Source organism: Staphylococcus sp. FSL W8-0056 (assembly GCF_037963075.1).
In the GTDB taxonomy this organism is placed as follows: Bacteria; Bacillota; Bacilli; order Staphylococcales; family Staphylococcaceae; genus Staphylococcus; species Staphylococcus aureus.
On record NZ_CP150142.1, the window covers coordinates 2,650,538 to 2,708,208 of the forward strand.

General features: G+C 33.9%; 46 protein-coding genes and 1 pseudogene (1 of these 47 cut by a window edge). 31 read left to right on the forward strand and 16 right to left on the reverse strand.

All coding sequences use genetic code 11. The annotated features are described in order from the left end of the window. The 4 genes in view from mupG to NSS86_RS13290 are tightly spaced (at most 11 nt apart) and all read left to right on the forward strand, a layout consistent with a single transcriptional unit that may run on beyond the window. A protein-coding gene (gene mupG, locus NSS86_RS13275; RefSeq protein ID WP_000145577.1) for a 6-phospho-N-acetylmuramidase crosses the window boundary here: on the forward strand, positions 1–548 show its 3' portion. It extends 508 nt beyond the left edge of the window; 548 of the gene's 1,056 nt are visible here — the last part of the coding sequence; its start codon lies off the left edge, out of view; its stop codon occupies positions 546–548. Then, positions 548–1,444, forward strand: coding sequence for an N-acetylmuramic acid 6-phosphate etherase (gene murQ / locus NSS86_RS13280; protein ID WP_000432017.1), 897 nt, complete (start codon positions 548–550; stop codon positions 1,442–1,444). The genes mupG and murQ overlap by 1 nt, the downstream gene beginning before the upstream one ends. An 11-nt stretch (positions 1,445–1,455) precedes the next feature. Then, positions 1,456–2,910, forward strand: coding sequence for a PTS transporter subunit EIIC (locus NSS86_RS13285; protein ID WP_000159750.1), 1,455 nt, complete (start codon positions 1,456–1,458; stop codon positions 2,908–2,910). A gap of 2 nt (positions 2,911–2,912) precedes the next feature. Continuing rightward, positions 2,913–3,788 (forward strand): MurR/RpiR family transcriptional regulator, encoded by an 876-nt coding sequence (locus NSS86_RS13290; RefSeq protein ID WP_000181832.1) that lies wholly within the window; start codon positions 2,913–2,915, stop codon positions 3,786–3,788. A 193-nt stretch (positions 3,789–3,981) separates the two neighbouring features. Here NSS86_RS13290 and NSS86_RS13295 read toward each other — a convergent pair whose 3' ends face one another. Beyond that, entirely contained in the window at positions 3,982–4,263 is a 282-nt protein-coding gene (locus tag NSS86_RS13295; protein WP_001550030.1) for a hypothetical protein, read from the reverse strand. Between the two features lie 212 nt (positions 4,264–4,475). Between NSS86_RS13295 and NSS86_RS13300 the strand changes: the two genes are divergently transcribed. Beyond that, positions 4,476–7,265 (forward strand): type I restriction endonuclease subunit R, encoded by a 2,790-nt coding sequence (locus NSS86_RS13300; protein WP_000331330.1) that lies wholly within the window; start codon positions 4,476–4,478, stop codon positions 7,263–7,265. Between the two features lie 146 nt (positions 7,266–7,411). Here the strand turns inward: NSS86_RS13300 and NSS86_RS13305 are convergent, their stop codons facing one another. Next, on the reverse strand, positions 7,412–8,011 hold the full coding sequence (locus tag NSS86_RS13305) for a hypothetical protein (protein ID WP_000059051.1): 600 nt from the start codon (positions 8,009–8,011) through the stop codon (positions 7,412–7,414). Between the two features lie 125 nt (positions 8,012–8,136). Between NSS86_RS13305 and NSS86_RS13310 the strand changes: the two genes are divergently transcribed. From NSS86_RS13310 to NSS86_RS13350, 9 genes and pseudogenes are all read left to right on the forward strand, one after another. Continuing rightward, positions 8,137–9,249 (forward strand): efflux RND transporter periplasmic adaptor subunit, encoded by a 1,113-nt coding sequence (locus tag NSS86_RS13310; protein WP_001253190.1) that lies wholly within the window; start codon positions 8,137–8,139, stop codon positions 9,247–9,249. Next, a complete protein-coding gene (locus NSS86_RS13315; protein WP_000571407.1) occupies positions 9,246–9,926 on the forward strand; it encodes an ABC transporter ATP-binding protein in 681 nt (226 codons plus the stop codon). Before NSS86_RS13310 ends, NSS86_RS13315 begins: the two co-directional genes overlap by 4 nt. Further along, positions 9,923–11,101: an ABC transporter permease gene (locus NSS86_RS13320; protein WP_001233397.1), complete on the forward strand. Its 1,179-nt coding sequence runs from the start codon at positions 9,923–9,925 to the stop codon at positions 11,099–11,101. Before NSS86_RS13315 ends, NSS86_RS13320 begins: the two co-directional genes overlap by 4 nt. A 206-nt stretch (positions 11,102–11,307) precedes the next feature. Continuing rightward, positions 11,308–11,529, forward strand: coding sequence for a putative cyclic bacteriocin (locus NSS86_RS13325; protein WP_000915920.1), 222 nt, complete (start codon positions 11,308–11,310; stop codon positions 11,527–11,529). Between the two features lie 37 nt (positions 11,530–11,566). Further along, positions 11,567–13,285: a hypothetical protein gene (locus tag NSS86_RS13330; protein ID WP_000517850.1), complete on the forward strand. Its 1,719-nt coding sequence runs from the start codon at positions 11,567–11,569 to the stop codon at positions 13,283–13,285. Positions 13,286–13,322: 37 nt separating this feature from the next. Continuing rightward, positions 13,323–13,787, forward strand: a complete 465-nt coding sequence (locus NSS86_RS13335; RefSeq protein WP_001793228.1) for a stage II sporulation protein M — start codon at positions 13,323–13,325, stop codon at positions 13,785–13,787. Between the two features lie 11 nt (positions 13,788–13,798). After that, entirely contained in the window at positions 13,799–14,521 is a 723-nt protein-coding gene (locus tag NSS86_RS13340; RefSeq protein WP_000960712.1) for an ABC transporter ATP-binding protein, read from the forward strand. Between the two features lie 165 nt (positions 14,522–14,686). Further along, complete coding sequence (locus tag NSS86_RS13345; RefSeq protein WP_000794565.1) at positions 14,687–14,884, forward strand: helix-turn-helix transcriptional regulator; 198 nt, start codon at positions 14,687–14,689, stop codon at positions 14,882–14,884. Between the two features lie 173 nt (positions 14,885–15,057). Next, positions 15,058–15,129: pseudogene (locus tag NSS86_RS13350) on the forward strand (hypothetical protein); the annotation flags it as partial. Between the two features lie 264 nt (positions 15,130–15,393). Here the strand turns inward: NSS86_RS13350 and NSS86_RS13355 are convergent. Continuing rightward, a complete protein-coding gene (locus tag NSS86_RS13355; protein WP_000067352.1) occupies positions 15,394–16,986 on the reverse strand; it encodes an ABC transporter ATP-binding protein in 1,593 nt (530 codons plus the stop codon). On the opposite strand from NSS86_RS13355, the gene NSS86_RS13360 reads away from it, so the two are divergent. The 4 genes from NSS86_RS13360 to ggt are packed head-to-tail and all read left to right on the forward strand — an operon-like array spanning position 16,943 to position 23,426. After that, the gene (locus NSS86_RS13360; RefSeq protein WP_001796914.1) at positions 16,943–18,421 is read left to right on the forward strand and encodes an ABC transporter permease; all 1,479 of its coding nucleotides are present in this window, start codon (positions 16,943–16,945) and stop codon (positions 18,419–18,421) included. The two genes, NSS86_RS13355 and NSS86_RS13360, sit on opposite strands and share 44 nt — an antisense overlap. Before the next feature lie 5 nt (positions 18,422–18,426). Next, entirely contained in the window at positions 18,427–19,590 is a 1,164-nt protein-coding gene (locus tag NSS86_RS13365) for an ABC transporter permease (protein ID WP_000240113.1), read from the forward strand. A 16-nt stretch (positions 19,591–19,606) separates the two neighbouring features. Continuing rightward, entirely contained in the window at positions 19,607–21,382 is a 1,776-nt protein-coding gene (locus NSS86_RS13370; protein ID WP_000720816.1) for an ABC transporter substrate-binding protein, read from the forward strand. A 37-nt stretch (positions 21,383–21,419) separates the two neighbouring features. Next, positions 21,420–23,426, forward strand: a complete 2,007-nt coding sequence (gene ggt / locus NSS86_RS13375) for a gamma-glutamyltransferase (protein ID WP_000236427.1) — start codon at positions 21,420–21,422, stop codon at positions 23,424–23,426. A gap of 312 nt (positions 23,427–23,738) precedes the next feature. Here the strand turns inward: ggt and NSS86_RS13380 are convergent, their stop codons facing one another. Beyond that, positions 23,739–24,512, reverse strand: coding sequence for a tandem-type lipoprotein (locus NSS86_RS13380; RefSeq protein ID WP_000643619.1), 774 nt, complete (start codon positions 24,510–24,512; stop codon positions 23,739–23,741). Between the two features lie 188 nt (positions 24,513–24,700). Next, positions 24,701–25,327: an FMN-dependent NADH-azoreductase gene (locus tag NSS86_RS13385; RefSeq protein ID WP_001151451.1), complete on the reverse strand. Its 627-nt coding sequence runs from the start codon at positions 25,325–25,327 to the stop codon at positions 24,701–24,703. 208 nt (positions 25,328–25,535) lie between these two features. Between NSS86_RS13385 and NSS86_RS13390 the strand changes: the two genes are divergently transcribed. From NSS86_RS13390 to NSS86_RS13425, 8 genes are all read left to right on the forward strand, one after another. Beyond that, the gene (locus NSS86_RS13390) at positions 25,536–26,114 is read left to right on the forward strand and encodes a M23 family metallopeptidase (protein ID WP_000166920.1); all 579 of its coding nucleotides are present in this window, start codon (positions 25,536–25,538) and stop codon (positions 26,112–26,114) included. 383 nt (positions 26,115–26,497) lie between these two features. After that, the gene (gene ugpC, locus NSS86_RS13395; protein WP_000818915.1) at positions 26,498–27,595 is read left to right on the forward strand and encodes a sn-glycerol-3-phosphate ABC transporter ATP-binding protein UgpC; all 1,098 of its coding nucleotides are present in this window, start codon (positions 26,498–26,500) and stop codon (positions 27,593–27,595) included. A 12-nt stretch (positions 27,596–27,607) separates the two neighbouring features. Beyond that, positions 27,608–28,879, forward strand: a complete 1,272-nt coding sequence (locus NSS86_RS13400) for a maltodextrin ABC transporter substrate-binding protein (RefSeq protein ID WP_000034961.1) — start codon at positions 27,608–27,610, stop codon at positions 28,877–28,879. Positions 28,880–28,881: 2 nt separating this feature from the next. After that, complete coding sequence (locus NSS86_RS13405) at positions 28,882–30,150, forward strand: ABC transporter permease subunit (RefSeq protein WP_339302284.1); 1,269 nt, start codon at positions 28,882–28,884, stop codon at positions 30,148–30,150. A 1-nt stretch (position 30,151) separates the two neighbouring features. After that, positions 30,152–30,991, forward strand: coding sequence for a sugar ABC transporter permease (locus tag NSS86_RS13410; RefSeq protein ID WP_000162661.1), 840 nt, complete (start codon positions 30,152–30,154; stop codon positions 30,989–30,991). A 73-nt stretch (positions 30,992–31,064) separates the two neighbouring features. After that, positions 31,065–32,141 carry a Gfo/Idh/MocA family oxidoreductase gene (locus NSS86_RS13415; RefSeq protein ID WP_000153479.1) on the forward strand — a complete coding sequence of 359 codons (1,077 nt, stop codon included), beginning with the start codon at positions 31,065–31,067 and terminating at the stop codon, positions 32,139–32,141. A 24-nt stretch (positions 32,142–32,165) separates the two neighbouring features. Continuing rightward, positions 32,166–33,206, forward strand: coding sequence for a Gfo/Idh/MocA family oxidoreductase (locus tag NSS86_RS13420; RefSeq protein WP_000163820.1), 1,041 nt, complete (start codon positions 32,166–32,168; stop codon positions 33,204–33,206). A gap of 54 nt (positions 33,207–33,260) precedes the next feature. Then, on the forward strand, positions 33,261–34,229 hold the full coding sequence (locus NSS86_RS13425) for a sugar phosphate isomerase/epimerase (RefSeq protein ID WP_000690405.1): 969 nt from the start codon (positions 33,261–33,263) through the stop codon (positions 34,227–34,229). Positions 34,230–34,589: 360 nt separating this feature from the next. Here NSS86_RS13425 and NSS86_RS13430 read toward each other — a convergent pair whose 3' ends face one another. Continuing rightward, positions 34,590–35,084, reverse strand: a complete 495-nt coding sequence (locus NSS86_RS13430; protein ID WP_000603755.1) for an isoprenylcysteine carboxyl methyltransferase family protein — start codon at positions 35,082–35,084, stop codon at positions 34,590–34,592. A 232-nt stretch (positions 35,085–35,316) separates the two neighbouring features. On the opposite strand from NSS86_RS13430, the gene uhpT reads away from it, so the two are divergent. Then, positions 35,317–36,696, forward strand: coding sequence for a hexose-6-phosphate:phosphate antiporter (gene uhpT / locus NSS86_RS13435; RefSeq protein WP_001008722.1), 1,380 nt, complete (start codon positions 35,317–35,319; stop codon positions 36,694–36,696). A 358-nt stretch (positions 36,697–37,054) separates the two neighbouring features. Here the strand turns inward: uhpT and NSS86_RS13440 are convergent, their stop codons facing one another. The 3 genes from NSS86_RS13440 to NSS86_RS13450 are packed head-to-tail and all read right to left on the reverse strand — an operon-like array spanning position 37,055 to position 40,327. Beyond that, entirely contained in the window at positions 37,055–37,813 is a 759-nt protein-coding gene (locus NSS86_RS13440) for a response regulator transcription factor (RefSeq protein WP_000477526.1), read from the reverse strand. Next, positions 37,806–39,362: a sensor histidine kinase gene (locus NSS86_RS13445; protein ID WP_000127990.1), complete on the reverse strand. Its 1,557-nt coding sequence runs from the start codon at positions 39,360–39,362 to the stop codon at positions 37,806–37,808. Before NSS86_RS13445 ends, NSS86_RS13440 begins: the two co-directional genes overlap by 8 nt. Beyond that, a complete protein-coding gene (locus NSS86_RS13450; protein ID WP_000837116.1) occupies positions 39,359–40,327 on the reverse strand; it encodes an ABC transporter substrate-binding protein in 969 nt (322 codons plus the stop codon). Before NSS86_RS13450 ends, NSS86_RS13445 begins: the two co-directional genes overlap by 4 nt. Positions 40,328–40,914: 587 nt before the next feature. On the opposite strand from NSS86_RS13450, the gene pflB reads away from it, so the two are divergent. The 3 genes from pflB to NSS86_RS13465 all read left to right on the forward strand — a co-directional run bounded on the left by pflB (position 40,915) and on the right by NSS86_RS13465 (position 46,027). Beyond that, a complete protein-coding gene (pflB, locus tag NSS86_RS13455) occupies positions 40,915–43,164 on the forward strand; it encodes a formate C-acetyltransferase (protein WP_000894660.1) in 2,250 nt (749 codons plus the stop codon). Positions 43,165–43,186: 22 nt separating this feature from the next. Next, entirely contained in the window at positions 43,187–43,942 is a 756-nt protein-coding gene (pflA, locus tag NSS86_RS13460) for a pyruvate formate-lyase-activating protein (RefSeq protein WP_000911657.1), read from the forward strand. Positions 43,943–44,263: 321 nt separating this feature from the next. Further along, positions 44,264–46,027, forward strand: coding sequence for a glycerophosphoryl diester phosphodiesterase membrane domain-containing protein (locus tag NSS86_RS13465; RefSeq protein WP_000822587.1), 1,764 nt, complete (start codon positions 44,264–44,266; stop codon positions 46,025–46,027). Positions 46,028–46,190: 163 nt separating this feature from the next. On the opposite strand, the gene NSS86_RS13470 is transcribed toward NSS86_RS13465, so the two are convergent. After that, positions 46,191–46,535, reverse strand: coding sequence for a complement inhibitor SCIN family protein (locus tag NSS86_RS13470; protein ID WP_000211597.1), 345 nt, complete (start codon positions 46,533–46,535; stop codon positions 46,191–46,193). Positions 46,536–46,724: 189 nt separating this feature from the next. Between NSS86_RS13470 and coa the strand changes: the two genes are divergently transcribed. After that, positions 46,725–48,701, forward strand: a complete 1,977-nt coding sequence (gene coa, locus NSS86_RS13475) for a staphylocoagulase (RefSeq protein WP_000744101.1) — start codon at positions 46,725–46,727, stop codon at positions 48,699–48,701. Positions 48,702–48,882: 181 nt separating this feature from the next. Here the strand turns inward: coa and NSS86_RS13480 are convergent, their stop codons facing one another. The 6 genes from NSS86_RS13480 to NSS86_RS13505 all read right to left on the reverse strand — a co-directional run bounded on the left by NSS86_RS13480 (position 48,883) and on the right by NSS86_RS13505 (position 57,380). After that, positions 48,883–48,990: a hypothetical protein gene (locus tag NSS86_RS13480; protein WP_031762187.1), complete on the reverse strand. Its 108-nt coding sequence runs from the start codon at positions 48,988–48,990 to the stop codon at positions 48,883–48,885. A gap of 297 nt (positions 48,991–49,287) precedes the next feature. Continuing rightward, positions 49,288–50,472, reverse strand: coding sequence for a thiolase family protein (locus tag NSS86_RS13485; RefSeq protein ID WP_001154619.1), 1,185 nt, complete (start codon positions 50,470–50,472; stop codon positions 49,288–49,290). 29 nt (positions 50,473–50,501) lie between these two features. Continuing rightward, the gene (locus NSS86_RS13490) at positions 50,502–52,763 is read right to left on the reverse strand and encodes a 3-hydroxyacyl-CoA dehydrogenase/enoyl-CoA hydratase family protein (protein WP_000154537.1); all 2,262 of its coding nucleotides are present in this window, start codon (positions 52,761–52,763) and stop codon (positions 50,502–50,504) included. 185 nt (positions 52,764–52,948) lie between these two features. Next, on the reverse strand, positions 52,949–54,160 hold the full coding sequence (locus tag NSS86_RS13495) for an acyl-CoA dehydrogenase family protein (protein WP_000142195.1): 1,212 nt from the start codon (positions 54,158–54,160) through the stop codon (positions 52,949–52,951). 111 nt (positions 54,161–54,271) lie between these two features. Next, entirely contained in the window at positions 54,272–55,777 is a 1,506-nt protein-coding gene (locus tag NSS86_RS13500; protein ID WP_001008400.1) for a class I adenylate-forming enzyme family protein, read from the reverse strand. Positions 55,778–55,802: 25 nt separating this feature from the next. Next, the gene (locus NSS86_RS13505; RefSeq protein WP_001795358.1) at positions 55,803–57,380 is read right to left on the reverse strand and encodes an acyl CoA:acetate/3-ketoacid CoA transferase; all 1,578 of its coding nucleotides are present in this window, start codon (positions 57,378–57,380) and stop codon (positions 55,803–55,805) included. Positions 57,381–57,671 lie beyond the last annotated feature (291 nt).

Sequence of the window (57,671 nt, forward strand, 5' to 3'; positions counted from 1 at the left end):
TTATTGTAGGGAGTGGTTTGCGAGGTCCTTTGCATAAAGGCTTGCCAACAATTGAAGCAACGAGACATAGTCATCCTGTCGTTGCAGCTAAATTATTACAAGAAACTGGTGTATCTGAAGTGTTAGTTGGAGACTCATTGATTGAAATGAGGCAGGCAAAACAACTTATAGATTTTTGCAAGCATAGGCATTTCACGTTATGTATTGAAGAAGTGTTTGATACGACAGTGACTTACCTTTTCGATATGTGTCATAAAGTACGCCCGGATAATCCGGAAAATGTCATTCGTTCGGAAACGTCAAGACAAATATGTCCACATTCGATTCAACCACAGTTTACGACGCAACGACGCATTGGTTCAGTAACCGTTGATAATTTGAATAACGGACGTTATCAAGGCGAAATGCAAATTGTGAGACAAACGCTTAGTGCACATGACAATGTGAATGTTGTTGCACAAATTATTAAAGAAGACTTACCACTGTTAAGTTGTATCGAGCCGAATGATACATTTGATTTTCAAAAAACTAGGGAGTGTAAGAAGTGATGGAAAATAGTACGACCGAAGCGCGTAATGAAGCGACGATGCATCTTGATGAAATGACTGTGGAAGAGGCTTTAATTACGATGAATAAAGAAGATCAGCAAGTCCCGTTAGCAGTTCGAAAGGCAATACCACAATTGACAAAAGTAATAAAAAAAACAATTGCACAGTATAAAAAGGGTGGACGATTGATCTATATCGGTGCAGGTACAAGTGGAAGATTGGGTGTCTTAGATGCAGCGGAGTGTGTACCTACATTCAATACTGACCCTCATGAAATTATAGGTATTATTGCTGGTGGACAACATGCTATGACGATGGCTGTAGAAGGTGCGGAAGATCACAAAAAATTAGCGGAAGAAGATTTGAAAAATATAGATTTAACATCAAAAGATGTCGTTATAGGAATTGCCGCGAGTGGCAAAACGCCATATGTTATAGGCGGTTTAACATTTGCTAACACAATCGGTGCTACAACAGTATCTATTTCATGCAATGAACATGCAGTTATAAGTGAAATTGCGCAGTATCCAGTAGAAGTTAAAGTTGGTCCAGAAGTATTAACTGGTTCAACACGTTTAAAGTCTGGTACAGCACAAAAGTTAATTTTAAATATGATTTCAACCATCACAATGGTTGGTGTCGGAAAAGTTTACGATAACCTCATGATTGATGTTAAAGCAACCAATCAAAAACTGATCGACCGTTCAGTGCGTATTATTCAAGAAATATGTGCTATCACATATGATGAAGCAATGGCGTTATATCAGGTATCTGAGCATGATGTGAAAGTTGCGACAGTTATGGGTATGTGTGGCATTTCTAAGGAAGAAGCAACAAGACGGTTATTAAACAATGGTGACATTGTTAAACGAGCAATCAGAGATAGACAACCTTAGGAGGGATTTAAATGACCAAAGAACAACAACTTGCAGAACGAATTATTGCTGCAGTAGGTGGTATGGATAATATAGATAGTGTCATGAACTGCATGACACGTGTGCGTATTAAAGTATTAGATGAAAATAAAGTAGATGACCAAGAACTAAGGCATATTGATGGTGTCATGGGTGTTATACACGATGAACGCATTCAAGTTGTGGTTGGACCTGGTACAGTCAATAAAGTGGCTAATCATATGGCGGAATTAAGTGGTGTTAAACTAGGTGACCCAATACCACACCATCACAATGATAGTGAAAAAATGGACTATAAATCATATGCAGCTGATAAAGCAAAGGCGAATAAAGAAGCACATAAAGCAAAACAAAAGAATGGTAAGTTGAATAAAGTATTGAAATCAATTGCCAATATCTTTATACCGTTGATTCCTGCATTTATTGGAGCTGGATTAATTGGTGGTATTGCAGCAGTACTGAGTAACTTAATGGTGGCAGGCTATATTTCAGGTGCTTGGATTACGCAACTTATAACAGTATTCAATGTCATTAAAGACGGTATGTTAGCATACTTAGCTATTTTTACTGGTATTAATGCGGCTAAAGAATTTGGTGCAACACCAGGACTTGGTGGCGTGATTGGTGGTACAACGTTATTAACGGGTATTGCTGGTAAAAATATTTTAATGAATGTCTTCACTGGAGAACCATTGCAACCTGGACAAGGTGGAATTATTGGCGTTATTTTTGCCGTTTGGATTTTAAGTATTGTCGAAAAGAGATTGCATAAAATTGTGCCAAATGCGATTGATATTATTGTAACGCCGACTATTGCATTGTTGATTGTAGGACTATTAACTATCTTTATCTTTATGCCATTAGCAGGTTTTGTTTCAGACAGTTTAGTTTCAGTAGTTAACGGAATTATTAGTATTGGTGGCGTATTTAGTGGATTTATCATTGGAGCAAGCTTCCTACCGTTAGTTATGTTAGGGCTTCATCATATTTTTACGCCAATTCATATAGAAATGATTAACCAATCTGGTGCTACTTACTTATTGCCAATTGCAGCGATGGCTGGTGCTGGACAAGTAGGTGCCGCATTAGCACTTTGGGTAAGATGTAAACGCAACACAACATTACGTAATACTTTAAAAGGTGCATTGCCAGTTGGTTTCCTAGGTATCGGAGAACCATTAATCTATGGTGTGACTTTGCCATTAGGTCGACCTTTCTTAACTGCTTGTATTGGTGGTGGTATTGGTGGCGCTGTAATAGGTGGAATTGGACATATTGGTGCCAAAGCAATAGGCCCAAGTGGTGTGTCACTCTTACCATTAATCTCAGATAATATGTATTTAGGTTATATTGCAGGATTACTTGCTGCATATGCTGGTGGATTCGTTTGTACATATTTATTTGGAACGACAAAGGCGATGCGACAGACAGATTTGTTGGGTGATTAATGATGACAAATATTTTATATCGCATTGATAAACAGTTGAGTGATTTTACGAAGACAGAAAAGATAATCGCTGATTACATTTTAAAGAATCCACATAAAATCATTGATATGACGGTGAATGATTTGGCAGATGTTACGAATGTTAGTACAGCATCAATTGTTAGATTTAGTCGGAAAATGACACATCAAGGTTTTCAAGAGCTAAAGATTGCGATATCTCGATACTTACCCGAAGATATTGCAACCAATCCACATTTAGAATTGATTGAAAATGAATCTGTAGAAACTTTGAAAAATAAAATGATTGCTAGAGCAACGAATACGATGCGATTTGTAGCTACTAATATTATGGATGCGCAAATTGATGCAATTTGTGATGTGTTGAAAAATGCCAGGACAATATTTTTATTTGGATTTGGCGCATCGAGTTTGACTATTGGTGATCTTTTTCAAAAGTTATCTCGTATTGGCTTAAATGTCAGGTTATTACATGAAACGCATTTACTTGTGTCAACATTTGCGACGCATGATGATAGAGATTGCATGATTTTTGTGACGAATCAAGGTAGTCATAGTGAATTGCAGTCAATTGCACAGGTGGCCACACATTACAGTATTCCCATCATAACTATATCTAGTACAGCTAATAATCCAGTGGCTCAAATTGCAGACTATGCATTGATTTATGGCAGAACTGATGAAAATGAAATGCGTATGGCGGCTACAACTTCACTATTTGCACAGTTATTCACGGTAGATATATTGTACTATCGATTTGTAGCATTAAATTATCATGCGATTCTAGATTGTATAACCCAATCGAAAATGGCACTTGATAATTACCGGAAGCATCTTGCGACGATAGATTTTAAACATTAGATATTGTGAGCGTTCTAATATAAAGTTAGTTGCAACGTAAACAATTGAAGTTTTTGATGTGATTCAGTTGTTTGATGAAAAATTGTTGCTACAAGTTTGTAAAACTGGCATAGAGGCTATTTTGAAAATGATAAAGGCGTGACAAATTAAAGCAAAGTTCAGGTTTGAGCTTTGCTTTTTTCATAGATGGAAATTAAATGCTGAAGAATAATTTTAATGCTAAATGAACTAATACGAAGGTGCTAAAAGCAATTATTATCAAATTAGTGATATGAATGAAATGTTTAAATCGTTTGCGTTGATTGTATTCGGGACTTTTATAGAGTAGGTAGTAGTACATAAAGAGTATGGCTGCGAACATGCCGAATATTGAAGTGAAGTTACCTACAGTGACTGCCATGTAATGATTTAAAGTTAAATAGTAACTTAGACTAATAATAAAAAATAAAATGATTTGATAGGTAATTAACACCATTCAAGTCCCTCCATTAATCGTAGACAAAAAATTTATCAATGATTTGATTATTTGTATTCAAATTTTAGTATACGACTTACCTCAAAGACAAATATTAAAAGATAAGACAATAAAATTAGAATAAATTTACGTTTGAAGATAAAAAACAAACATTTTTCATTAAAGTTTATGATATATTTAGAGCAATAGAAAGTGTATGGAAGGGGATATGAATGGCATACCAAAGTGAATACGCATTAGAAAATGAAATGATGAATCAACTTGAACAATTGGGTTACGAAAGAGTAACGATACGTGATAATAAGCAATTGCTTGATAATTTTAGAACGATTTTAAATGAGCGTCATGCGGACAAATTAGAAGGCAATCCCTTAACAGATAAAGAATTTCAACGTCTGTTAACGATGATTGATGGGAAAAGTATTTTCGAGAGTGCCCGTATTTTACGTGATAAATTACCACTTAGACGTGATGATGAGTCTGAGATTTATTTGTCGTTTTTAGATAAGAAAAGTTGGTGTAAAAATAAGTTTCAAGTGACGAATCAAGTATCTGTCGAGGATACATATAAAGCACGTTATGATGTAACGATATTAATCAACGGACTACCCCTTGTCCAAGTTGAATTGAAACGTCGAGGTATTGATATTAATGAGGCGTTTAACCAAGTAAAACGTTACCGCAAACAAAATTACACAGGCTTATTCCGCTACATACAAATGTTTATCATTAGTAATGGTGTTGAAACGCGATACTTTTCTAATAATGATAGCGAACTATTGAAGAGTCACATGTTTTATTGGAGTGATAAACAGAATAACCGAATCAATACATTACAATCATTTGCTGAGTCGTTTATGAGACCCTGTCAATTAGCTAAGATGATATCGCGCTATATGATTATTAATGAAACAGATAGAATACTGATGGCAATGCGTCCGTATCAAGTGTATGCGGTAGAAGCACTTATTCAACAAGCGACTGAGACAGGGAATAATGGATATGTATGGCATACAACTGGAAGTGGTAAGACATTGACTTCTTTTAAAGCGAGTCAGATTTTATCACAGCAAGATGACATTAAGAAAGTTATCTTTTTGGTTGACCGTAAAGACTTGGATAGTCAAACAGAAGAGGAATTTAATAAATTTGCTAAGGGTGCTGTAGACAAAACTTTTAATACCTCGCAACTGGTACGCCAACTAAATGATAAAAGTTTGCCACTTATTGTAACGACGATTCAAAAAATGGCTAAAGCGATTCAAGGGAATGCCCATTTATTAGAACAGTATAAAACGAATAAAGTTGTATTTATTATTGATGAGTGTCATCGCAGTCAATTTGGTGACATGCATCGTCTAGTTAAACAACATTTCAAAAATGCCCAATACTTTGGATTCACTGGTACGCCACGTTTTCCAGAAAATAGTAGTCAAGATGGTAGAACAACTGCAGATATTTTCGGTAGATGCTTACATACGTATTTAATTAGAGATGCCATTCATGATGGTAATGTACTTGGTTTCTCAGTTGACTATATTAATACTTTTAAAAATAAAGCTTTAAAAGCAGAAGATAACAGCATGGTTGAAGCAATTGATACGGAAGAAGTATGGTTAGCGGATAAACGTGTGGAATTAGTAACACGACATATCATCAATAATCATGATAAATATACACGTAATCGTCAATATTCAAGTATATTTACAGTCCAAAGTATTCACGCGCTTATTAAATATTATGAGACATTTAAGCGACTTAACAAAAAGTTGGAACAACCGTTAACGATAGCTGGTATATTTACGTTTAAACCTAATGAAGATGATCGTGATGGTGAAGTGCCATATCATTCACGTGAAAAATTAGAGATAATGATTAGTGATTATAATAAAAAGTTCGAGACGAATTTTTCAACAGACACAACTAATGAGTATTTTAATCATATTTCAAAAAACGTTAAAAAGGGCGTTAAAGATAGTAAAATTGATATCTTAATCGTTGTTAATATGTTCTTAACTGGTTTTGATAGTAAAGTACTGAACACTTTATATGTTGATAAGAATTTAATGTATCATGATTTAATTCAAGCGTATTCACGTACAAATAGGGTTGAAAAAGAATCAAAGCCATTTGGTAAAATTGTAAACTATCGTGACTTGAAAAAAGAGACAGACGATGCACTGAGAGTATTCTCACAAACAAATGATACGGATACAATTTTAATGCGCAGTTATGAAGAGTATAAAAAAGAATTTATGGACGCTTATCGTGAGCTTAAAATGATTGTGCCGACACCACACATGGTTGATGACATTCAAGATGAAGAAGAGCTAAAGCGCTTTGTTGAAGCTTATCGTTTATTAGCTAAAATAATATTACGTTTAAAAGCATTTGACGAGTTTGAGTTTACAATTGATGAAATTGGAATGGATGAACAAGAGAATGAAGACTATAAAAGTAAATATTTAGCTGTGTACGATCAAGTAAAAAGAGCGACGGCTGAGAAAAATAAAGTATCCATTTTAAATGATATTGATTTCGAAATAGAAATGATGCGTAATGATACGATTAATGTGAATTATATTATGAATATATTGAGACAAATTGATCTTGAAGACAAAGCGGAACAACGTCGTAACCAAGAACAAATTAGACGCATTTTAGATCATGCAGATGATCCGACATTGAGGTTAAAACGAGATCTAATTAGAGAATTCATCGACAATGTTGTACCTTCTTTAAATAAGGATGATGATATCGATCAAGAATATGTTAATTTCGAAAGTATTAAAAAAGAAGCGGAGTTCAAAGGATTTGCTGGAGAGAGATCTATCGATGAACAAGCCCTAAAAACAATTTCAAATGACTACCAGTATAGTGGTGTTGTAAACCCACATCACCTTAAAAAAATGATTGGTGATTTGCCATTGAAAGAAAAGCGTAAAGCAAGAAAAGCCATTGAATCTTTCGTGGCAGAAACAACTGAAAAATACGGTGTGTAATGATTCAGCCCCCTCGCTAGATTAGTGTAGGGGGCATTATTATTTCATTAGAAAAGGCTCATTTGTTAAATTCATCTTATCAAGAATATAACGAATGTTCCTTGTTTTAAACTTATTAATTAATAGAGACATTTTATCTGAAAATATCACTGAATGCTAATACTAATCAAAGAAAAAGTGATAATTAAAATAAGATATATAATACCCCAAATAGTGGATGCTCGTATAGAAAGTTTCGACGTACCAATTAGCATGACTGTAAGTATGTATGCTTGTACAAAAAATTGTAAGTCGAAAGTACCCAGAATGCGATTTCCTTTAGCAAAAATATTTAAACTAGTAATAGAATAGTCAATTAATGATAAACCGGCACTTATTTGGATGGTAAGTATAATTAAACTAATAGCATTTGTAAACAGTATGTAGCTTAACGTTGCAGAGAATATAGATTTTGTATTAGCATCTGAGCGCATAATTCTAGAGATAACTAGAATGATTAAAAATGTAAATAATACGCTGAAAACTCTTGAGAAAAAAATACTAATTTGACTAAAAATTTTTATTTGTGCTAATGATGTCTCTGAGAGTCCTGCTTCACTCAATAACTTTTTATAGTCCACAGATAGTCCACTAACAAATGTATATGTAACAATTATTATCAAAGTCAGAAACAGCTTAATGATTAACTTTGGTTGAATGCGGATATTTGCAAAGTGATTAAACAAAGGTAGTTTTGATAATGACATATAGACCTCCTAATGATATAATTCTCCTATATTTTATCATAAAAATAATATAAAAAATATATTTTATTAAAACTAAGTATAAAAAATGGTTTGAAGAGTATTTAACATTTATAGGAGGACATAAATTGAGGCGTAAAAGGAAATGGCTAATTGTTATTTGTGTATTATTAGTATTGATTACGATATCACAAATTTTGAAACATTTTAACTATGGAACTGAGAGTAAAGAAGCATACAATACATATACGGTTGAAAAAGAAAGACAATTAGATTTACAAGGTAAGGCATATCCACGTGAAGTTAAAACATATTATAAAAATAATCAGGTTGGAACATATTTGGGTGTGCAAGTAGCGGACGGGCAAACAGTCAAAAAAGGAGACATGTTAATTAATTATAAAATAAATAGTAATAAACGACAGCAACTTGTTGATAAGATAAATGATACTCAACATATTATTACAGAAGTTTATTTAAACATTACTAAAGGTTTAAACAATCGAGAGATACAGAAGAAGTTAATTGAATATAAGCAGACATTATATGAAGCTCAACAGCAATTGTATCAGTATGATAGTCAAAATAGGGATAGTATGTATGCATCATTTGATGGCAAGATTATGATCAAGAATATAGATAATGACAGTGATAATCAACCTATACTGTATCTCATTTCAAAGGAGTCTCATATTAAAACGTCTGTTACGGAGTTTGATTTAAACAAAGTCAAAAAAGGAGACAAAGTTAACTTAAGTATTACGAGTACGGGTAAAACAGGAGCGGGGATTATAAAACAAATCTCTGAGTTGCCTATTAGTTATGAAGAGAATTTAAGTCTTCACGAAAATGATGCCCTGCATTTACCAGAAAGTAACAACGATGGGGAATTAGCAAATTCAAAATCGATTTCGGCATCTCCAATATTTAAGAGTAATAACAACTCTGAATTATCAAAGTATGGAGTTATAATTGATGATCTTAGTCTACCAATACGTGCAGGTTATTCGTTGGAAATTAAAGTCCCATTAAATGCGATTAAAATACCTAAATCAGTATTAACAAAAGGCAATAATGTTTTTATTGTTAATAAAAATAGTATTGTGGAAAAACGGAATATTCGTATAAAAAGAATCAATGGTGACATTATTGTAGAAAAGGGGTTAAAACCTGGAGACAAGTTAATTAAACAACCTAAAAGTACAATGAATGATGGTGATAAGGTTGAGATTTCGTCATGATAGAATTAAAGAATGTTTATAGGACTTTTAAAAACGGTGATAAAAATATTCGAGTTTTAAAAGACATTAATATACATATCAATGCAGGTGAATTCATAGCGATTATGGGACCATCAGGCTCAGGGAAGAGCACACTGATTAATATCTTAGGATTTATAGATCGAGAGTATCATGGTGAATATTTGTTTGAAGGAAGTAATTATCAGACACAATCTGATAATCAATTGGCAAACATAAGAAATAAAACAGTTGGATTTGTTTTTCAAAATTTTAAACTAATTCATAATAATACTATTTTAGAAAATATAAGTATGCCACTGGTATATACAAATATGAATACGATAGAACGAAAGAATAAAGTTATGACTGTGCTCAGTGCTGTAGGCCTAGATGGCAAAGGTGATTTTACTCCTAGTAAACTATCAGGCGGTCAACAACAACGTGTTGCAATTGCGCGAGCCATTATAAATAATCCAAAGTTTATTATTGCAGATGAGCCAACGGGTGCTTTGGATTCAGATACATCTAAAATTATTATGGACATATTTACATCATTAAACCGAGATAATCATACTACAATTATTTTAGTCACACATGATCGTAAAGTAGCAGAAAAAGCTGATCGAATAATTCATATTTTGGATGGTCGTATACAACATGAAGAGGTGATTAAATGAGGAAAGTTTTAAATATTTTTACAATAGCTTTTAAATCAATATTGAAAAATAAAGGTAGAAATATATTTACAATGATAGGTATAATCATCGGTATTTCTTCTGTTATTACGATAATGTCTTTGGGAAATGGCTTTAAAAAAACTGCTGCTGATCAATTTTCAGATGCTGGCGCCGGAAAACAAGAAGCGTTGATTAGCTTTACTTTTAAAGTTGATGAGAAAATCAAAAAGTATCCTTTTAATCAAAGAGATATAGAGTTGGTAAATCAAGTTGATGGCGTACTAGATGCGAAGCTAAAGGAAAATAAAGAAGAAGGAATTGAAGCCACAATAACTAATGTCCAGAAAAAAAGTGACATCTTCATTATAAAAAAACAAAATTTACACTCTTTTAAAGTAGGTAGAGGGTTTGATAAAGAGGATAATGAATTACGTAAGAAAATAGTGGTTATAAATGATCAAGTAGCAAAAACTGTATTCAATAATAATGCTATTGGTAAATCGCTATATATTGAGGGACAGGGATTTGAAGTCATAGGAATTACGGATAAACTATATTCTGACTCATCTACCGTTATAATGCCTGAAAATACATTCAACTACTATATGGGACACTTACATCAAGGTCTGCCTACCTTACAGATAATTATTGAAGATGGTTACAATAAAAAAACTGTAGTTAAAAAAGTAGAATCACTATTAAATAAAAAAGGATCGGGCTCTGTTTTAGGTGAGTATACATATACAGACACTGAAGAAATTATCAAAAGTATTGATAAAATTTTTGATAGTATTACTTATTTTGTAGCAGCTGTTGCCGGTATTTCACTTTTTATTGCTGGTATTGGAGTTATGAATGTCATGTATATATCTGTAGCTGAAAGAACAGAAGAAATTGCGATACGACGTGCATTTGGTGCAAAAAGTCGAGATATTGAACTACAATTTTTAATAGAGAGCATTTTAATATGTGTGACAAGTGGTTTTATTGGACTTATTTTAGGTGTTGTGTTTGCAACAATAATTGATGTATTAACACCAGATTATATTAAAAGTGTAGTAAGTTTGAGTTCTGTCATAATTGCGGTTAGTGTGTCGATATTAATTGGACTTCTTTTTGGATGGATACCAGCTCGCGCAGCATCTAAGAAAGAGCTCATAGATATTATAAAATAGTAAATTTAAAATGGTAAAAGTACTGAAGACTAATTATCATATTAAACTGACTATCAACACCAACGATGGAAATGCGTATTAGAATAAAAGTAAGATATGTATTGCAAAATGTAAATTATATATTGAATTTACGCAAAAAATAACATATTACTTTTAAGATATAAAAAAATATTATATAATATTTTTGAGAAGGAGGTGGAAGGCCTATGCTAAAATTACATAAAAAAATAGCTTGGACAGGAATCAAAGGTTCAGCTATAACTACATTTATTACTGCCTTATATAATGGAAGTAGTGTTTGGAACGCGCTAGCTGTTGCTGGTATTGCTTTTGGTGGTGGCGCTGGTACTGCGGTTGCAGCTCTTGGTCGTGCAACAGTAATGAGATTTATCAAACGTTGGGGCGTACGAAAAACAGCTGCTTGGTAAAAGATAATCTAATTCTTTATAAGAGAGGCTTTCTTTTTTGGGAAAGCCTCTTTTTAAAAAAGGAGATTCAATGAATAATTCAATATTTTATACCTATTTAAAATTTAATCTTAGATATTTTATCCGTAGAAAATTTGAAATTGTAAAAAGGTCCCGACTTAATGTTACTACAAAAATACTGTTTTTAATTAAATTGATTTTTTCGTCACTATTATTATTTATTTCAACTATTATGTTAGCTGACTATTTCAGTGATTATATTGATTTTATAGAATATTATTTCTATGCGAGTATGTTTATTTACATTGTATTTATACCATTAATACCTAGAACTAAATTATTGATCAATCCAATGGATAAACAGCTGTTATATAGATCTAGTTTGAGAGAAGTTGACATTTTTAACTTGATATATGCTTCAGACGTTTTAAAAAAGTTTGTTGGATATTTTAATTTGTTGATAGTTGGTATGGCTATTAGTTTATATCATATTAGTCCTTTTATATTTAACCTCAAGGTTTTTTGTGCACTAATATACTTTTCAACAATCTCTTATGTAATTCAAATTATTTTTATAAATATTAAAGTCATAAGCACAAAAAAATTATTTTCTTATCACTATTGTGTTTTTAATTTTATGATGGGAAGCATTGTTTCTGTTATTGGATTTGTCGTCTCATTTCTTTTAGTAAATTTATTAATAAAGCCCTTTTTAGTTTTTTCGACATATGTAATAAAAAGTAAGAAAACTTTTGAATGGTATAGTTATTTTCAGGATATAAAGAACGAAGTCATTATTATTAATGAAAAAGTTATGCAATTATTAGATTATATATCACCTCACACTATTTTTATGAGATTAAACTTTGTGAATATATCATTTGTGATTATTACAATAGCTTTATTTATAGCGTTATATTATTTTAATAAAATAGGGTTTTGGTATAGAAAAGAAGATATCTATCTATCTTCAACAAATATTAATTTTTCGTTGCCAATTTCAATAAAAGCTATAACAACAATACAGCTAAAACACTGGATAAGTAACAAAGAAGAAGTTAATTTACATAAACCTTTCTTCTATATTAGTTATTCAATATGGTTCTTTTTAGGGTGTTTAATCTATTTTTCACAGATGGCATATAATCAGTTAGCTAATGCAGTTATTTTTATTTTGATATTAAACACTATAACTCGTGATAGTTTTTCTGCGGGGACGGATTTTTTTACTAAATCATTACGTTTTGATTCAGATAGAAAAAGTATCGGTTTGTATAGGATGTCAAACACTGATTTTAAACAAATTTACGATTCTAAATTATCTCTAATTCGCTTTATTGGTTTTAAAGAAACAATACTTGCTATTATTTTATTAGCAATATTTTTAAATCAAGACATATATTTATATATAATTGGATTTGAAATAATAATCATCAATACAGTAATAATTCCTAATTTATCATTATTACCTTCGTATTTATCTCCACATTTCAATCATCAACATTACAGTGAATTAGAGTCTTTTGAAGAACAAATTTTTCTTGAAGATACTGTTTTTGATAAAGTTAAGAATTTTTTATCGTCATCATATTTTTTAATTCTATTTGTAGGTTACTTATCTCAACGTAATTATATTGACATAATGATTTTTATAATTATTTTCAACATTTTAGCCTTAATACTTGTTTCGTTGTTTATTAGGTTTTCTAAACAAAAAATAACAAAGTCTTGGAGAAAGAGGGATTTATATTTATAGTATTAAATACAAAAAAATTTTTATTTTTAATATATTGGTGTTAATAATAGGCGGATTATTGGGATGCTTGGTTTATTACTTATTAAATATTGATTTAGGTAAAATGATAGTTGCTCAAGATTTAAATTTACAAGAGATTTTCTTTCATAATTTAATTTATTTCTTCTCTGCAATATTTGGTTTTCTGACACTTGGTCTGTTAAATATAGGTATGTTACTCATAAATTCTGGGATGTTAGGCTTTTTTATAGCACATGGAATCTATAGCAATCAATTAAAATCTATTCTATTAGTATTAGCGCCACACGCTATATTTGAGATTTTAGCACTTTTAATTGCTTCAACATTCTCATTAGGTTTTTTATCATACCTTTATCAAAGAATGGTAAAGAAAAATAAAATAAAAAATAAGATGTTCCATAATTTTGTAACAACAATAATAACTGTTATTGTATTAACAATAATCGCATCATTATTAGAAGTTTATGTAACCATAAATTAAGGAAGTGTATCATGCTAGTTTTAAATAATCTTCAAAAAAAATTTACTAATTCAAAAATGGTTTTGAATAATGTGAATGCTAAGTTTAGAAGTGGGAGCATCAATTGCATAGTGGGAGTAAATGGGGCAGGTAAAACGACTTTGTTAAATATTATTAGTAGTATATTGATGCCAACAAAAGGTGATGTATATTTAAATAGTGAAAGTATTTTTGAAAATAGCACACTAAAAAAAGAGATTTTTTACACACCAGTAAATCCCTTTTTTTATGAAAATTTAAGTGCTAAAGATAATTTGTACTTAATATGTAGCCTATATAATCGGAAAATAGATCAAATAACTATTGAGAAAACTATTAAAGATGTAGGTTTGAATATAGAAGATCTAAATATACCTGTATATAATTTTTCAAGTGGTATGAAGCAAAAACTAAATTTTGCTTCTATGTTATTAGTAGATTCAAATGTTTTATTATTAGATGAACCATTTAATGCCCTTGACCATGTTGCTCAAAAAAATTTCACACGAATTTTAAAGGGATTAGTTTCTAAAGAAAAGATAATAATTTTCACTAGTCATTTGCCTAATACAATTTTAGAACTCTCAGAAAATATTTATTTGTTAAAAGATGGATGTTTTACAGATAAACGAAAAGCACAGTCATTTAATCAAACCACGTTAGAAACATGGTTGTTAGAAAGTCAAAAAGAGGTGATACCTTATGAAGAAAAATGATTTGTTAGTAATGAGTGTAGTATATATTTTAACTTCAGTCATAATGTTCTACATTAATGGATTAAGTAAACAATTTTTTACATATGTAGTTGGTTTCCCAATTATTTATTTTGGTTATATATGTCTAGTTAATCTTATAAAAAAAAGAAGCCGGAATAATTAAAAGTGAAAAATAATTTGAAAATAGCTAGAGTTTCACTATCTATGACTCAAAAGGAGCTAGCAAATAAAGTTGGAGTAACTAGACAAACAATATCTCTTATAGAAAAGGGTGTACATAACCCCTCTCTATCACTATGTAAAAATATTTGTTCGGTGTTGAATAAAAATTTGGATGAGATATTTGGAGAGAAACCACAATAAAAGAGCTTATTGAAAGATAATCTAAAAGTCGACAATATATTTCTTCTCAGAAACTGCTATTATTTTGAAAAGAAAACACACGTATTATAAATTTAAAATACCGAAATATAGCATTATTAAATCAAAAATAGAATTAAAAAAGAAAATTAATCGAGAAAAGTATTAAATGTCATTTATTTGAATGTGTTAATTATGAAAGAAAAAGAGTAATTGATGTTAAATATACATTGACTAAGCTAAGTTGACACACTCGAAAATCTGAATATTCTAATAAAATATAAATAATCCCCCGCACTTCACATAGTGGCGGGGGATTTATTCTGGCGTCAAAATGCCCAGAGTATGGGTGTGACCCTTAAATCATGGCAAGGCACTTAAAACTTGATATGGTGCCGAGCCCTAACTTAGCACAATATAGTTAGTATGACAAAGTCATCTAACATAACACATCAGAGGTTGCCCGATTTATTCCAGACCATACAGTGATAAAGTTACACAACGCATGACTTTTATTTAGCAATAACTGCTACTTCTGAAATAAGTTGCTTTGCATAGTCTGATTGCGGATGTTTGATAATATCTTCTGTGTTATTCAGTTCAACGATTTCGCCATTTTTCATAACTGCAACGCGATCACATATTTCATTGATAACACCCATGTCATGTGTGATGAATAAATAAGTGATGCCGAAGTCTAACTGTAATTGTTTTAATAACTCGATGATATCTTTTTGAATTGAAACGTCTAAAGCGGACACTGCCTCGTCGCAAACAATCACTTTAGGTTCTACAGCAAGTGCTCTCGCGATACTTACACGCTGACGTTGCCCACCAGATAATTCGTGTGGATAGCGATATAAGAAACTTTGATCTAGGCCAACCTTTTCTAACAACGATACGACAGTTTTAATAATGTCATCATTATCTTTGACTTTCCCATGAATGATTAGTGGTCGTTTAATCACATCAATGACTTTAAATCTTGGATTAATAGATGCGAATGGATCTTGAAAAATCATTTGTATCTCTTGTCGTAAAGATTTCAATTCATCATCTTTAAATAAACTTAATGGTAATTCGTTATACCAAATAAAGCCTTCTGACACTTCCTTTAGACCGACGACCGTCTTAGCTAATGTCGATTTCCCTGACCCTGATTCACCGACAATGCCTAATGTTTCGCCTTTTCTAATAGCCAAGTTAATATCATTAACTGCTCGGTATAGGCTGCCACTCGGTGATGTGTAATCCACGCTCACGCGATCGAATTTTAATAAAATATCATTGTTTAACGGTCTTGGCGGACGCGTTTGATGAATATCAGGAATCGCATCTATTAAGCGTTTTGTATAGGTATGTTGTGGCGATTTAAAAATACTTTCAACCGTGCCACTTTCAACGACACTTCCATCTTTCATTACAATCACATCGTCGCAAAATTGATACACAGCGCCTAAATCGTGAGTGATAAAAATAATAGATGTTTCTGTGTACTCATAAAGGGACTTCATTAACTGCAGTAATTGATTTTGTGTACTGGCATCTAATGCCGTTGTTGGTTCATCTGCGATTAAAATTTGTGGCTTTAAAATCAATGCCATTGCTATCATGACACGTTGACGCATACCACCAGAAAGTTCATGTGGATAAGCATCAAATTGTCGAGTTGCATGTTTTATACCTACTTTTTCTAAAATGTTTATTGTCATCGACTTTGCTTCAGATTTAGATACACGTTTATGTTGAAATAGTACTTCTGTAATTTGTTTGCCAATCGTTAATCTTGGATTCAACGAAGAGAGTGGATCTTGAAAAATCATTGAAATATCCTTACCTCGAATTTGTTGTAACGCTGAAGTTGATAAATTATTTAACGATTGCCCATTAAAAATAATTTCTCCTGTTAATGTGTGATCTGGATAATCTGGTAGTAGCCCTAAAATAGATTTAGCAGTAATACTTTTTCCTGATCCTGATTCACCAACAATACCTAGGATATGTTTTTTTCGTAATTCGAAAGAGACATTTTTTACCGCTTGAACTGTAGTTTCATCATAATTGAATTGTACATTCAGACTGTTGACTTCTAATAAATTTGACATGATGTTGTGCCTCCCTATTCACAAATGTGTAAATTTATTCTATACTTTTGTATATCATAGTAATCTACTCAAGATTATTTTACAAGGAGTGATTATCATAATTACTTATTTAGAATCTTTTAAGTCGTTGTATCACAAGGCATTTTACAAGTTTGTATTATCGGTATTAAGCTTGCCAATATTTTTATATGCAGTGATAAAGTTTTTCTTTTCTGCTAAGAGAAAAAATTTTTACGCTAATAATTCTGAAATTTCAGAAATTGAACGAGCGTTACATCAAAAATATAAATATTTATCGCAGCAAAAGTCATCCACACAAATACATAAAGAAGCATTAAAAATATTCAAGGCACAAAGTTCTAATACGAGTTCAAAGAATATTGAACAAGCACATTTTTCAACATACTTTGAAAATTTATTATTTCATAAGTTCATCATGATCAAAGTAATATTGGCCTTGCCGATGTTCATCTTATTGACTATTTATTTACAGCCATTAGTTAGATATATTTTTGAGCGAATTGTCATGGCTGTGATTGTCATCATTGGTGTTATTGTCAGTGTGTTTACCATTCTGTATTTTTCACCGCTTGATGCGGCTTATAGCATACTGGGACAAAATGCAACAAAGGCACAGATACATCAATTCAATGTATTACATCATCTTAACGAACCTTATTTTATTCAATTGTGGGATACCATCAAGGGTGTTTTTACCTTTGACTTAGGTACGACTTACAAAGGGAATGAGGTTGTGACTAAAGCAGTTGGCGAAAGAATTCCAATTACAATAATTGTCGCAGTATTAGCGCTAATTGTGGCATTAATTATTGCAATACCAATTGGTATTATCAGTGCGATGAAGCGAAATAGTTGGCTTGATATCACGTTAATGATAATTGCATTAATTGGTTTATCTATTCCAAGTTTCTGGCAAGGGCTATTATTCATTTTAGCGTTCTCATTGAAATTGGATATTTTGCCACCATCTTATATGCCAGAACATCCAATATCGTTGATTTTACCTGTACTTGTCATTGGAACAAGTATTGCTGCTTCTATCACGCGTATGACAAGGTCTTCTGTACTTGAAGTAATGCGCAGCGATTATGTTTTAACTGCTTATGCAAAAGGATTATCGACGACACAAGTTGTTATTAAACATATTTTGAAAAATGCCATTATTCCAATTGTAACGTTAGTTGGTCTTCTAGTGGCAGAGTTACTAGGCGGTTCAGCAGTGACGGAACAAGTATTTAACATTAATGGTATCGGTCGTTATATCGTCCAAAAACAACTAATACCTGATATCCCAGCAGTCATGGGTGGGGTCGTATATATATCAATTGTAATATCTTTAGCAAACTTAATTATTGATATATTTTATGCTTTAATCGATCCAAAATTACGTAGTGAAATTAACGAAAGGAAGTGAGGCATATGGTAAAACTTACAACAAAGATAGCTTCCTTAAAACTATTCGCAAGTTATGCTATAGCAACTTATATTTTAGTTATGTTAACGAGTGCATTAAATCTTTTTAAAGGTTATGTGGCCGATACGTTCTATATTGCTGAAACATTGCTAATCATTTTAACCATCATTTTAATTATCATTTTAACAACGGAACAAACATGGAAGCATCATGACCTATGGCGACGTATCGTCGAAGTGTTGTTATTGTTGATGGCATTAACAGGCAACGTATTTACATTATTAATGTTTGTAAGTATTAGACGTTACCAACGTACATCGCAAATACATAGTTATAACGGGTGGGAATCGTTTATACGAAAAACTACTAGACATCGTATTGCGATTATCGGGTTACTTATTTTAGTCTACATGCTGACATTATCAATTGTGTCACAATTTACATTTGATACGACATTGGCTACTAAAAATCAGTTCAATGCACTGTTACATGGACCGAGTCTAGCCTATCCGTTTGGTACTGATGATTTCGGTAGAGACTTATTTACACGCGTAGTTGTAGGAACGAAGCTGACATTTTCAATTTCAATTATTTCAGTAGTTATTGCAGTTATTTTTGGTGTGTTACTAGGCACTATCGCAGGTTATTTTAATCATATTGATAATTTAATAATGCGAATTTTAGATGTAGTGTTTGCAATTCCATCATTATTGTTAGCGGTGGCAATTATTGCATCATTTGGAGCAAGTATTCCAAATTTAATTATTGCTTTAAGTATCGGTAATATACCATCATTTGCACGGACAATGCGTGCCAGTGTTTTAGAAATTAAACGCATGGAATATGTAGATGCAGCACGTATCACTGGTGAAAACACTTGGAATATCATATGGCGTTATATTTTACCGAATGCGATTGCGCCTATGATTGTACGTTTTTCATTAAATATAGGTGTGGTTGTATTAACAACAAGTAGTTTAAGTTTCCTAGGACTTGGTGTTGCACCTGATGTAGCTGAATGGGGCAACATTTTACGTACCGGTAGTAACTACTTGGAAACGCACAGTAATTTAGCTATTGTACCTGGTGTTTGTATTATGTTCGTCGTTTTAGCATTTAATTTTATAGGTGATGCAGTGCGTGATGCACTAGATCCAAGAATTCATTAAAAAGGTAGGGATAGATGTGAAGAAAATCATTAGTATCGCAATTATAGTTTTAGCGTTGGTATTAAGTGGTTGTGGTGTCCCTACGAAATCAGAAGTGGCTCAAAAGTCATCGAAAGTTGAAGTGAAAGGCGAGCGACCAACAATACATTTCCTAGGACAAGCAAGTTATGAAAATGATATGAATATCGTTAAAGATCAATTGGAAAATGCAGGATTTAACGTGAAGATGAATATCCAACCAGATTATGGTAGCTATCGTACACAACGTCAAGCCGGCAATTATGATATCCAAATTGATGACTGGATGACAGTGTTTGGTGACCCGAACTATGCTATGACGGCATTATTTAGTTCTACAGGATCAAATAGTTTATTGAAAGATAAACATGTAGACCAGTTGTTAAATAAAGCTTCTACTCAAAATGAAGCAGATGTTAAACAAACATATAAGCAAATTGAAGATGAAGTTGTATTTGATAAAGGGTATATGGCGCCTTTATATGGATCAAAAAAGAATTTAGTATATGACAATAAAGTGTTAGATAAAAATAGTGTTGGATTGCCAAATTCACGTGCATTAATATGGCAACAATTTGATTACAACAATAGTAGAGAACGAGATACGCGGCCACTTGTGATGACACAACAAGATGGTGAAATTCCTACATTGGATCCAATACGTTCAATTGCGCCGTCAGTATATTCAATTAATATGAATATGTACACAAGGTTATTATTATTAGATGAAAATGATCACTTAACAACGAAAGGTTCGTTAAGTCGTGATTATGCTGTGAATAAGGACAATAAAGCATTTTATTTCTTGTTAAGAGATGATGATTATTTTGCGAAAGTGGTCAATGGACAAGCACGTAATACTGGAGAGCGTGTATCGGCTGAAGATGTTAAGTTTTCTTTAGATAGAGCACGTGATAAAAAGTCTGTGCCTAACAATAATACTTACAATATGCACAAACATATAAATGACATCAAGATATTAAAAGATGAGGACATCGATCAGTTGCGTAAAGAGAAAGACAAGGATGATAAATCAATCTATGATAAGTTGATTAAAGCTTATAACGTCAAATCGTTAACGACAGATGGTCAAAAAGTAAATAATAAAGACGGTATTTATCAAATTGTTAAAATTACGACAGATCAATCGATGCCTCGAGAGGTAAATTACTTAACACACTCTTCGGCAGGCATTTTATCTAAAAAATTTGTTAATCAAGTAAATCAAGAATATCCAAAAGGATATGGGGATAGCAGTACAATTCCTGCAAATTCAGATGGAAAAAATGCGCTTTATGCAAGTGGCGCATACATTATGACACAGAAAAATGCATATCAAGCAACGTTTCAACGTAATCCAGGATTCAACGAAACAGAAAAAGGTAGTTATGGATCACCTAAAATTAAAAATATTACATTGAAGTTTAATGGTGATCCGAATAATGCATTGTCAGAACTTAGAAATCATTCAATTGATATGTTGGCAGATGTGAATCAAAAACATTTTGATTTAATTAAGTCGGATAAAAATTTAAGCATTATTCGCAAAAATGGACGCAAGTCAGTCTTTTTAATGCTAAATATTAAAAAAGGTATATTTAAGACGCATCCAAACTTGAGACAAGCAGTAGTTAATGCGATAGATCAGGATCAATTTATTAAGTTTTATCGTGGCGATAAATTTAAAATTGCATCACCGATTACACCACTTGTCGATACTGGTAACGAGCAACGTCAAGATTTAGAAAAAGTAGAAAAAGCCATTAATCAATAATGTTTTAAATATTTAACAGAAAGTAGGAGGATATAGTATGGTCATTAACTTAAATGACAAACAGACAAAAACATCTAAAGAAGGGTTAATTTCCGTATCACATCCTCTTGCGGCTAAAATTGGTAAGGATGTATTAGATCAAGGTGGCAACGCCATGGATGCCGTGATTGCAATTCAACTGGCATTGAATGTGGTAGAACCATTTGCATCAGGTATTGGTGGTGGCGGGTACTTGCTATATTATGAGCAAAGTACTGGCAGTATAACTGCGTTTGATGCACGTGAGACAGCACCTGAACATGTAGACAAACAATTTTATCTAGATGATTCAGGCGAATATAAATCATTTTTTGATATGACTACACATGGTAAAACTGTCGCTGTGCCAGCAATTCCAAAGCTGTTTGATTATATTCACAAGCGTTATGCTAAATTGTCATTGGAAGATTTAATTAATCCTGCAATTGAACTAGCCATTGAAGGTCATGCAGCCAATTGGGCTACTGAAAAATATTCGCGCCAGCAACACGCACGATTGACAAAGTATCATGAAACGGCACAAGTATTTACGCATGAAAATCAATATTGGCGTGAAGGTGATTGGATTGTACAACCCGAATTAGGTAAGACATTTCAAATATTAAGAGAACAAGGGTTTAATGCATTTTATAAAGGTGACATTGCGAAACAATTAGTCAATGTTGTTAAAGCATGTGGTGGGACAATCATTTTAGAGGATCTAGCCAATTATGACATTCAGATTAAAGCGCCAATCAGTGCGACATTTAAAGACTATGACATTTATTCAATGGGACCATCTAGTTCTGGCGGTATCACGGTCATTCAAATATTGAAGTTATTAGAACATGTCGATTTACCATCTATGGGTCCAAGATCTGTCGATTACTTGCATCATTTGATACAAGCGATGCATTTAGCATATAGTGATCGCGCGCAATACTTGGCGGATGATAATTTTCATGAGGTGCCTGTACAGTCATTAATTGATGACGATTATTTAAAAGCACGCAGTACGCTCATTAATAGCAATAAAGCAAATATTGATATAGAGCATGGTGTTGTGTCTGATTGCATTAGTCATACAGATGTTGAAGAAAATCATACCGAAACAACTCATTTTTGTGTGATTGATAAGGAAGGTAATATTGCTTCATTTACGACATCAATTGGTATGATTTATGGTTCAGGTATCACGATTCCAGGCTACGGTGTGTTATTGAATACGACAATGGATGGCTTTGATGTAGTAGATGGTGGTATTAACGAAATTGCACCATATAAACGACCACTAAGTAACATGGCTCCAACGATTGTGATGCATCACGGGAAGCCGATATTAACAGTAGGTGCACCTGGTGCCATAAGTATCATTGCTAGTGTTGCGCAAACATTAATCAATGTATTAGTGTTTGGCATGGATATTCAGCAGGCTATAGATGAACCTAGAATTTATAGTAGCCATCCTAATCGCATTGAATGGGAGCCTCAATTTTCACAATCTACAATATTAGCATTGATTGCACGTGGACATGCAATGGAACATAAACCAGATGCCTATATTGGAGATGTACATGGGTTACAGGTTGACTTGAATACACGTGACGCGTCGGGAGGTGCTGATGATACGAGGGAAGGCACAGTGATAGGTGGCGATGTATTATCAATTAGAAAACAACCATTACCTAGTCCGAAAATATACGATAATGACACCCATCGAGTATATTTCAATGATATGCAGTTGCCATTATATGCTGAACAAGTGCGGTGGATGCATGACAAATATTGGGTTGATGAAAGTGTTATTAGAATCATTTTCCCTGAAGTTAGTGTGCATATTGAAGATTTAAGAAGTTATGAAATCGCCGGAAAAAATTATATAGATATTGCCTGGTTGGCACGGAAGAAAGGTTATCAAGTTACCTTAAAGGATGACAGTTTATACTTAACTGATGAAACATATCATTCAGTGAAAGCAAACACAAATGCATACTATAGATATGATCGAGATAGTATCACAAGATAATTTATGTATTTGATATATAGTTTGAAGTGGATTTTGATTTTTGTTGAACGAAAGGGTTCGATTTCAAACTTTAGAGTGATGCTTGAGTGTAGTAATGTTGAAGTTGTTATAAGAAACGCTAGTCGCCTTTGTAAAATATAAAACGCCCCACAAATTCGTTTTTGATGTACACCACAATAGTTAGTCTAAAATCTAACTTGATGTGATTCGGTACAATTAAATGAATGATGTGAGGCGTTTTTATAATGTGTGATTTTAATATGTTAAACGATAATAAATGATTTGGTTATTTCTATAATTACATCATAAGTATTAATGTTCACTTAATTTATTATAAGTAAGGCTTTCTTTGTATATAATTTGGTTTTTTCCAGGACTTGAAAAATAAAAATAAAGTTTCTGATCTTGATGATTATTGCCTTTTAAATCACTCATTCCCTTTAATTCCACCTTTGTTGATGCATTACTGGGAATATTATATCTACGTTTTAATTGTTTAACGTTTGGATTATCATTCGACAACTTACCAGATAAATTATAATAATCAGTGGTAGGATCATGTGTGACTTTCAAATCATTGCTATTTAAAATGCTTGTTAAATCACCACTTTGAATCAAAAATTGATTGTTTTCGATTTTTTGTTTCAGCGCGGGATCTTTTACGTCTTTTGTGAAAACGATTTTATTATTAACTACTTTTACTGGATAACTTTTGTATGTCGAGTCAGTAGCATCTTTTCTATCGTTTGTAGTTGTGTCATATTCACCAGTTATTTTATGTGTGTTCTTATCTACCTTTAACAACATACGGTCTTCTTTTAAAAGCTCATCTGATCCAACAACTGAATAAGAGGATTCTATATACCATGTGTCTTGATCATTATTTTCATAATGGGGATTATCGTGACCATCAATTTCATAAAGCGTTTCTAAGTTTTTAATAGGATACGTACTTAGTACTTTTTTAAGACCATCTTTCAAATGAATTTGTTCCCACTTCATTGCCAAAAACATACCGCCACTGACTACAATTGAAATAATAATAATTGCTGCTAAGTTTAACCAGAAAATTTTATGTGCTTTCATACATTCCCACCGTTTCTCAAAATACTTCATTAACACTATAATAATATATTTTGAAAAATATTTACATCAGTATTAAAGTGAATATCAAATTTTAAATTTATGAAAATAATAGATATTTATAAAAAGCGGAAAAGAGATACAATAAAAAACTGCATGACGTTGAGGAGTCACACAGTGTAATTAAAAATTTAAAAAGTTGTTGCTAATTTTTCAGCATTATTAATACTAGTTGCTTTAATTTCTTCAGTTTTATGCGGTTCGGCATTGTGTCCTTCAATAATGATTGTTTCATATGATGGCACACCTAAGAATGTCATAATTGTTCTTAAATAACGGTCACCCATTTCAAAATCAGCAGCAGGTCCTTCAGTATAATATCCACCACGTGATTGAATGTGTAATACTTTTTTGTCAGTTAGTAAACCTTGTGGTCCTTCAGCAGAATATTTAAAAGTTTTACCTGCAATTGAAATAGCATCAATATATGCTTTAACTACAGGTGGGAAAGAAAGGTTCCACATAGGCGTTACAAATACATATTTATCTGCACTTAAAAATTCTTCTAAAATGTCACTCAATCTTGAAACTTTCATTTGTTCATCATCAGTTAACGTTTCGCCATTACTCATTTTTCCCCAACCAGTTAATACATCTTTGTCAATAACTGGAATATAAGTTTCAAATAAATCAATATGTTTCACTTCATCATCAGGATGTTGTTGTTGATATGTTTCGATAAATGCTTTACCAGCCGCCATAGAATTTGATACCAGTTCATTAAAAGGGTGTGCTGTAATATATAATACTTTTGCCATTTGAAAATTCTCCTCTGTTTCTGTTATTTTCTTAAGTATAATTATTATACTCGATATAAAATTTAATATCAATCAAAATATTCAAATTACCATCATTTTCTTCATCTATATTTGGCAGTACTACTAAAGTATGAGTGCATTTAATTATGAAATAGTTGATTTAGAATATATACTTAATACCCAAAATATATGAAGGATGGATGCCACTATGACAAAGCGACCAAAACGTATTTTGGCAACAATTATCATTTTTCTTTCACTATTATTTACGATTATTTATATAGATGACATTCAAAAATGGTTTAACCAATATACCGATAAATTGACACAAAATCATAAAGGACAAGGACACTCAAAATGGGAAGACTTTTTTAGAGGGAGTAGGATTACTGAGACTTTTGGCAAATATCAACATTCACCATTTGATGGTAAGCATTATGGCATTGATTTTGCATTGCCAAAAGGTACACCAATTAAAGCGCCGACGAATGGTAAAGTAACACGTATCTTTAATAATGAATTAGGCGGCAAGGTATTACAGATTGCCGAAGACAATGGAGAATATCACCAGTGGTATCTACACTTAGACAAATATAATGTCAAAGTAGGTGATCGAGTTAAAGCAGGTGATATTATTGCATATTCAGGCAATACAGGTAAACAAACGACAGGCGCACATTTACATTTTCAAAGAATGAAGGGTGGCGTAGGTAATGCATATGCAGAAGATCCTAAACCGTTTATCGAGCAGTTACCTGATGGGGAACGTAGCCTATATGATTTGTAGTTATAGAAGAGTGCCCGCAGTCTAAAAAATTAAGCAATCATTGTGTGAGTATGATACTTACATAATGGTTGCTTTTTTCAATGAAAATCGTAATGCTAAGTCATACTTGTTTGATTTAGATATTACTTAAAATGTAAGACAAGGTTGTTAGCATTGGCAGTGAAATATCGCACATAAAAAAACATTATTGTCACACTAGAAAATAGTTGTGTACTATATCAATTTTCTGTATAAAAGTTTAATTCTGACAGTAATGTAAACGTTTACAATTTATGATTGACATTAATAATGACTGAATATATGATTTATGTAAGTATTTGTGCAAACGTTTTCACAAAGTGTATTGCACAATCAAACTGTAAACAAAGTATGGGAGGCATAACATGGCAGAACTAAAGTTAGAGCATATTAAAAAGACGTATGATAACAACAATACTGTAGTGAAAGATTTTAATCTACATATTACTGACAAAGAATTCATTGTATTTGTTGGACCATCGGGATGTGGTAAATCAACAACATTACGAATGGTTGCTGGACTAGAGTCTATCACATCTGGAGATTTTTATATTGATGGGGAACGCATGAACGATGTTGAACCAAAGAATAGAGATATTGCGATGGTATTTCAAAACTATGCATTATATCCACATATGACTGTATTTGAAAATATGGCATTTGGGCTAAAGCTACGTAAAGTAAATAAAAAAGAGATTGAACAAAAAGTCAATGAAGCAGCTGAAATATTAGGATTAACTGAGTATCTTGGTCGTAAACCAAAAGCGTTATCTGGTGGACAGCGTCAACGTGTTGCTTTGGGCAGAGCTATTGTTAGGGATGCGAAAGTCTTTTTAATGGATGAACCATTATCGAATCTTGATGCGAAGCTTCGAGTACAAATGCGCACAGAAATATTGAAATTACATAAGCGACTTAATACTACGACAATTTATGTTACACATGATCAAACTGAAGCATTGACGATGGCTAGTCGAATTGTTGTTTTGAAAGATGGCGACATTATGCAAGTCGGCACACCTAGAGAAATATATGATGCCCCTAATTGCATATTTGTGGCGCAATTTATCGGCTCACCAGCAATGAATATGTTGAATGCTACAGTTGAAATGGACGGATTGAAGGTAGGAACACATCATTTTAAATTACATAATAAAAAATTTGAAAAGTTAAAAGCTGCTGGCTACTTAGACAAGGAAATTATTTTAGGTATTCGAGCTGAAGACATTCATGAAGAACCAATATTTATTCAAACTTCTCCAGAGACACAATTTGAATCTGAAGTAGTTGTATCCGAGTTGTTAGGTTCAGAAATCATGGTACATAGTACATTCCAAGGAATGGAATTGATTTCTAAATTAGATTCAAGAACCCAAGTGATGACGAACGACAAGATTACACTAGCATTTGATATGAATAAGTGTCACTTTTTTGATGAAAAAACAGGAAATCGTATCGTCTAAGGGGGAGTATTCATGTCTAAAATTTTAAAATGTATCACGTTAGCCGTGGTAATGTTATTAATCGTAACTGCATGTGGCCCTAATCGTTCGAAAGAAGATATTGATAAAGCATTGAATAAAGATAATTCTAAAGACAAGCCTAACCAACTTACGATGTGGGTGGATGGCGACAAGCAAATGGCGTTTTATAAAAAAATTACGGATCAATATACTAAAAAAACTGGCATCAAAGTAAAGCTTGTAAATATTGGTCAAAATGATCAACTAGAAAATATTTCGCTAGACGCTCCTGCAGGAAAAGGTCCAGATATCTTTTTCTTAGCACATGATAATACTGGAAGTGCCTATCTACAAGGCTTAGCTGCTGAAATCAAATTATCAAAAGATGAGTTGAAAGGTTTCAATAAGCAAGCACTTAAAGCGATGAATTATGACAATAAGCAACTAGCATTGCCAGCTATCGTAGAAACAACCGCACTTTTCTATAATAAAAAATTAGTGAAAAATGCACCGCAAACGTTAGAAGAAGTTGAAGCTAATGCTGCCAAGCTAACTGATAGTAAAAAGAAACAATACGGTATGTTATTTGATGCTAAAAATTTCTATTTTAATTATCCGTTTTTATTCGGCAATGATGATTATATTTTCAAGAAAAATGGCAGTGAATATGATATTCATCAGCTAGGACTAAATTCAAAACATGTCGTCAAAAATGCTGAACGATTACAAAAATGGTACGACAAAGGGTATCTTCCTAAGGCAGCAACACATGATGTCATGATTGGTCTTTTTAAAGAAGGAAAAGTAGGACAATTTGTCACTGGACCGTGGAACATTAATGAATATCAAGAAACGTTTGGTAAAGATTTAGGAGTAACAACATTACCTACAGATGGTGGCAAACCTATGAAACCATTTCTCGGTGTACGTGGTTGGTATTTATCTGAATATAGTAAACATAAGTATTGGGCTAAAGATTTAATGCTGTATATCACTAGTAAAGATACATTACAAAAATATACAGATGAAATGAGCGAAATTACTGGACGTGTTGACGTGAAATCATCTAATCCAAATTTAAAAGTGTTTGAAAAGCAAGCACGTCATGCTGAACCGATGCCTAATATTCCTGAAATGCGACAAGTTTGGGAACCGATGGGCAATGCAAGCATATTTATCTCAAATGGTAAGAATCCTAAACAAGCGTTAGATGAGGCGACGAATGATATAACGCAAAATATTAAGATTCTTCATCCATCACAAAATGATAAGAAAGGAGATTAGTTATGACGAAACGTAACCCTAAATTAGCGGCATTATTATCTGTTATACCTGGTTTGGGACAGTTTTATAATAAAAGACCCATTAAAGGTACGATATTTTTTATCTTTTTCATCAGTTTTATTTCTGTATTTTATAGCTTTTTAAATATTGGTTTTTGGGGATTGTTCACATTAGGGACAGTACCTAAGTTAGACGATTCTCGTGTCTTACTTGCACAAGGTATTATTTCTATCTTACTCGTTGCTTTCGCAATCATGCTATATGTCATTAATATTTTAGATGCATATCGTAATGCTGAACGATTTAATCGCAATGAGGAAATAAAGGATCCGAAGGCGCGTATGGTGGCAACATGGGACAAGACGTTCCCATACTTACTAATCTCATCAGGTACATTCTTATTGATATTTGTAGTTGTATTTCCATTAATATTTATGTTTGGAGTAGCATTTACAAACTACAATTTATACAACGCGCCTCCGAGACACACATTAGAATGGGTTGGTTTAGATAACTTTAAAACGTTATTCACAATTGGCGTTTGGCGCAAAACATTTTTCAGTGTTATTACTTGGACATTAGTATGGACGCTTGTTGCAACGACACTTCAAATTGCATTAGGGCTGTTTTTGGCAATTATTGTAAATCACCCTGTCGTCAAAGGTAAGAAATTTATCCGTACTGTGTTAATCCTACCTTGGGCTGTACCATCATTTGTGACAATTTTAATATTTGTAGCGTTATTTAATGATGAATTTGGTGCGATAAATAATGATATTTTGCAACCTTTATTAGGTGTAGCACCAGCATGGTTAAGTGATCCGTTTTGGGCAAAAGTGGCATTAATCGGCATTCAAGTATGGCTTGGATTCCCATTTGTCTTTGCACTGTTCACTGGAGTACTGCAAAGTATTTCATCAGATTGGTACGAAGCAGCAGATATGGATGGTGCGTCTAGTTGGCAAAAGTTTAGAAACATCACATTCCCGCATGTCATTTACGCCACAGCGCCATTGTTAATTATGCAATATGCAGGTAATTTCAATAATTTTAATCTTATTTATCTATTTAATAAAGGCGGTCCACCAGTGTCAGGGCAGAATGCTGGTAGTACAGATATCTTGATATCTTGGGTGTATAATCTGACATTTGAGTTTAACAACTTCAACATGGGTGCAGTTGTGTCATTAATTATTGGATTTATTGTTGCTATTGTCGCATTTATTCAATTCAGACGTACAAGTACGTTTAAAGATGAGGGAGGTTTATAAGATGACAAAGAAGAAAAACATATTAAAAGCAATCGGTATTTACAGTTTTATAGCGATGATGTTTGTCATCATTTTATATCCACTACTGTGGACATTTGGCATTTCCCTTAATCCAGGTACGAACTTGTATGGTGCCAAAATGATACCAGACAATGCAACATTTAAAAATTATGCATTCTTACTATTCGATGACAGTAGTCAATACCTGACTTGGTATAAAAATACGCTTATCGTAGCATCTGCAAATGCACTGTTTAGTGTGATATTTGTCACGTTAACAGCATATGCTTTTTCTAGATATCGCTTTGTTGGTCGTAAATACGGGCTGATTACATTTTTGATTTTACAAATGTTCCCTGTATTAATGGCAATGGTCGCAATCTATATTTTGCTAAATACAATTGGTTTATTAGATTCTTTATTTGGACTAACACTGGTATATATTGGTGGATCAATACCGATGAATGCCTTTTTAGTGAAAGGTTACTTCGATACGATTCCAAAAGAACTTGATGAATCTGCCAAAATTGATGGTGCAGGGCATATGCGTATTTTCTTACAAATTATGCTTCCATTAGCTAAGCCGATTTTAGCAGTTGTTGCTTTGTTCAATTTTATGGGACCATTTATGGACTTTATATTACCTAAAATACTATTAAGAAGTCCTGAAAAATTCACATTAGCAGTTGGATTGTTCAACTTTATTAATGATAAGTATGCAAATAATTTCACAGTGTTTGCAGCAGGGGCAATTATGATTGCAGTACCTATAGCAATCGTATTCTTGTTCTTGCAACGCTATTTAGTATCAGGTTTAACAACAGGTGCGACAAAAGGTTAGTTTGAAATTAGGAGTGGGGCAGAATTGATAAAGAACCACTAATGACGATAAAGATTAAAAGGAGGACGTTATGATGACGATTAAAGTTGGAATCATTGGGTGTGGTGGTATTGCGAATGGCAAGCACATGCCAAGTTTACAAAAAGTTGAAAATGTTGAAATGATCGCATTTTGTGACGTAGACATTTCGAAAGCAGCGAGTGCGGCAGAAGCATACGGAACTGACAATGCAAAGGTTTATGATGATTACAAAGCATTGTTAAAAGATGACACGATTGATGTTATCCATGTTTGTACGCCAAATGACTCGCATTGTGAAATTACTGTAGCAGGGTTGCATGCCGGTAAGCATGTGATGTGTGAAAAACCAATGGCTAAAACGACAGCAGAAGCTCAAAAAATGATAGATACAGCTAAATCAACAGGTAAAAAATTAACAATAGGTTATCAAAATCGCTTCAGACCAGATAGTCAATTTTTACATCAAGCAGCGCAACGTGGCGACTTAGGAGACATTTACTTCGGAAAGGCACATGCCATTCGTCGTCGTGCAGTACCGACATGGGGTGTCTTTCTAAACGAAGAAGCCCAAGGTGGAGGACCTTTAATCGATATTGGTACGCACGCATTAGATTTAACGTTATGGATGATGGATAATTATGAACCAGAATCAGTGATGGGTTCAACATTCCATAAATTAAATAAGCAGCATGATGCGGCAAACGCTTGGGGTTCATGGAATCCAGATGAATTTACAGTTGAAGACTCTGCGTTTGGCTTTATTAAAATGAAGAACGGAGCGACGATCATTTTAGAATCCGCTTGGGCGATTAATTCTTTAGAAGTGGATGAGGCAAAATGTTCATTATCAGGAACGAAAGCAGGTGCTGATATGAAAGATGGTCTACGTATTCATGGTGAAGATATGGGCACACTTTATACCAAACACGTTGAATTGGAAAACAAAGGCGTCGACTTTTATGAAGGTAATGAAGTGGATGAAGCTGAAGAAGAAGCAAAAGCTTGGATTGATGCAGTTGTAAATGATACTGAACCAGTTGTGAAACCGGAACAAGCAATGGTAGTTACAAAAATTCTTGAAGCGATTTATCAGTCTGCAAAATCAGGCAAAGCAATTTACTTTGAATAACATCATACGGTAAGGAGGCACATCATGACAAAATTAAAAGTTGGTGTGATAGGTGTTGGTGGCATTGCACAAGACCGTCATATTCCAGCATTGCTGAAACTCAAAGACACAGTCTCATTAGTTGCAGTACAAGATATTAATACAGTGCAGATGATTGATGTTGCGAAGCGCTTTAATATACCTCAGGCAGTTGAGACACCTAGCGAGCTGTTTAAACTTGTTGATGCGGTGGTCATTTGTACACCCAATAAATTCCATGCTGATCTTTCTATAGAAGCATTGAACCATGGTGTCCATGTCTTATGCGAAAAGCCAATGGCAATGACGACGGAAGAGTGTGATCGCATGATTGAAGCGGCTAATAAAAATCACAAATTATTAACTGTCGCTTATCATTATCGTCACACAGATGTCGCTATGACTGCTAAAAAAGCAATTGAAGCAGGTGTGGTTGGTAAACCATTAGTAGCACGTGTACAAGCGATGCGTAGGCGTAAAGTACCTGGGTGGGGCGTTTTTACCAATAAAGCGTTGCAAGGTGGCGGTAGTTTAATCGATTATGGTTGCCACTTGTTAGACTTATCTTTGTGGCTATTAGGTAAAGATATGGTGCCGCATGAAGTGCTAGGAAAAACATATAATCAATTGAGCAAACAACCGAATCAAATTAATGATTGGGGAACATTTGATCACACTAAATTTGATGTCGATGATCATGTTACTAGTTATATGACATTTGCCAATCGAGCAAGCATGCAGTTTGAATGTTCGTGGTCTGCAAATATAAAGGAAGATAAGGTACACGTTAGTTTATCAGGAGAAGATGGCGGTATCAATTTATTTCCATTTGAAATATATGAGCCCCGCTTTGGAACTATTTTTGAAAGCAAAGCTAATGTTGAGCATAACGAAGACATTGCTGGTGAGAGACAGGCGCGTAACTTTGTCAATGCGTGTTTAGGTATAGAAGAGATTGTGGTGAAACCGGAAGAAGCACGCAATGTAAATGCCCTTATAGAAGCGATTTATCGTAGCGATCTTGATAACAAGAGCATACAACTTTAATGATTATTATATATAATACAAAATTCTCAATATAAAAAGAAGGAGTGCTTTTCAATGAAAATAGGTGTATTTTCAGTATTATTTTACGATAAAAATTTTGAAGATATGTTAGATTATGTCGCAGAATCTGGATTGGATATGATTGAAGTTGGAACAGGTGGTAACCCAGGAGATAAATTTTGTAAGTTAGATGAGTTGTTAGAAAATGAAGACAAGCGACAAGCATTTATGAAGTCAATCACAGACAGAGGCTTACAAATAAGTGGTTTCAGTTGTCATAACAATCCAATTTCTCCAGATCCGATAGAAGCGAAAGAAGCCGATGAAACGTTACGTAAAACAATCCGTTTAGCAAATCTATTAGACGTGCCAGTTGTTAATACATTTTCTGGCATTGCAGGGTCAGATGATACCGCTAAAAAGCCTAATTGGCCTGTTACACCTTGGCCAACAGCCTACTCTGAAATTTATGATTATCAGTGGAATGAAAAGTTGATACCATATTGGCAAGATTTAGCTGAGTTTGCAAAAGAGCAAGATGTAAAAATTGCCATAGAGTTACATGCAGGATTTTTAGTTCATACACCATATACGATGTTAAAGTTACGTGAGGCTACAAATGAATATATCGGTGCTAACTTAGATCCTAGTCATTTATGGTGGCAAGGTATTGATCCAATTGCTGCGATTCGCATATTAGGCCAAGCAAATGCAATTCATCACTTCCATGCTAAAGATACGTATATTAATCAAGAAAATGTAAATATGTATGGTCTAACTGATATGCAACCATATGGTAACGTTGCGACAAGAGCATGGACATTCCGTACAGTTGGTTATGGACATAGTCCATATGTATGGGCAGATATCATAAGTCAACTTATTATTAATGGATATGATTATGTATTAAGTATTGAACATGAAGATCCTATTATGTCAGTAGAAGAAGGTTTCCAAAAAGCTTGTCAAACTTTGAAATCTGTTAATATTTACGACAAGCCAGCAGACATGTGGTGGGCATAATACGAACTCGAGGTTAGTCTGAAGTTTGTCTGAAGTAAGACTGGTGGCAGTGTTGAATGAATGCATATGTCGCCAAGCCATTGCCAAAAATTTCACACCTTAAATCATGTCATTGTTTGTAAAGAAGGTGTACTTTATATAAGTGTTTAGCGATGGTCATACCCATTCACAGTAACAATCCTCACCATTGAAAAGAGTATATAACCTTTTCGATAGTGAGGTATATGATAATAAAAAAAGCCTGTTGTCACAATGGTCATAGACACGACATACTTTAAAGGCTTCTGAATATAATATTTCAGAACGCACTTTAAAGATGGACGTCGATGTCGACTAATGTGATGACAGGCTTTCATCTTTTTAAATATTCATTAATTTCTCTTCTTGTTTAATACGTACATATAAGAAATACGCATACGGTACTAATAAAATAGTTGTATATGTTGCGTGTGTTAATAATAATACACCGATTAATTCAGGAATGATGTTTAAGAAGTAATTTGGGTGTTTTGTAATTTTATATAATCCAGATTTAATAATAGGATGGTTAGGTAAAATGAATAATTTTAATGTCCAAATACCACCTAAAGTTTTAATAACCATAAATAACATGATATAAGCAAAGATTAATATAACTAAGCCAATACCATTTGCAAAGCTAAATGTATCTTTATTAATAAATGCCTCTACACCAGCCAATACATAAATTAAAACGTGTGTTATTGCTAAAAACTTCGAATTTTTAACGCCATATTCAACTGCACCGTCTGCTTTTAATTGTTTTGAGTGATTAATAGATATCTTTAAGCTGACAAGTCTGATACAGAAAAAGATAAGTAATATAGATAGAATCATGATGTCCTCCGTCATTATGTCATATGTATAAGCGTTGATTTTGACAACATAAAGTATTTTATAGATAAAACTTGTCAAATACTATTAACTATTTATTAATTTTAGTACATAAATATGTTTCTAAGTATGTGTTTATGTTCAGTATTTTGGATAATTTAATAATTTTAAGGATATTAAGCGCTTACACCGACGTGATATATTTGGCTTAACGAAAATGATTGAGGTGACAGAGATGAACTTTTTTGATATCCATAAGATTCCGAACAAAGGCATTCCATTATCGGTACAACGTAAATTATGGCTTAGAAACTTCATGCAAGCTTTCTTTGTAGTGTTCTTTGTTTATATGGCTATGTATTTAATTCGAAACAACTTTAAGGCGGCCCAACCGTTTTTAAAAGAGGAAATTGGATTATCTACATTAGAACTTGGTTATATCGGATTAGCATTTAGTATCACGTACGGTTTAGGGAAAACATTACTTGGATATTTTGTCGATGGACGTAACACAAAACGTATTATCTCGTTCTTACTTATCTTATCTGCGATTACAGTTTTAATTATGGGATTTGTTTTAAGTTACTTTGGTTCTGTAATGGGATTATTAATTGTACTTTGGGGACTTAACGGGGTGTTCCAATCAGTTGGTGGACCTGCAAGTTATTCAACGATTTCAAGATGGGCGCCAAGAACGAAACGTGGCCGATACTTAGGATTTTGGAATACATCACATAATATCGGTGGTGCCATTGCAGGTGGTGTTGCACTTTGGGGTGCTAATGTATTCTTCCATGGAAATGTTATAGGGATGTTCATTTTCCCATCGGTGATTGCATTACTTATTGGTATCGCAACATTATTTATCGGAAAAGATGATCCAGAAGAATTAGGATGGAATCGTGCTGAAGAAATTTGGGAAGAGCCGGTCGATAAAGAAAATATTGATTCTCAAGGTATGACGAAATGGGAGATCTTTAAAAAATATATCCTGGGAAATCCTGTTATATGGATTCTATGTGTTTCAAACGTCTTTGTATACATTGTACGAATCGGTATTGATAACTGGGCACCGTTATATGTGTCAGAGCATTTACACTTTAGTAAAGGCGATGCAGTTAATACGATATTCTACTTTGAAATTGGTGCATTAGTTGCAAGTTTATTATGGGGCTACGTATCAGACTTATTAAAAGGTCGTCGTGCAATTGTAGCTATTGGCTGTATGTTTATGATTACATTTGTTGTCTTATTCTACACAAATGCTACAAGTGTCATGATGGTTAACATTTCATTGTTTGCATTAGGTGCGTTAATCTTTGGTCCGCAATTATTAATTGGTGTATCATTGACTGGTTTTGTTCCTAAAAATGCCATCAGTGTAGCAAACGGAATGACAGGTTCATTCGCGTATCTATTCGGTGACTCAATGGCGAAAGTTGGTTTGGCGGCTATTGCTGATCCAACACGTAACGGTTTAAACATCTTTGGATATACATTAAGTGGATGGACAGATGTTTTCATCGTCTTCTATGTTGCATTATTCCTAGGCATGATTCTATTAGGAATCGTTGCTTTCTATGAAGAAAAGAAAATTAGAAGTTTAAAAATTTAATATAAATCGGATTAAAAGTATCGCCAATCTATTGCAATATAGTTGGCAATCCTGCCCCGACGGCATGTGCGTGAAGAGATGAAAGATACTGCTTCTACCCTTGCAAATATATCATCTCTATGTCTCGGGGCAGATCATAATTCCCTGTTATGAAGTATCCTTATTTGCCCGACTTAGGGTGACTCAATGAATTTACTCCTTACAATAAAGACATATAGCGGTGTCAATATTGTAGGGAGTATTGTTTTATATTTAAACTCTCTAAAAAGCGGACTGAAAGAAAAGTGAAAACTTCTCTATCAGTCCGCTTTTTCATAGAACAAAATGTAGGCGCCATAATCATTAGTTATGTGCTAATCTATTTAGCTTGCTTACAATAATCACTTGGCGACATTTGTAAATATTTTTTAAAATGATAGCTAAACATTTTATACTCTGAAAAGCCTACTTTGTCTGCAATTTCATAGTGTTTGTAATGTCGATCTAACAATTGCAGAGATTGTAAAATACGATAGCGATTTAAATAATCGACAATTGTAATACCAACATGATCTTTAAATGTTCGCATCGCATACGATTCACTAACATCGATATGTTGAATTAAATCTGAAACAGTCACTTTCGTTTGATAAGATTGCTTAATTTGATCAACAATCTGATTTACATAATAATCATCGTATTCTACTTTTAATAGTGGTTGGAAGGCATCATGACAAGATGCTAAGCTACGGCCGTTCTGTGATTGTTGCTCTAATAAGGTACGGACAAGTCTTCCTAAAATAACTTCTAATTGTGCATGGTCTACTGGTTTTAATAAATAATCAAGAACATGATGTTGAATGCCGGCTTTCATATATTCAAAGTCATCGTAACTCGATAATATGATGACATTACAATCTAGAAGCGCAATATCATTGAGTAAATCGACGCCATTTTTACGTGGCATACGAATATCAGTAATTACTAATTCTGGCTGATGTTGTTGAATTAGTGATAATGCTTCAACACCATCTTTAGCAGTGTATATTGTATTGAAATGATAGTCTCCCCAAGGAATGATTTGCTTTAAACCTTCTCGAATAATTCGTTCATCATCACAAATAACTACCTTAAACATCTACATTCCCCCTTGAAAGTGGTATTTTATAACAAATTAACGTACCTTGATTACGCTTTGAAAAAATATGAAGTCGTGCATGTGAACCATATTGAATCATTGCTTTATTGTGTAAATGATTTAATCCCAAATGCTTAGTATCAAATACATCATTATTAAGAGATTGGCGTACATATTGCAGGCGAGATGACGACATCCCGATACCATTGTCGCAAACTAAAACATGTAAATTCTGACGTGCCAATGTCAGGCGTATAGTAATGTCCAATGACTCAGTATCTCTACCATGTTTAATAGCATTTTCTATGAGTGGCTGAAGCATCATTTTACCAATTGTCTGGTGACGCGCTTCTTCAGAACTTTCAATATGGAGCTTAATCATGTCATCAAAACGGATGTTTTGTATTGCAACATACTGTTCAATGTAGTTCAACTCTTCGTTTAATTCCACTGTATGTGAGTTTGTACGTAATGAGTAACGTAACATTTGCGATAATTGTTGGACCACAGTTTGTGCTAATTTCGGAGATAACGTAATTAAATATTGTATTGTTTGCATCGTATTGAATAGGAAATGAGGCTGGAATTGGCGTTCTATTTCCTTTAACTGAATATCACGCAAGCGACGTTCTGTATGCTCGATAGAATGGATCAGTTGCTCATTTGATTCAAATAAATCGTAAATATAATTATTAATTTCTTCTAGTTCACTGTTGTTTTTTAAAGGCGTATATGTACCTAGATGACGATTTTTGGCATAGTAAATTTTTTGAATAATCGTTTCGATATCTTTTGTTTGTCGTTTAGCCATATTATCTGCGCTAATGAAACCAAATATTACTAGTAAAACAAGAACTACGGCCATAACAATTAACAACGTGATACCATCTTCAATGTTTTCATGTATATCTTTATAAATAATGAGACGATGGTCAGCATGGTTTAATTTTACAGATTCATTCATAAATCCGAATTGTTGCGGTCTATACTTTTCACCTATAGTAAAACGGTCATCGTTGGCGTATAAAATATTGTCATATTGATCAACGATAAGTGCGAATTGTCGGCTATCTTTCTTAATTTCACTTAAACGTGGGGTGTTAGCCATATAAATTTTAAGCATATATGTACTATTATTGAATTTAAGCTGATGCGTTGAAAATAAATACATATTTTTAGTGTTTAAATGTTCATAATTATTGGTTATAAACTGATTTGGTCCAGATAATTCATAATAAAGTGTTGCGGGCTGTTGGTGTATTAATTTTAATAATTCACGTTTTGTAGCGGTAACATCATGATGATTTGTTAAATCGAGCTCTTGAAACGAATTATTATGCTGTGTAATAAATGTCTGAATCTGCTTTTCAGTGTGATGTAAAGATGACTGACTTTCATCAACATGTTGATGAATCGTACGATGCTCAATCCAAATATAGATGGCATAGAAGCTTACTAGTCCAATAATAATGACTAAAAATACTGGAAAAATAGTAGACGCAAATAACGATCGTCTCAATTGATGTCTATAAGGTTTGTATGCCGTCATTGAATCATCTCCAAAAATTTATGATGTGGAATGTCCGGTAATTTAGATTTCGGTATTAAAGGTATGTTCTTAAGATTTTCGATAGACTGATCGCTTTGTTCACTAACATCCTTTCGAATTGACTTGGCATCGAACTCTGCAACTAATCGTTGTTGTACTGAGCGGCTTGTTAAATATTGCACTAACTTTTTACGCTTAGGATGAGGGTGTGCATTTTTAACTAAAGCAATACCATCAACATTTAACATTGTTCCTTCAATTGGATAAACGATTGATACAGGATAACCTTTGTTTTTCCATGTGCGTGCATCTTGTTCGTAGCTTAGACCTGCGTAATATTTACCTTTTGCAACATCTTCAATGACTTTAGACGTCTTTGACAGTTGCATCGCATGGTTTTGGAATTGATGCACATCACTTACTCGATGATGCATGCTATAAATAGCGCGCATATGTTGATAGCCTGTCGTTGTTGTATTTGGATTTGAGTACGCAATTTTACCTTTAAGTATAGGTTGTAATAAATCTTGATAACCTCGAATCTTAATATCTCCTTGTAAATCTGAATTCACTACTATAACTGTTGGCATTAATAGAAAACTAGTAACATATTTATTGTTCGAGCGATAATCCTCTAATTGCTGTGTTACAGATGTATCTTGATAGGGAACAAAATCTTCTGGATGATCAATTGTTTCTGATAACACACCACCCATAAAGACGTCACCACGCTCCGAAAAATCTTCGTTATGCAAGTTTGAAAGCAGTACTTGAGTAGATCCATGTTTGATTTCAATTTTGACATGCTCTTGTTTTTCAAATTCATTTAAAATTGGACGAATCAAGTTTGATTGATACGGAGAATAAACTGTTAATACATTTTTATCTGATTCAGAGTGACGCGTATTAGCGCATGATGATAAAAAAATGAGAAATAATAGCAAGATATAAATTTTTGATTTCATGATATCCCATCAATTCTATGTATATTTTAATACAATAATTTTAGCAATAAATGACGCATAAGTAATGTTAAATATTTAGAAATGTTTATAGATGACTTGTTAAGACGTTGCAAATGTTGTGATAGCACAAAATTTTTGTTTGTCAAGACGATTTACCGAGGCTGTAAAATCAAACTGTTATATTTTATTTGTAGCTGTTATATAAAAATCGGCAAGATATTGAACGGTTCAAAAGTGAATTTTTACGTCAATAAAAGTATTTAATCCAGTCTCTTCATATATAAAAGTAAATCTTTCTAAGTGTTGATTTAACGCTTATCAACAATCATTTTTTATAAACAAATATATACTCCTAAATTAACTTTTAAAGCAATGAAAATAGTGAACATTATAACTGTTGTGTAACAGAATGCAATTAGCATATTACTGTTACACAAATTAGTACAGTTTCTATGTTTTGACATACATTTGATGAAAATTGTACATAATTTATGTGAAAAAAATCACAACAAACATGCTACAATGACTATGAAAACGTTAACATAGCATTTCAAATTCACAACATTATACAGATGGAGGCGTTTAGTATGTTAGAAACAAATAAAAATCATGCAACAGCTTGGCAAGGATTTAAAAATGGAAGATGGAACAGACACGTAGATGTAAGAGAGTTTATCCAATTAAACTACACTCTTTATGAAGGTAATGATTCATTTTTAGCAGGACCAACAGAAGCAACTTCTAAACTTTGGGAACAAGTAATGCAGTTATCGAAAGAAGAACGTGAACGTGGCGGCATGTGGGATATGGACACGAAAGTAGCTTCAACAATCACATCTCATGATGCTGGTTATTTAGACAAAGATTTAGAAACAATTGTAGGTGTACAAACTGAAAAGCCATTCAAACGTTCAATGCAACCATTCGGTGGTATTCGTATGGCGAAAGCAGCTTGTGAAGCTTACGGTTACGAATTAGACGAAGAAACTGAAAAAATCTTTACAGATTATCGTAAAACACATAACCAAGGTGTATTCGATGCATATTCTAGAGAAATGTTGAACTGCCGTAAAGCAGGTGTAATCACTGGTTTACCTGATGCATACGGACGTGGACGTATTATCGGTGACTATCGTCGTGTAGCTTTATATGGTGTAGATTTCTTAATGGAAGAAAAAATGCACGACTTCAACACGATGTCTACAGAAATGTCAGAAGATGTAATTCGTTTACGTGAAGAATTATCAGAACAATATCGTGCATTAAAAGAATTAAAAGAACTTGGACAAAAATATGGTTTCGATTTAAGCCGTCCAGCAGAAAACTTCAAAGAAGCAGTTCAATGGTTATACTTAGCATACCTTGCTGCAATTAAAGAGCAAAACGGTGCAGCAATGAGTTTAGGTCGTACATCAACATTCTTAGATATCTATGCTGAACGTGACCTTAAAGCAGGCGTTATTACTGAAAGCGAAGTTCAAGAAATTATTGACCACTTCATCATGAAATTACGTATTGTTAAATTTGCTCGTACACCTGATTACAATGAATTATTCTCTGGAGACCCAACTTGGGTAACTGAATCTATCGGTGGTGTAGGTATTGACGGACGTCCACTTGTTACGAAAAACTCATTCCGTTTCTTACACTCATTAGATAACTTAGGTCCAGCTCCAGAACCAAACTTAACAGTATTATGGTCAGTACGTTTACCTGACAACTTCAAAACATACTGTGCAAAAATGAGTATTAAAACAAGTTCTATCCAATATGAAAATGATGACATTATGCGCGAAAGCTATGGCGATGACTATGGTATCGCATGTTGTGTATCAGCGATGACAATTGGTAAACAAATGCAATTCTTCGGTGCACGTGCGAACTTAGCTAAAACATTACTTTACGCAATCAATGGTGGTAAAGATGAAAAATCTGGTGCACAAGTTGGTCCAAACTTCGAAGGTATTAACAGCGAAGTATTAGAATATGACGAAGTATTCAAGAAATTTGATCAAATGATGGATTGGCTAGCAGGTGTTTACATTAACTCATTAAATGTTATTCACTACATGCACGATAAATACAGCTATGAACGTATTGAAATGGCATTACATGATACAGAAATTGTACGTACAATGGCAACAGGTATCGCTGGTTTATCAGTAGCAGCTGACTCATTATCTGCAATTAAATATGCACAAGTTAAACCAATTCGTAACGAAGAAGGTCTTGTAGTAGACTTTGAAATCGAAGGCGACTTCCCTAAATACGGTAACAATGACGACCGTGTAGATGATATCGCAGTTGATTTAGTAGAACGCTTCATGACTAAATTACGTAGTCATAAAACATATCGTGATTCAGAACATACAATGAGTGTATTAACAATTACTTCAAACGTTGTATACGGTAAGAAAACTGGTAACACACCAGACGGACGTAAAGCTGGCGAACCATTTGCTCCAGGTGCAAACCCAATGCATGGCCGTGACCAAAAAGGTGCATTATCTTCATTAAGTTCTGTAGCTAAGATCCCTTACGATTGCTGTAAAGATGGTATTTCAAATACATTCAGTATCGTACCAAAATCATTAGGTAAAGAACCAGAAGATCAAAACCGTAACTTAACTAGTATGTTAGATGGTTACGCAATGCAATGTGGTCACCACTTAAATATTAACGTATTTAACCGTGAAACATTAATAGATGCAATGGAACATCCAGAAGAATATCCACAGTTAACAATCCGTGTATCTGGTTACGCTGTTAACTTCATTAAATTAACACGTGAACAACAATTAGATGTAATTTCTCGTACATTCCATGAAAGTATGTAACAAAATTTAAGGTGGGAGCACTATGCTTAAGGGACACTTACATTCTGTCGAAAGTTTAGGTACTGTCGATGGACCGGGATTAAGATATATATTATTTACACAAGGATGCTTACTTAGATGCTTGTATTGCCACAATCCAGATACTTGGAAAATTAGTGAGCCATCAAGAGAAGTCACAGTTGATGAAATGGTGAATGAAATATTACCATACAAACCATACTTTGATGCATCGGGTGGCGGTGTAACAGTCAGTGGTGGCGAACCATTGTTACAAATGCCATTCTTAGAAAAATTATTTGCGGAATTAAAAGAAAATGGTGTGCACACTTGCTTAGACACATCGGCTGGATGTGCTAATGATACAAAAGCATTTCAAAGGCATTTTGAAGAATTACAAAAACATACAGACTTGATATTATTAGATATAAAACATATTGATAATGACAAACATATTAGATTGACAGGAAAGCCTAATACACACATCCTTAACTTCGCGCGCAAACTGTCAGATATGAAACAACCTGTATGGATTCGACATGTCCTTGTGCCTGGTTATTCTGATGATAAAGACGATTTAATTAAACTAGGGGAATTCATTAATTCTCTTGATAACGTCGAAAAGTTTGAAATTCTGCCATATCATCAGTTAGGTGTTCATAAGTGGAAAACATTGGGCATTGCATATGAATTAGAAGATGTCGAAGCGCCCGATGATGAAGCTGTTAAAGCAGCCTACCGTTATGTTAACTTCAAAGGGAAAATTCCCGTTGAATTATAAATACAATTCAGACCGAAAAGAAAGCATATGCAACTTCAAGAGTGAAGGGGCATATGCTTCTTTTTCAATTGAGTATTGAGTATTAGCAAGACGTAGTAAGTATATGAGACAAGTCCTACAATGGTTGAAGGAATACGTTTTTGTAAGTAGCTATGCTGATAAAGAATGTGATGCCTTGTTAAAGGTGGGGTTCCAATATCATCGAATGGGTTATTAATTGCTACTTGCATATGAATATGAGTCTTTTCAAATTTTTATTGACCCTGAGTAATGAAAAATATTAAGATGAAACTTAATATTAAAGCAATGCGGAGCGTGATTATGAAGAGAATTAGTAAAGATATATGGGCAGTATTTAAATTACTGTATCAAAATAAAGGGCGTTTTAGCATTAATGCCTTACTATTGCAGTTAATCATGATTTTTATTAGTAGTACATACTTAATTTTACTATTTAATATGATGTTAAAAGTAGCTGGGCAAAGCCAACTTACGATTAACAATTGGATGGAAATCATAAGTCATCCTGCCAGTGTGATACTTCTTATTATATTCATATTAAGTGTTGCCTTTCTGATTTATGTAGAGTTTTCATTGTTAGTTTATATGGTTTATGCCGGCTTTGATCGACAGATTATTACATTTAAATCCATTTTTAAAAATGCCTTTGTAAATGTGCGTAAACTCATAGGTGTACCAGTTATTTTCTTTGTCATTTATTTAATGTTAATGATACCCATTGCCAACCTAGGACTAAGTTCAGTATTAACAAAAAATATTTACATACCTAAATTTTTAACGGAAGAACTTATGAAAACGACGAAAGGTATAATCATTTACGGTACCTTTATGATTGCTGTATTTATATTAAACTTTAAATTAATATTTACCTTACCGTTAACGATTTTAAACCGCCAGTCGTTATTTAAAAATATGAGACTAAGTTGGCAAATTACGAAGCGAAATAAGTTTCGACTTGTTATAGAAATAGTTATATTGGAACTCATCATTGGTGCGATTTTAACATTAATTATTTCAGGAGCAACATATCTTGCTATTTGTGTAGATGAAGAAGGAGATAAGTTTTTAGTCTCATCAATTTTATTTGTTGTATTGAAAAGCGCATTGTTCTTCTATTATTTATTTACGAAATTATCATTAATCAGTGTGTTAGTACTGCACTTAAAACAAGAGAATGTATTAGACCAACCGGGCTTAGAATTTAAATATCCAAAACCGAAACGGAAGTCTAGGTTCTTTATAATTTCAATGGTGCTTGCAGTGACATGTTTTATCGGTTATAACATGTACTTACTTTACAATAATACTATCAATACAAATATCTCCATTATTGGCCATCGTGGTTTCGAAGATAAAGGGGTTGAAAATTCTATTCCGTCATTGAAAGCTGCTGCAAAAGCGAATGTCGAATACGTTGAGTTAGATACAATTATGACGAAAGATAAACAATTTGTTGTTAGTCATGATAACAATTTGAAACGTTTAACAGGTGTTAATAAAAACATTTCTGAATCTAATTTCAAAGATGTCGTCGGTTTGAAAATGCGTCAAAATGGACATGAAGCAAAACTTGTATCCTTAGACGAATTTATTGAAACGGCTAAACAATCAAATGTGAAGCTACTAGTTGAGTTAAAGCCACATGGTAAAGAACCAGCAGATTATACACAACGTGTTATTGATATTTTGAAAAAGCATGGTGTTGAACATCAATATCGTGTGATGTCTTTGGATTATGATGTGATGACTAAGTTGAAAAAAGAAGCGCCATATCTCAAGTGTGGTTATATCATTCCGTTGCAGTTTGGTCATTTTAAAGAAACATCATTAGATTTCTTTGTCATCGAAGATTTTTCTTATTCGCCAAGACTTGTTAATCAAGCGCACTTGGAAAATAAAGAAGTCTATACTTGGACTATTAACGGCGAAGAAGATTTAACGAAATACTTACAAACCAATGTTGATGGTATTATCACAGATGACCCAGCATTAGCTGATCAGATTAAAGAAGAAAAGAAAGACGAAACATACTTCGATCGTTCTATAAGAATTTTGTTTGAATAATATAAACAAAGACCTCTAAAGTTATCAAGATGATACCTTCAGAGGTCTTTTTAATGTTGCCATCTATGGGATAGGCAATCGTTTCATTCGTTTATATTCATATGACAAGTATTTGTATGGCAATTTGGCGTCACAAACACTTACATGATTTATTGGTGAATTATTAATTGTTTTGTGAATGCAAAGGGTTAGAAATTGAATTGTAAATACTTTCTAATCTTTGTTTCGCTTTAGTCATTTGATCCAAATTTTTAGTGCGTATAGCGGATTTTGCAATATAGTGCGCAGCTAAAATATCGCGTTTTTGAAACGCATCTAAATTTAGGTACGATAATTTATTTAAGTCAGTGTTTGCTATTAATTCATGTAATTGATCTACAAGCGCTTGATGTTGATACGTATGTGATGTAGTTTCAGATTTGCTTGCTAATTTAATACCAGTCGTATCAAGGAGCGCCGCTTTAATACCAGCAACTAAATATGTTTTGATTTTCATTTGTGTTGTCATGCTTTGTTACTCCTTTGATGTACATTAATCAAAAAAATTATACACTATTGTATATTGCAAAGCTAATTAACTATAACAAAAAGATAGTTAATGCTTTGTTTATTCTAGTTAATATATAGTTAATGTCTTTTAATATTTTGTTTCTTTAATGTAGATTGGGCAATTACATTTTGGAGGAATTAAAAAATTATGAAAAAGCAAATAATTTCGCTAGGCGCATTAGCAGTTGCATCTAGCTTATTTACATGGGATAACAAAGCAGATGCGATAGTAACAAAGGATTATAGTAAAGAATCAAGAGTGAATGAGAAAAGTAAAAAGGGAGCTACTGTTTCAGATTATTACTATTGGAAAATAATTGATAGTTTAGAGGCACAATTTACTGGAGCAATAGACTTATTGGAAGATTATAAATATGGAGATCCTATCTATAAAGAAGCGAAAGATAGATTGATGACAAGAGTATTAGGAGAAGACCAGTATTTATTAAAGAAAAAGATTGATGAATATGAGCTTTATAAAAAGTGGTATAAAAGTTCAAATAAGAACACTAATATGCTTACTTTCCATAAATATAATCTTTACAATTTAACAATGAATGAATATAACGATATTTTTAACTCTTTGAAAGATGCAGTTTATCAATTTAATAAAGAAGTTAAAGAAATAGAGCATAAAAATGTTGACTTGAAGCAGTTTGATAAAGATGGAGAAGACAAGGCAACTAAAGAAGTTTATGACCTTGTTTCTGAAATTGATACATTAGTTGTAACTTATTATGCTGATAAGGATTATGGGGAGCATGCGAAAGAGTTACGAGCAAAACTGGACTTAATCCTTGGAGATACAGACAATCCACATAAAATTACAAATGAGCGTATAAAAAAAGAAATGATCGATGACTTAAATTCAATTATAGATGATTTCTTTATGGAGACTAAACAAAATAGACCGAATTCTATAACAAAATATGATCCAACAAAACACAATTTTAAAGAGAAGAGTGAAAATAAACCTAATTTTGATAAATTAGTTGAAGAAACAAAAAAAGCAGTTAAAGAAGCAGACGAATCTTGGAAAAATAAAACTGTCAAAAAATACGAGGAAACTGTAACAAAATCTCCTGTTGTAAAAGAAGAGAAGAAAGTTGAAGAACCTCAATTACCTAAAGTTGGAAACCAGCAAGAGGTTAAAACTACGGCTGGTAAAGCTGAAGAAACAACACAACCAGTGGCACAGCCATTAGTAAAAATTCCACAAGAAACAATCTATGGTGAAACTGTAAAAGGTCCAGAATATCCAACGATGGAAAATAAAACGTTACAAGGTGAAATCGTTCAAGGTCCCGATTTTCTAACAATGGAACAAAACAGACCATCTTTAAGCGATAATTATACTCAACCGACGACACCGAACCCTATTTTAGAAGGTCTTGAAGGTAGCTCATCTAAACTTGAAATAAAACCACAAGGTACTGAATCAACGTTGAAAGGTATTCAAGGAGAATCAAGTGATATTGAAGTTAAACCTCAAGCAACTGAAACAACAGAAGCTTCTCAATATGGTCCGAGACCGCAATTTAACAAAACACCTAAGTATGTGAAATATAGAGATGCTGGTACAGGTATCCGTGAATACAACGATGGAACATTTGGATATGAAGCGAGACCAAGATTCAACAAGCCAAGTGAAACAAATGCATACAACGTAACGACAAATCAAGATGGCACAGTATCATACGGAGCTCGCCCAACACAAAACAAGCCAAGTGAAACAAACGCATATAACGTAACAACACATGCAAATGGTCAAGTATCATACGGTGCTCGCCCAACACAAAACAAGCCAAGCAAAACAAATGCATACAACGTAACAACACATGCAAATGGTCAAGTATCATATGGCGCTCGCCCGACACAAAAAAAGCCAAGCAAAACAAATGCATATAACGTAACAACACATGCAAATGGTCAAGTATCATACGGAGCTCGCCCGACATACAAGAAGCCAAGCGAAACAAATGCATACAACGTAACAACACATGCAAATGGTCAAGTATCATATGGCGCTCGCCCGACACAAAAAAAGCCAAGCGAAACAAACGCATATAACGTAACAACACATGCAGATGGTACTGCGACATATGGGCCTAGAGTAACAAAATAAATTTATAACTCTATCCAAAGACATACAGTCAATACAAAGAATTATGTATCTATACAACAGTAATCATGCATTCTATGATGCTTCTAACTGAATTAAAGCATCGAACAATCGGAAGCATATTTCTAAATTATTTATTCATTATAGTCTTAAACATAACATGACCTAATATATTACTAACCTATTAAAATAAACCACGCACATCTAAGTGATATACGACAATCACAGCAATAATAATTGCTTTAGAAAGTCGTACCGAACTGGAACTTACAAGTCTAGTTCGAACACACACTGATGTGAGTGGTTTTCTTTATTTTAAACATGAACAATCAGATAAGTTACTAGCATTAGCAAATATTATTAAATCAAAGGGCTTCGATTCATAAAATTTAAAACAATGATTAAAATTAGACGTGTAAATGTTAAATTCTAAAACGGAAATAACCACCATCCCATTAAACCACTTTTTTGTTCAATCACTATATTTCACACAGCTTCATTAATAAAACGAAATTGCTTCAACCCGCTTCAACTTCAGCCTACTTCATTCAATAACCTAACGAATCCGCTTCATCCAAAATCAACCATTCTAACGCACATACTCAAATATAGCAGCTGCACCCATGCCGACACCAATACACATCGTAACCATGCCGTAACGGCTATCGGGACGTCTACCCATTTCATTAAGTAAACGCGCGGTTAACATTGCCCCTGTAGCACCTAATGGATGACCTAAAGCAATAGCGCCACCATTCACATTCGTACGTGATATATCTAGACCTACTTCTTTAATAGATGCAATCGTTTGAGAAGCAAATGCTTCGTTCAATTCGATCAAATCAATGTCTTCAACAGATAGATTGCTGAGTGACAATACTTCAGGAATCGCATATGCAGGCCCAATACCCATAATTTTCGGGTCAACGCCTACTGCCTTATAACCAACGAATCGTGCAATAGGTGTCACGCCTAGTTCTTTCACTTTATCTCCAGACATTAAAACTACAAATCCTGCACCATCAGAAAGTGGGGCAGATGTTCCCGCAGTCACAGTGCCGTCAGCTTTAAATACTGTACGTAATTTGGCTAATGCCTCCATCGTGGTGTCAGGGCGTATAAATTCATCTTGGTCAAAGATATTTGTGTGTACTTTTGGTCCTGCGTTTGTATATTCAACTGAGTTTACCCGTATTGGAATAATTTCATCTTTGAACCGACCATCACGTTGTGCGTCATAGGCACGTTGATGACTTCTGACAGCATAAGCATCTTGATCTTCGCGTGATACGTCAAATTGGGATGCTACATTTTCAGCAGTTAAACCCATAGGATATGACGCACCTATATCATCATATTGTAAGGTTGGATTGTTTGTGGGCTCGTTGCCACCCATTGGTACGGCACTCATCAATTCAACGCCACCAGCTACAAGTATATCTCCTTGACCAGCCATAATTTGATTGGCTGCAATCGCGATGGTTTGTAATCCTGATGAGCAGTAGCGATTCACTGTTTGACCCGGTACCGTGTCAGATAATCCCGCACGCAATGCAATCGTTCGTGCAATGTTTTGTCCTTGTAATCCTTCTGGAAAAGCCGTACCAACAATGACATCTTCAATCATATTCTTATTGAATTTTCCGTCAATACGTTTCAATACGCCTTGTAATACTTTGGCTGCGACATCATCAGGTCTTTCGTGGAATAATGCGCCTTGCTTTGCTTTCGCTGCGGCTGAACGCCCATAAGCTACAATGTATGCTTCTTGCATGGTTATCATCCTCTCTTAATGACTATCTTTTAATTACGTAATGGCTTACCAGTTTTTAACATATGTGCAATTCTTTCATATGATTTTTTAGATTTTAGTAAGTCAATAAAGCCAATTTTCTCCAACGATTGAATGTAACGTTGATTTATAAATGTATTTCTTGGTAAATCACCACCCGCTAAAATTGTGGCGATATTTAAGGCGATATGATAATCATGGTCGCTAATAAAATGCCCCCGTCTTTGCGCATCTAATTGTCCTTGGATCAATGCTTTGAAGTCTTCACCTAAAGCGATATATTGATGTCTAGGATTCGGAATATAGTTTGTTTCTGCTTCATATTTCGCACGTTTGAGCGCAACTTCGACACGTTGTGCTGTATTGAAAATAATCGTATCTGTATCACGTAAATAACCATAACGACGTGCCTCAAAGGCATTTGTAGAGACTTTCGCAAATGCGATATTCGTCAGTACTTTTGTCATGGAAGCTTGTTTGTCATCAAACTTATGCGATGTGCGTAATATGCGATCAGCCATTTCTGCAAGGCCACCGCCACTCGGTAATAAGCCAACGCCTGCTTCAACAAGACCTATATATGTTTCACTTGCAGCGACAACAATAGGTGAGTAAAGTACAAGCTCACAGCCACCGCCTAAGGCACGACCTTGAACAGCTGTGACTACTGGTTTCAAACTATACTTCAAACGATTAAAGCTATAATGTAATTTATCAATTGATTGTGCAACGACATCATCTACAAGACCGTCTTCATGCGCCTTTTTCATTAAGAAAAGGTTAGCACCCACACTGAAATTATTACCATCTGCATAAATGACCATACTTGTGTAATGGTCATTTTCCAGTAAATCAATGGCATCAACTAACGCATCGTTGAATTCATCGGTAATGACATTATTTTTACTTTGTAATTTCAGTAACAGTTGATCATCATGAGTTACGGAAAGTTTGGCATCACCTTTATCCCAAAGTTCATCTTTTACGAAGTGAGAAACAGGTGTTGCATATTCAATGGTCTCATCTTGTTTATAAAAGCCACCATCTAAATCACTAATCCATTGTGGTAAGTCTCCAAGTTCGTCTTCCATACGTGTTTTAACACGTTCGTATCCCATTGCATCCCATAATTGGAATGGACCAAGTTTCCAGTTGAACCCCCAGACAAGCGCACGGTCTATGTCTCGGAAATCATCGGTAGCTTTAGGTACATTGATAGCAGAGTAATAGAAATTATTACGTAATGTCTCCCATAAAAATAGTCCCGCTTCGTCTTGCGCATTGAATATGACATCAAGGTTATGCACTAAGTCTTTATTAAATTCATTTAAAATTGGTAATTGTGGTTGCGATACAGGTACATAATCTTGTTTTTCAACATCGTAAACAAGTCGAGCTTTAGTTTCTTTATCCTTTTTGTAAAATCCTTGTTTCGTTTTACGTCCGAGTGCGCCATTGTCAAACAACGTATTTACAATTTTGACATCATGAAAATAAGGCGTTTCTTCAGGTACTTGTTGCATGCCTTTAATTACAGACACTGCAATATCTAAACCGACTAGGTCGGATAGGGCATATGTACCTGTTTTAGGACGACCAATCGCTTGCCCAGTTAAAGCATCCACATCTACAATGCTTAACTTGTGTTGCTCGGCGCGATACATAATATCATTCATTGTTTGCGTGCCGACTCTATTTGCGACAAAGCCAGGCACATCATTGACGACAATGACACCTTTACCTAATACATTTTGCGCGAAATTTTTTACATCTAATATGATAGATTCCTTCGTGTGTGACGTAGGTATTAACTCCACTAATTTCATAATACGTGGTGGGTTAAAGAAATGTAGACCAAAGAATCGTTCTTGATCCTTCTCGTTAAATGCTTGAGCAATCGCATTAATTGGAATACCTGATGTATTTGTAGCAAATAAAGCATCTTCTTTAGCATGTTGTAGAACTTGTTGCCAAACAGCATGCTTAATTTCAATATCTTCTTTGACTGCTTCGATATATAAATCAGCATCATCATTTACCAAGTCATCATCAAAATTACCATATGTTAAATGACTCACTAGATTTAAGTCGAATAGTAGCGGCCGTTTCTTATCTGTAATTTTATCGTAAGATTTTTTCGCAATGAGATTTGGATCGTTTTTGTCCACTACAATATCTAATAGTTTTACTTTAAGTCCAGCATTCACAAAGAGTGCTGCCAGTTGAGCGCCCATCGTGCCTGCGCCAAGAACGGTTACTTTATTAATTGTCATAGTGATTCCTCCAATTTAGTTGAGGATAAGATAACCATTAAGATAATTGGAATAACGTTGCTATTTTATAAAATTAATTAAGTATCTTTGACAGTCATCTTAGCCTCTTATTTAAGGAAAAAGCTTTATGCTTAAAATAAGTCTTTTTTAGTGAAATTAATGCATCTCATATAATTATTTGCTATTTATACGAAAGCAGAATCTCCAGTCAAAGCGCGTCCAATTACTAAGGCATTAATTTCATGTGTACCTTCGTACGTGTAAATCGCTTCTGCATCAGAGAAGAAACGTGCAATATCATAATCGTCAGCTAGTATGCCATTACCACCTGTAATACCGCGGCCCATAGCTACTGTCTCACGCAAACGTAAGGCATTCATCATCTTCGCCGTTGAAGTTGCAACCTCGTCATATTCACCATGTGCTTGCATATTAGCTAATTGAGCACATGTTGCCATTGCTTGAGCTAAATTACCTTGCATCATTGCTAGCTTTTCTTGTATTAACTGATATTTACTAATTGGTTTGCCGAATTGCTTACGCTCAGTGACATAATCTAATGTGGCACGTAAAGCGCCAGCCATACCACCTGTAGCCATATAAGCAACGCCTGCTCTCGTTGAATAAAGAATTTTGGCAATATCTTTAAAGCTTGTTATGTTTTGTAAGCGATCCGCTTCATCTACTTTGACATTAGTTAATTTAATTAGTGCGTTAGGAACAATGCGAAGTGCGATTTTATTATCAATGACTTCAATATCGACGCCATCTTGTTCTGGTCTGACTACAAAGCAATGGGGTTTGCCAGTTTTTTTATTTACTGCGAATACTGGAATGACATCAGATACATGTGCACCACCAATCCATTTCTTTTCACCATTGATAACCCAAGTATCGCCTTGGCGTTCAGCGACTGTTTCAAGACCTCCCGCAACGTCCGAACCGTGTTCTGGTTCAGTTAAAGCAAAGCATGTACGCAGTTCATGTGACTGTAATTTAGGTACATATTTCGCAATTTGTTCTTTGCTACCTCCGAAATAGAAAGTGTTATGCCCTAAACCTTGGTGAACACCGAGTAGGGTAGCTAAGGAAATATCAAATCGCGCGAGTAGGTAAGACATGAAAAACTGAAATAGTTGACTAGGCATTTTGGCGTTTGGACGATCCTTGTAAAGTAATGGATTGTTAAAATAATTTAATTCTCCCAGATCTTTAAAATAGTCCTCGGGTACAGTAGCGTCTATCCAATGTTGATTAATATTTTCACGGTACTTACTTTCTAGCAATGAATCTACTTGTTGTAAAAATTCGACTTCACCGTCTGTTAAACCTTTAGCAATACTAAGTACATCTTCAGGAAATAATGTTTTTAAGACCGTTTCTTTTTCAAATGTCATATAAATTCCTCCTAAAAATAATATGAATACTAATGTGAAATGCATTTAATTCAAAAACAACACGCTTTATTTGTAAACGCTTACACTAAATGTCAAAAATTTTTATCACCTTTAAAGTGTTTGTGAGACTTTGTCATTCATCATTTGTCGAATCGCAAGTTTATCTGGTTTCTGCGTACTGTTTAACGGCATATGTGTCACTGGTACATACATTCTTGGGACTTTATAACCTGCTAAACGACTTCGCATATGTTGATCTAAAATTTCAGCGTAATGAGGTTCATCTTCGCGAAGTATAATGGCTGCAGCAATTGATTCACCATATTTTGGATGATCATAGCCAACGACCACACACCGGTCTACTAGTGGATGCTCAGCTAAAGCATTTTCGACTTCAGATGGTAAGACATTTTCGCCACCAGTTATGATTAATTCTTTTTTGCGGTCAATAATAAATATATCGCCATCGTCGTCCATCTTCGCTAAGTCACCAGTTAATAAATAACGACCATGAAATGCTTTGGCAGTCTCTGCTGGTTTATTCCAATATCCTGGCGTGACATTTTTAGCCTTAATTGCAAGTTCGCCAATCTCACCAGTAGGTACTTCCTCACCGTTATCATCAAGGATACGTGCATCAACGAACATGACTGCTTTACCAATACTCATTGGCTTACGTTTTGAATTTTCCGGTGTATTAACAAGTACAAGAGGTGCTTCAGTTAAACCATAGCCGTTAATAATGTTTATGCCATATTGTTTAAAAGCTGCTTGGATACTTGGTAATGGTTGTGAACCACCTTGGATGATATAATCCATAGCTCTAAAATTTTCAGGATTAAAATTACTAGCACGTAGCGTACTATAATACATTGTCGGAATCATGATAATAAATGTAGGGTGATATTGTGCAATCATGTCATTCAATTCTTCGCCGTTAAAGTAACGTTGAAGAATAAGTGTGCCACCTGACATTAATACTGGTAATACAGTATCGTTAAACCCTAAAACATGGAACATTGGTGTTGATACAATCGTAATATAGTTTGAATTGAACTTGTACGTCAGCTCTAAGTTTGCACCGTTATGAACAAATGATTCATATGAGAACATCACACCTTTAGGTGATCCGGTTGTACCACTTGTATAAATTAATGCTGCAAGATCTTGTGGTTCAACAGGTGTTGCTTGAAAAGGTTGGTGATAATCTGGATTTACGATTTCATCATATTGCGCCACATCAATATCCATATGCAATAAGTTTTGGTCAATATCGGTGAGTGAACTTAAATGTTTTTCAGCATAGAAGAGCAGTTTTAATTGTGCATCTTCCACAATGGCTGCAATTTCTTTTGGGTTAAGCCGCCAATTCAATGGTAAAAAAACCGCACCTGTTTTAAAACAAGCAAACAATAAATCTAATATTGCAATATCATTTGGCGCAAAAATACCGATAACATCGCCTTTTTTAACACCTTGAGATGTTAAATAATGTGCCATATTATCAGCGCGTGCATTGAGTTGTTGGTATGTCCAAGATGTTTGTTTTGCGTGATCAATAACGGCAGGCTTGTCATCATCGAAGTCTGAACGCGTTTTTATCCAATCGAAATTCATTAGTATACCCCCTTTAGCTTCACTTTCATACTTTATGAATTGATTGTTTAAGTTGTCCCCATTTTTCTTTGTAAATGCTGGTATCAATTAATTTTAAATGATCAGCAATAATTGGTTTAAAAGCCATTTGATTCAAAATATCTTTATGCAAATCAAGACCTGGTGCAATTTCAATTAGTTTCAAGCCTTGATTGGTGAGCTCGAATACTGCACGATCAGTAACAAAATAGACTTCTTGCTCGAGTAATTGTGAATATTGTGCATTAAAGTCGATATGGCTCACATCTGATACAAATTTCTGGTTTTGTCCTTCAGTTTCAATGTTTAATCGTTGATTATGACATGAGACATGACTGCCAGCTACAAAAGTACCTGAAAAGATAATTTTATTTACAGATTGCGTAATGTCTATAAAGCCACCACATCCATTTAGTCGGTCATTGAAGTAAGACACGTTGACATTGCCGTATTGATCAACCTCAGCAAAGCTAAGATAGGCAACTGATACACCATTGTTATAAATAAAATCCCATGCTCGATCATGAGGCATGCGCACATCTGCATTGTAATTCATACCAAAATGTTCACGACTCCCAACGAATCCACCGAAAATGCCAACATCTAGAATCGGTTGCACATCATGTTCAACACATTCTTCGTGCAATAAATTAGAGAGTTCATTATTGATGCCATAACCGATGCTAATTGTATCGCCATAAGTTAAAAACTGAGCAGCACGTCGGAGAATCAATTTGCGACTATTAAAAGGTAATGCGGGTTCAGGTATTCCATCAATTCGTTCTTCTCCAGACAAGGCTGGTAAATAATGACTCTGAATTACTTGGCGGTGATTCTTTTCATCTTCTGTGACGTATACATAATCGACAAGATTTCCTGGGATAACAACTTCATTCGGTTTTAGTTGATAGTCGTCAACTAAAGCTTTAACTTGTACAATAACTTTCCCATGATTGGCTTTCGCGTTTAATGCGACATGATAACACTCGCTCAAGTACGCTTCTTGAGTTAAATAAATGTTACCTTGTTGATCTGCGTATGTTCCTCTCAGTAGTGCCACATCAACGCTAGGGAATGTGTAATGTAAGTATGTTTCATCGTTGATGGTTACTAATGAAACTAAATCATCAGTTGTTCGTGTATTTACTTTACCGCCACCGTATCTAGGATCAACAGCTGTGTTTAATCCGATTTTAGTAATAACTCCAGGTAATAATTGATTACTCTGACGATAATGAGTTGCAATGATACCTTGTGGTAAAAAATAAGCTTCAATGTCATTATTTTTCATTGCTTGTGCCGTTTTGGAAGAAGCCGTTAAAATGCTCATAATGACACGTTTAATCATGCGACGTTCTATAAAATCATCTAAATCCGGTGCGGCACCTAAACTATGGATATCATTCGCTAATATAAACGTTAAATCTTTGGGCGTATGATATGTGTCATGTTGCGCTAACACAGCACGTAGAACTTCGGCGGGTAAGTTGGCTACAGCTAATGCTGGTAAACCAATCACATCACCATCTTTAATGATATGTTGTAAGTCGTGCCATGTGATTTGTTTCAAGCAAGTCACCTCCATCACATTTGATAAAATATAGCGTTTTTACACTTTGTGTAAACCCTTACAAGAAATATAACATAACGACGTTTAAAATCAATTAGAAATATCTTTTTATTCTGATAATAGACACAGTATAGACACATTTTAATGGTTGATAACAATTGTAATATCAAGGGTTTGTAATGAATTGAATATCATTAAAATACTTATATAAAAATATTGCTCGGAATATAAAAAGTTAAATAGGTTTTGAGTTTTAAATATGAAATACAAAGCGCCCAATCGAACAAAGTATTTATATTAAAATAT

Coding starts and splice junctions, on each gene's coding strand:
- NSS86_RS13325 (WP_000915920.1), top strand. CDS start 11,308: ATGCTAAAATTACATAAAAAAATAGCTTGGACAGGAATCAAAGGTTCA.
- NSS86_RS13285 (WP_000159750.1), top strand. CDS start 1,456: ATGACCAAAGAACAACAACTTGCAGAACGAATTATTGCTGCAGTAGGT.
- NSS86_RS13305 (WP_000059051.1), bottom strand. CDS start 8,011: ATGTCATTATCAAAACTACCTTTGTTTAATCACTTTGCAAATATCCGC.
- coa (WP_000744101.1), top strand. CDS start 46,725: ATGAAAAAGCAAATAATTTCGCTAGGCGCATTAGCAGTTGCATCTAGC.
- NSS86_RS13400 (WP_000034961.1), top strand. CDS start 27,608: ATGTCTAAAATTTTAAAATGTATCACGTTAGCCGTGGTAATGTTATTA.
- NSS86_RS13450 (WP_000837116.1), bottom strand. CDS start 40,327: ATGAAATCAAAAATTTATATCTTGCTATTATTTCTCATTTTTTTATCA.
- NSS86_RS13290 (WP_000181832.1), top strand. CDS start 2,913: ATGACAAATATTTTATATCGCATTGATAAACAGTTGAGTGATTTTACG.
- NSS86_RS13355 (WP_000067352.1), bottom strand. CDS start 16,986: ATGTCAAATTTATTAGAAGTCAACAGTCTGAATGTACAATTCAATTAT.
- NSS86_RS13430 (WP_000603755.1), bottom strand. CDS start 35,084: ATGATTCTATCTATATTACTTATCTTTTTCTGTATCAGACTTGTCAGC.
- ugpC (WP_000818915.1), top strand. CDS start 26,498: ATGGCAGAACTAAAGTTAGAGCATATTAAAAAGACGTATGATAACAAC.
- NSS86_RS13495 (WP_000142195.1), bottom strand. CDS start 54,160: ATGACATTTGAAAAAGAAACGGTCTTAAAAACATTATTTCCTGAAGAT.
- NSS86_RS13505 (WP_001795358.1), bottom strand. CDS start 57,380: ATGGAGGTGACTTGCTTGAAACAAATCACATGGCACGACTTACAACAT.
- NSS86_RS13470 (WP_000211597.1), bottom strand. CDS start 46,535: ATGACAACACAAATGAAAATCAAAACATATTTAGTTGCTGGTATTAAA.
- NSS86_RS13295 (WP_001550030.1), bottom strand. CDS start 4,263: ATGGTGTTAATTACCTATCAAATCATTTTATTTTTTATTATTAGTCTA.
- NSS86_RS13385 (WP_001151451.1), bottom strand. CDS start 25,327: ATGGCAAAAGTATTATATATTACAGCACACCCTTTTAATGAACTGGTA.
- NSS86_RS13365 (WP_000240113.1), top strand. CDS start 18,427: ATGGTAAAACTTACAACAAAGATAGCTTCCTTAAAACTATTCGCAAGT.
- NSS86_RS13490 (WP_000154537.1), bottom strand. CDS start 52,763: ATGACAATTAATAAAGTAACCGTTCTTGGCGCAGGCACGATGGGCGCT.
- pflA (WP_000911657.1), top strand. CDS start 43,187: ATGCTTAAGGGACACTTACATTCTGTCGAAAGTTTAGGTACTGTCGAT.
- ggt (WP_000236427.1), top strand. CDS start 21,420: ATGGTCATTAACTTAAATGACAAACAGACAAAAACATCTAAAGAAGGG.
- NSS86_RS13465 (WP_000822587.1), top strand. CDS start 44,264: ATGAAGAGAATTAGTAAAGATATATGGGCAGTATTTAAATTACTGTAT.
- NSS86_RS13500 (WP_001008400.1), bottom strand. CDS start 55,777: ATGAATTTCGATTGGATAAAAACGCGTTCAGACTTCGATGATGACAAG.
- NSS86_RS13485 (WP_001154619.1), bottom strand. CDS start 50,472: ATGCAAGAAGCATACATTGTAGCTTATGGGCGTTCAGCCGCAGCGAAA.
- NSS86_RS13320 (WP_001233397.1), top strand. CDS start 9,923: ATGAGGAAAGTTTTAAATATTTTTACAATAGCTTTTAAATCAATATTG.
- NSS86_RS13380 (WP_000643619.1), bottom strand. CDS start 24,512: ATGAAAGCACATAAAATTTTCTGGTTAAACTTAGCAGCAATTATTATT.
- NSS86_RS13425 (WP_000690405.1), top strand. CDS start 33,261: ATGAAAATAGGTGTATTTTCAGTATTATTTTACGATAAAAATTTTGAA.
- NSS86_RS13410 (WP_000162661.1), top strand. CDS start 30,152: ATGACAAAGAAGAAAAACATATTAAAAGCAATCGGTATTTACAGTTTT.
- pflB (WP_000894660.1), top strand. CDS start 40,915: ATGTTAGAAACAAATAAAAATCATGCAACAGCTTGGCAAGGATTTAAA.
- NSS86_RS13315 (WP_000571407.1), top strand. CDS start 9,246: ATGATAGAATTAAAGAATGTTTATAGGACTTTTAAAAACGGTGATAAA.
- murQ (WP_000432017.1), top strand. CDS start 548: ATGGAAAATAGTACGACCGAAGCGCGTAATGAAGCGACGATGCATCTT.
- NSS86_RS13390 (WP_000166920.1), top strand. CDS start 25,536: ATGACAAAGCGACCAAAACGTATTTTGGCAACAATTATCATTTTTCTT.
- NSS86_RS13340 (WP_000960712.1), top strand. CDS start 13,799: ATGCTAGTTTTAAATAATCTTCAAAAAAAATTTACTAATTCAAAAATG.
- NSS86_RS13445 (WP_000127990.1), bottom strand. CDS start 39,362: ATGACGGCATACAAACCTTATAGACATCAATTGAGACGATCGTTATTT.
- NSS86_RS13420 (WP_000163820.1), top strand. CDS start 32,166: ATGACAAAATTAAAAGTTGGTGTGATAGGTGTTGGTGGCATTGCACAA.
- NSS86_RS13440 (WP_000477526.1), bottom strand. CDS start 37,813: ATGTTTAAGGTAGTTATTTGTGATGATGAACGAATTATTCGAGAAGGT.
- NSS86_RS13300 (WP_000331330.1), top strand. CDS start 4,476: ATGGCATACCAAAGTGAATACGCATTAGAAAATGAAATGATGAATCAA.
- uhpT (WP_001008722.1), top strand. CDS start 35,317: ATGAACTTTTTTGATATCCATAAGATTCCGAACAAAGGCATTCCATTA.
- NSS86_RS13405 (WP_339302284.1), top strand. CDS start 28,882: ATGACGAAACGTAACCCTAAATTAGCGGCATTATTATCTGTTATACCT.
- NSS86_RS13415 (WP_000153479.1), top strand. CDS start 31,065: ATGACGATTAAAGTTGGAATCATTGGGTGTGGTGGTATTGCGAATGGC.